This window comes from Monashia sp. HAY1-5C, assembly GCF_056755255.1.
The window spans coordinates 1-56613 of record NZ_JBPGXG010000005.1 but is presented as its reverse complement, the minus strand read 5'-3'; the positions used below and the strand labels follow the sequence as shown (position 1 = coordinate 56613).

Here is a 56613-nt window from a genome sequence, read left to right as displayed (position 1 = left end):
GTCTCGACACCCCACAGCTCGTCGGCCTCGTTGACGTGGCCGTGCACGAGCTGGACCTCGACGTCGTCCGCGCGCAGACCGCCCAGGTCGACGTAGGCGCGCAGGTCGAGGGTGTCGCCGATCTCCGGCGAGTCGGACAGCCCCGAGGTCTCGAGGTGCTCGACCTTGACGTTCGGCCAGGCCGCCCGGACCGACGCCTTGTAGGCGGCGAGCTCCTTGGCCCCGGCGAACTGGGGCCCGTTGAGGGCCCGGCCGGCACCGGCGGCGGGGCCGTAGAGGGTGGTGACGTAGTCCTCCACCATGCGGCTGGCCAGGACCTTGGGCCCGAGCGTCTTGAGCGTGTGGGTCATCATCGAGATCCAGCCGTTGGGCAGGCCGTCGGCGCCCCGGTCGTAGAACTTCGGCGCGACGTCGTGCTCGATGAGGTCGTAGAGCGCGGCGGCCTCGATGTCGTCGCGGCGGTCGGGGTCCTCGACGCCGTCGGCGGTCGGGATGGCCCAGCCGTTGCGGCCGTCGAACCACTCGTCCCACCAGCCGTCGAGGATGGACAGGTTGAGGCCGCCGTTGAGGGCCGCCTTCATGCCCGACGTGCCACAGGCCTCGAACGGCCGCAGCGGGTTGTTGAGCCAGACGTCGCAGCCCGGGTAGAGGTGCTGGGCCATGGCGATGTCGTAGTTCGGCAGGAAGACGATGCGGTGGCGCACCTCGGGGTCGTCGGCGAAGCGGACCATCTCCTGGATGAGGCGCTTGCCGGTCTCGTCGGCAGGGTGCGACTTGCCGGCGATGACGAGCTGCACCGGGCGCTCCGGGTGCAGGAGCAGTCGCTTGAGACGCTCCGGGTCACGCAGCATCAGGGTGAGGCGCTTGTACGTCGGGACGCGCCGGGCGAAGCCGATCGTCAGGACGTCGGGGTCGAGGACGTCGTCGACCCAGCCGAGCTCGAGCTCGGTGGAGCCGCGCTTGCGCCAGGAGGAGCGGACGCGGCGCCGGGCGTCGTTGACGAGCTTCTCGCGCATCTCGCGCTTCGTCGACCAGACCGCGTCGGCCGGCACCTCGTCGATGCGTTCCCACGCGTTCTCGCCGGCGATGTCGGAGGTCCCGAGGTGCTTGAGCGCGACGTCGTACACCGATCGGTCGACCCACGTCGGTGCGTGGACGCCGTTGGTGATGCTCGTGATCGGCACCTCGTCGTCGTCGAAGCCCGGCCACAGGCCGTCGAACATCTCCCGGCTCACGACGCCGTGCAGCTGCGAGACGCCGTTGGCGCGCTGGGCGAGGCGCAGGCCCATGACGGCCATGTTGAAGATGCCGGGCTGGCCGCCCTCGTAGTCCTCGGCACCGAGGGCCAGGAGGCGCTCGACCGGCACGCCGGGAATGGCGTTGGGGCCGCCGAAGAAGAGGTTGATCTTCGCGGCGTCGAAGCGGTCGATGCCGGCCGGCACGGGCGTGTGCGTCGTGAACACCGTGGCCGAACGGACGGCCTCGAGGGCCTCGTCGAAGGTGAGGCCGTGGTCGCGGACGAGCTCGGTGATGCGCTCGACGCCGAGGAAACCGGCGTGGCCCTCGTTCGTGTGGTAGACCTCCGGGGCGGGCGCGCCCGAGAGTCGCGACCACAGGCGCAGCGCACGGACGCCGCCGATGCCGAGCAGCAGCTCCTGCTCGAGGCGGGTGTCGCCGCCCCCGCCGTAGAGCGACTCGGTGACCCGACGCGTCTGCTCGTCGTTGCCCGGCACGTCGGAGTCGAGCAGCAGCAGCGGGACCCGGCCCACCTGCGCCTTCCACACGTGGGCGTTGAGGACGCGACCGGCCGGGAGGTCGACGGTGACGACGGCCGGCGTGCCGTCGTCCTCGCGCAGCAGCGACAGCGGCAGGCCGTCGGGGTCGAGCACCGGGTAGGACTCCACCTGCCAGCCCTCGCGGTCGAGGGCCTGCTTGAAGTAGCCGGTCTTGTAGAAGAGGCCGACGCCGACGATGGGGACGCCGAGGTCGGAGGCGGTCTTGAGGTGGTCGCCGGCGAGGATGCCGAGGCCACCGGAGTACTGCGGCAGCACTGCGGTGATGCCGAACTCGGGGCTGAAGTAGGCGACCGCCGCGGGGGCCGCGCGGCCGGCGGCCTCCTGCTCGCGGCTCCAGCGCTGGTACCAGCGCTCGTCGGTCAGGTAGGACTCGAGGTCGGCGTTGGCGGCGACGACGCTGCCGACGAAGTCGTCGTCGGCCGCGAGCGATGCGAGCTCGTCGGCGGACAGACGGGACAGGAGCTTGACGGGGTCCTCGCCCGCCTGGGCCCACTTGCGGGGGCTGATGCTCTCGAAGAGATCACGCGTCGGCGGGTGCCAGGACCACCGGAGGTTGCTGGCGAGAACGCCGAGCCCCTCGATCCGGGTGGGTAGGACGGTGCGGACGCTGAAGCGACGGATGGCCTTCACGAGGAGTCAGCATAGGGGTCGCACTGACGTCTTCTTGCAACGCTTGCAGCGGGGTTTCACCCAGTGGACGGGAGCAGGGCCGGTGCGCCACGCCCGCGCAGCGCCCGTGTCGGGATTGCGCCAACTTCGATACGGTCGATCCCGTGAGTGGCTCAGCGAAGAAGTCCCGTTCCAGCAGGCCCGCACGACCGCGCTCGCAGGTCTCGCCCGCGAGCCGCCCCGACCCGACGTCCGTGACCACCGTGTCCCGCGACGCCCCGGCGACGCCTCCCCAGGCGGCGGCCGCCGCCCCGGCACCTGCGCCCGACGACTCCCACCCCTCGGCGGACGCGGCCTTCGTCGACGAGACCGCAGCGGGCGCCTCCCACCTGGCGCCCGAGCACCCGGCGAGCGAGGCCCCGACCGTCGAGGGCTATCCCGGGCAGGCCCTGCCCATCGGCCGCATCCCGGTCAGCGACGTGCGTCCCCTCGTCGACGGCGGCACCCGCCCGGCCAAGTCGGTGGTCGGCGAGGAGTTCGTCGTGCGCGCGAAGGTGTTCCGCGAGGGCCACGACGCCGTCAACGCCACCGCCGTGCTCACCGACCCCGACGGTCACGACCACTACTTCGCGATGCACTGCGACAACCCCGGCACGTCCGAGTGGTCCGCGACCGTCGTGGCCGGCCGCGAGGGTTGGTGGACCTACCGCGTCGAGGGGTGGTCCGACCCGTACGCGACGTGGGTCCACGACGCCGGCATCAAGATCGCCGCCGGCGTCGACGAGGACCTCATGTGCGCCGAGGGCGTCCAGGTGCTCGAGCGCTTCGCCGAGGCGGTCCGCGGCCAGGGCGTCGACGCGTCGGACATCGACCGGGGCGCACTCGCCCTCGCCGACACCCGCCGCCCCGCGGCCCACCGCTTCGGCGCGGCCACGTCCCCGGAGATCCGGGGACTGGCGGCGATCATGCCGCTGCGCGAGCTCGTCTCCCCCTCGCCGACCTACCACCTCCACGTCGAACGCGAGCTCGCGCTCTTCGGCGCGTGGTACGAGATCTTCCCCCGCTCGGAGGGGGCACGCCGCGACCCGGAGACCGGTGAGTGGGTTTCGGGCACGTTCCGCACGGCCGCCGAGCGGCTGCCCGCGATCGCCGACATGGGCTTCGACGTCGTGTACCTGACCCCCATCCACCCCATCGGCACGACGGCGCGCAAGGGCCGCAACAACAGCCTCGCAGCCGAACCCGGCGACCCCGGATCCCCTTATGCCATCGGCTCGCCCGACGGCGGGCACGACGCCATCCATCCCGACCTCGGCACCTTCGAGGACTTCGACGCGTTCGTCGCCGAGGCCCGCCGCGTCGGCCTCGAGGTGGCGCTCGACATCGCGCTGCAGGCCTCGCCGGACCACCCGTGGGTGCACACCCACCCCGAGCTGTTCACGACGCGGGCCGACGGCACCATCGCCTACGCCGAGAACCCGCCGAAGAAGTACCAGGACATCTACCCCCTGAACTTCGACAACGACCCCGCCTCGGCGTACGCCGAGGTGCGGCGCGTCATCCAGGTCTGGCTCGACCACGGCGTGCGGATCTTCCGCGTCGACAACCCGCACACCAAGCCGGTCCGGTTCTGGCAGTGGCTCATCGCCGACGTCGCCGAGCGGTACCCCGAGACGATCTGGCTCTCCGAGGCGTTCACGAAGCCGGCCATGATGCACGAGCTGGCCAAGGCCGGCTTCCAGCAGAGCTACACGTACTACGCGTGGCGCAACCAGCGGTGGGAGCTCGAGGAGTACGGCCGCGAGCTGGCCTCCGACGCCACGGGCGCCGCGTACATGCGCCCGTCCTTCTGGCCCACGACGCACGACATCCTCACGCCGTACATGCAGTACGGCGGCCCCACGGCGTGGAAGCTGCGGGCGGCGCTCGCCGCGACGATGGTGCCGACGTACGGCATCTACGCCGGGTACGAGCTGATGGAGCACGTCGCCCGGCCCGGCGCCGAGGAGCAGATCGACAACGAGAAGTACGAGTACAAGGACCGCCAGTGGTACCTCTACGAGCCCGGCGGCCCGCTCGAGGACCGGTCCCTCGCGTGGTATCTCAAGCGTCTCAACGAGATCCGCGGCTGGCACCCCGCGCTGCGGTGGCTGCGCAACCTGCACTTCCACTCGGCCGAGGACGACAACGTCCTCGTCTTCAGCAAGACCCGGGTCGACCGCGCGACGGGCGAGCGCGACACCGTCCTCGTGGTCGCCAACCTCGACCCGCACGCCACCCGTGAGACGTGGGTGCACCTCGACCTCGAGGCGATGGGTATGGCGACGTGGTCGACCTTCGACGCGCACGACCACATCACCAACCAGACGTGGCAGTGGCGGCAGGACAACTGGGTCCGCCTCGGCCCCGACTCCGAACCCGTCCACATCATCAGCGTGAGGAGCCATTGACCGCATGCAGGGACTCAACCTCTCCCAGCCGGGGCTGAAGCACGACCCCCAGTGGTTTCGCAAAGCGGTCTTCTACGAGGTGCTCGTGCGCGCCTTCGCCGACAGCAAGGGCGTCGGCGCGGGCGACTTCACCGGCCTCATCGGCCGGCTCGACTACCTCCAGTGGCTCGGCGTGGACTGCCTCTGGCTGCCGCCGTTCTACGCCTCCCCCCTGCGCGACGGCGGCTACGACATCTCCGACTACAAGGCGGTGCTGCCCGAGTTCGGCACCCTGCCGGAGTTCACCGAGCTCGTGTCCCAGGCGCACGCCCGCGGCATCCGCATCGTCACCGACCTCGTCATGAACCACACGAGCGACCAGCACCCGTGGTTCCAGGCGAGCCGGGCCGAGCCGGACGGGCCCTACGGCGACTTCTACGTCTGGTCCGACACCGACGAGGGCTACGACGACGCCCGCATCATCTTCGTCGACACCGAGGTGTCGAACTGGACCTTCGACCCGGTGCGCCGGCAGTTCTTCTGGCACCGCTTCTTCAGCCACCAGCCGGACCTCAACTTCGAGAACGAGGCCGTCCAGGAGGCGATGTTCGACGTCGTCCGCTTCTGGATGGACCTCGGCATCGACGGCTTCCGGCTCGACGCCGTTCCCTACCTCTACGAGGAGGAGGGCACGAACTGCGAGAACCTGCCGCGGACGCACGAGTTCCTGGCCCGGCTGCGCGCGATGGTCGACACCGAGTACCCCGGGCGCATCCTCCTCGCCGAGGCCAACCAGCCGCCGGCCGAGGTCGTCGACTACTTCGGCACCGACGAGGCGCCCGAGTGCCAGATGTGCTTCCACTTCCCCGTCATGCCGCGGCTCTACTACTCGCTGCGCGAGGAGAAGGCCCAGCCGATCATCGACGTCCTCGCCGACACCCCGGCGATCCCCTCGGGCACCCAGTGGGGCACCTTCCTGCGCAACCACGACGAGCTGACGCTCGAGATGGTGACGCCCGAGGAGCGCGCGGCGATGTACGGCTGGTACGCGCCCGACCCACGGATGCGCGCCAACATCGGCATCCGGCGCCGCCTCGCGCCGCTGCTCGACAACAGCCGCCCCGAGATCGAGCTCATCCACGCCCTCGTGCTCTCGCTGCCGGGATCGCCGTGCCTCTACTACGGCGACGAGATCGGCATGGGCGACAACATCTGGCTCAACGACCGGGACGCCGTCCGCACGCCGATGCAGTGGACGCCGGACCGCAACGCCGGGTTCTCGACGGTCGACCCCGGCAAGCTCTACCTGCCGGTCATCAGCAGCCTCGTGTACCACTACAACAACGTCAACGTCGAGGCGCAGATGGCCTCGTCGTCCTCGCTGCTGCACTGGGTGCGCGGGATGCTGCAGGTGCGCAGCCGCCACCCCGTCTTCGGCCTCGGCGACTTCACCGTCGTCCCGGCCGACAACGACCACATCCTCGCCTTCACCCGCTCGATGGACGCCGAGGGCGACGACCCGGCCGAGGCCATCCTCTGCGTCAACAACCTGAGCAGCCGCCCGCAGGCCGCGACGATCCAGCTGCCCGAGCAGCTCTCGGGGCGGGCGCTCGTCGACCTCTTCGGCGGCAGCGGGTTCCCCTGGGTGGCGGCCGACGGACGCGTGACGCTGACCCTCGGCTCGCGCGACTTCTTCTGGCTCCAGCTGCGCGGACAGGAGGACTACCGCTGATGGCCGTCGTCCACAAGGGGGCCACGATCGCCCCGACCAAGACCGAGATGGTCACCGCGTGGATGCCGCGCCAGCGCTGGTACCACGGCAAGGGCCACGTGCCGCAGCTGCGCCGGGTCGGCGGCTTCCGCTTCGAGGACCCGGCGGGCGCGGTCGGCGTGGAGACGCTCCTGCTGTCCGACGACGCCGCCTCGCCGCCCGTCGTCTACCAGGTTCCGCTCACCTACCGCGGTGCGCCGTTGGAGGGCGCCGAGCACGCCCTCCTCGGCACGATGGAGCACAGCGTGCTCGGCACCCGGTGGGTGTACGACGGCCCGCACGACCCGGTGTACGTGTCCGAGCTCGTGCGCACCATCCTCCGCGCGGACGTGTCCGACGACGCGCAGGCGTCGGTCGGCAGCAACGCCCGAGCCACCGGGTCGGCGACCGGGCACGTCGCCGGCAGCGTCGAGTCGTCCAAGGTCCTCACCGGCGAGCAGTCGAACACGTCGATCATCTGCCGGATGACCGCCGACGGAGGTGGGCCGGCCGAGCCCCTCATCGTCAAGGTGTTCCGCACGGTCCAGGACGGCGACAACCCCGACGTCGTCGTCCAGTCCGCGCTGACACAGGAGGGCTCGGACCGGGTGCCCCGCGCGTTCGGCAACCTGCACGGAGCGTGGGACGCCCCGGCGGGCGACGGCGTCGAGCACGGCCACCTCGCCTTCGCCCAGGAGTTCATCCCCGGCGTCGAGGACGCGTGGCGCGTCGCCCTCGTGGCCGCCGCGGCCGGCACCGACTTCACGGCGCGGGCCCGCGAGCTCGGGGTGGTCACCGCGCAGATCCACGCCGCGCTCGCGCACGCGCTCGGCACGACCGAGGCGACGCCCGAGGCACGCGCCGCGCTCGTCGCCTCCATGCGGCAGCGCTACGCCGCGGCGGTGTCCCTCGTGCCCGACCTCTCGACCCGCGCCGATGCCGTCGGTCGGGTGGCCGAGTCGGTGCGCGACGTGGAGTGGCCTGCGCTCCAACGCATCCACGGCGACTACCACCTCGGGCAGGTGCTCGACGTCCCCGAGCGCGGCTGGGTGGCCCTCGACTTCGAGGGCGAGCCGCTGCGCCCCCTCTCCGAGCGCGTCGCGCCCGACCTCACCCAGCGTGACGTCGCCGGCATGCTGCGCTCGTTCGACTACGCCGCCGGCTCGGTGGCGCTGGCCGAGGCCCCCGTCGACGCCACGGCGTGGGCGGCCGCCTGTCGCAGCGCCTTCCTCGAGGGGTACGCGTCGGTGGCGGGCGAGCCGAGCCCCGACGCCACGACGCTCGTCCGGGCCCTCGAGCTCGACAAGGCTCTCTACGAGGTGGTCTACGAGGCGCGCAACCGCCCCTCGTGGCTGCCCATCCCGCTCGACGCCGTCGAGCGGCTCACCAGCGAGGAGGCCACTTCGTGACCGACCACCCGACCGGCACCCCGACCCTCGACCACCAGGCGATCGATGCGTTCCTCCAGGCCCGCAACGGCCAGCCGCACGACCTCCTGGGCCACCACATGGGGCCCGGGGGCCTCACCATCACGGCGTTCCGCCCCTTCGCCACCCGGGTCCGCGCCCGGCTCGACTCCGGTGACCACGTCGAGCTGCAGCACGTCCGCGACGGCATCTGGTCGATGACCTCGCCCGACTTCGGCACGACCCACGACTACCGCCTGCTCGTCGAGTACGGCGACGGCGTCGAGCACGAGCAGGACGACCCGTACCGGTTCGCCCCGACCCTCGGCGAGGTCGACCGGCACCTCGTCGGAGAGGGGCGACACGAGCAGCTGTGGAAGGTCCTCGGCGCGCACGTGCGCCGGTACTCCGGCCCGCTCGGCGAGGTCTGGGGCGTGTCGTTCGCGCTGTGGGCCCCGCGGGCCAAGGCGGTCCACGTCATCGGTGACTTCAACGGCTGGGACCGTCGCACCCACCCGATGCGCGCGCTGGGCCAGAGCGGCATCTGGGAGCTGTTCATCCCCGGCGCCCAGGAGGGCATGAACTACCAGTTCGCCGTCCGGGGACCCGACGAGCTCGTCCGGCTCAAGAGCGACCCCATGGCCCGGATGACCGAGGTGGCGCCGAAGCAGGCGGCCATCGTCACCGAGTCGCACTACAGCTGGGGCGACGGCGAGTGGATGGAGCAGCGGCGGCACCGCAACGCGCACGAGGGTCCGATGAGCGTCTACGAGGTGCACCTCGGCTCGTGGCGCCAGGGGCTGGGCTACCGCGGCCTGGCCGAGCACCTCGTCAACTACGTGCGCGACCTCGGGTTCACCCACGTCGAGTTCCTGCCCGTCATGGAGCACCCCTACGTGCCCTCGTGGGGCTACCACGTCACCGGCTACTACGCCCCCAGCTCGCGGTGGGGCACGCCCGACGAGTTCCGCCACCTCGTCGACGAGCTGCACAAGGCCGGCATCGGCGTCATCCTCGACTGGGTTCCCGGGCACTTCGCCACCGACGAGTGGGCGCTGGCCCGCTTCGACGGTCTGCCGCTCTACGAGCACCCCGACCCGCGTCGCGGCTGGCACCCGGAGTGGGGCTCGAACATCTTCGACTACGGCCGGCCCGAGGTGCGCAACTTCCTCGTCGCCAACGCCCTGTACTGGCTCGAGGAGTTCCACGCCGACGGTGTGCGCGTCGACGGCGTCGCCTCGATGCTCTACCTCGACTACGCCCGCGGCGAGGGCCAGTGGGTGCCGAACAAGGACGGCGGCCGCGAGAACCTCGAGGCCGTCGAGCTGCTCAAGGAGACCAACGCCACGGCGTACAAGCGCGAGGGCGGCATCGTCACCGTCGCCGAGGAGTCGACGACGTGGCCGGGGGTGACCCGCGCGACCGACCAGGGCGGCCTCGGGTTCGGCTTCAAGTGGAACATGGGCTGGATGAACGACTCGCTCAAGTACCTCGGTCAGGACCCGATCTACCGCAAGTACGAGCACGGCAAGCTGACGTTCTCCCTCATGTACGCCTTCGACGAGAACTTCGTCCTGCCGATCAGCCACGACGAGGTCGTGCACGGCAAGGGCTCGCTGCTGCGCAAGTCGCGCGGCACCCGCGAGGAGCAGGTGGCGACGCTGCGTGCCTTCCTCGCCTACCTCTGGTGCCACCCGGGCAAGCAGCTGCTCTTCATGGGCTGCGAGTTCGGCCAGGAGTCGGAGTGGTCGGAGGGCCGCAGCCTCGACTGGTGGCTGCTCGAGCAGCCGCTGCACTACCGCGTGCACAACCTCGTCAAGGACCTCAACGGCATCTACCGGCACCACCGTGCCCTCTGGGAGCTCGACAACGACCCGTCCGGGTTCGAGTGGCTCGAGGCCGACGACGCCGACCACAACACGTTCTCGTGGCTGCGGTTCGGCCGTGGTGACCGCGCCACGGACGCGCCCGCCGTCGCGTGCGTCATGAACTTCAGCGGCGAGACGCAGCCCTACTACCGCCTCGGACTGCCGCGCGGCGGGCGCTGGGAGGTCGTCCTCGACACCGCCGGCTACCACCCCGACGCCCCGAGCAGCGCCGGCATGGTCATCGAGGCCGCGGCCGAGCCGTGGAACTCCCAGCCTTTCTCGGCGGCGATCACGGTGCCCCGGTTCTCCACCGTGTGGCTCGTGCCGGTGCAGGAACCGGCCGTCGGGGCCGCTGCGACCGGTGGCGCGGGCGAGGCGTCCGCCCAGTCCCTTCCAGCCGGCGGCCAGCCGGACGCCGACCGCCCGACGACGAACGGAGACCCCTCATGAACCACCCGCGCGCGGGCCAGCCGGCCCGCCCCGAGGACCTCGTCGACGTCGAGGCGCTCGTCGCCGCGTACTACGACGGCCACCCCGACGTCGACGACCCCGACCAGCAGGTCGCGTTCGGCACGTCCGGCCATCGCGGCTCCAGCCTGCGTACCGCCTTCAACGAGGACCACATCCTCGCCACGACGCAGGCCATCGTCGACTACCGCTCCTCGCAGGGTTTCGACGGCCCGCTCTTCATCGGCCGCGACACCCACGGCCTGTCCGAGCCGGCGTGGCGCTCGGCACTCGAGGTGCTCGTCGCCAATGGGGTGACGGTGCTCGTCGACGACCGTGACGGCTACACCCCCACCCCCGCCGTCTCCCACGCGATCCTCAGGGCCAACCGCGGAAAGGCTTCGGGCGCAAGCGGTCTCGCCGACGGCATCGTCGTCACGCCGTCGCACAACCCGCCGGCCGACGGCGGCTTCAAGTACAACCCTCCGCACGGCGGACCGGCCGACACCGACGCCACCTCGGTCATCGCACGGCGTGCCAACGACCTCATCCGCGGGGGCCTGTCCGGCGTGAAGCGCGTGTCGTTCGAGAAGGCCCGTGCCGAGGCCGGCGCCTACGACTTCCTCGGCACGTACGTCGACGACCTCCCGTCGGTGCTCGACCTCGACCGCATCCGAGAGGCCGGCGTCCGCATCGGCGCCGACCCGCTCGGTGGCGCGTCGGTGGCCTACTGGGGCGAGATCGCCGAGCGGCACGGCCTCGACCTCACCGTCGTCAACCCGCGCGTCGACCCGCAGTGGGCGTTCATGACGCTCGACTGGGACGGCAAGATCCGCATGGACTGCAGCTCGCCCTCGGCGATGGCCTCGCTCATCGGCGCCAAGGACGACTACGACATCTCGACGGGCAACGACGCCGACGCCGACCGCCACGGCATCGTCACCCCGGACGCCGGGCTGATGAACCCCAACCACTACCTCGCCGTGGCGATCCGCTACCTCTACGGCGGCGCGCGGCCGGGCTGGGGCGAGGGCACCGCCATCGGCAAGACGCTCGTGTCCTCCTCGATGATCGACCGCGTGGCCGGCGAGCTCGGCCGCACCCTGCTCGAGGTGCCGGTCGGCTTCAAGTGGTTCGTGCCGGGCCTGCTCGACGGCTCCGTGGGGTTCGGCGGGGAGGAGTCGGCCGGCGCGAGCTTCCTGCGCACCGACGGCAGCGTGTGGTCCACCGACAAGGACGGCATCCTCCTGGCCCTGCTGGCCTCGGAGATCCTCGCCGTCACGGGCCGCACGCCGAGCCAGCACTACGCCGACCTGACCGAGCGCTTCGGTTCGCCGGCCTACGCCCGCATCGACGCCCCGGCCGACCGGGAGCAGAAGGCCAAGCTGGCGGCGCTGTCGCCCGACGACGTCACCGCGCAGTCCCTTGCGGGAGAGTCGATCACCGGCAAGCTCACCTCGGCGCCGGGCAACGACGCGAAGATCGGCGGGCTCAAGGTGACCACCGAGAGCGCGTGGTTCGCCGCCCGCCCGTCCGGCACCGAGGACGTCTACAAGATCTACGCCGAGTCCTTCAAGGGCGCAGAGCACCTCGCCCAGGTGCAGGCCGAGGCCCGCGACGTCGTGTCGGCGGCGCTCGGCGGATGACCGATGCCGGATCGCCCGGTGCCGGCCCCGCGGGCGGGGACGGCGCCGGTGAGGTTCACGGTCGCCTCGTCCTCGTGACCGGGGCGGACGCGTCAGGCCTCGGTCGCCTGGCCCGTGCTGTCGGGGAACGGCTCGGCGGGGCCGTCGTCGTCGAGGGCCGGGTGCTCGACGCCATGCTCGTCGGCGGGGCCTGGGCCGAGCCGGTCCCGGCGGGTGGCGACCTCGCCCACGTGCGCCGCCGGCTGCTCCGGTGGTCGGCCGGGCTCGCGGTCGCCGAGACCTACCTCATCGAGGGCTACGACGTCGTCGTCGCCGACCGTGTGGAGGGCGACCTCCTCGAGGACTACCTCGACCTGGCTGCGCCGGAGCCGGTGCACCTCGTGGTCGTCGGCGCCGGCATCGACCCCGCCACGCCTGGCTGGGGCCTCTGGGTCACGACCCCGCCCGAGACCGGGGACGCCGAGGCCCTGGCCGGCACGTCGGCCGAGGTGGTCGAGCGGCTCGGTGAGTCGCTCGTCCGGACCGCTCCGACGGACTGAGCAGCCGACTCAGAACAGGGCGCTCATCAGGGCCTTGCGGGCCCGCGCGACGCGCTCGTCGGAGGTGCCGACGAGCTCGAAGAGCTCGACGAGGTGCTCGCGGACCCGGTTGCGGTCGGCGTCGGCCGTGACCCGCACCGTGTCGACGAGGCGCGCGAACGCGTCCTCGACGTGGCCGCCGAGGACGTCGAGGTCGGCAACGAGGATCTGGGCGTCGACGTCGGTCGGGGCCGCGGCCGCGGCGGCGCGCGCCTCCTGCAGGTCGGCACCCCGGGTGCGCTGGAGCAGGCCGACCTGGGCGAGGCCGATCTTGGCGTCGGTGTCGGCGGGGCTCTGCGCCAGCGCCTCGCGGTAGGCCTCGGCCGCAGTGTCAAGGTCGTCGGCCTCGATGGCGTCGAACGCCTTCTGGTGCAGGGGCGGCAGCGGTTGCTCCTCGACGGCGTCCTCCTCGACCGGGGCCTCCCCGGCGCCCGGCACCGTGCCGGTGACGCCGTGCTGCGCCGCGAGGGCGAGCACCTGGTCCACGACGGCGGTGACCTGGGCCTCGGGCTGCACACCCTCGAAGAGCGGCACGGGCTGGCCCTGGACGAACGCGAAGCTCACCGGGACGGCCTGCACCTGGAAGGCCTGCAGGATGCCGGGGTTGGCGTCGACGTCGACGGTGACGAGCTGGAAACGCCCGGCGTAGCGCCGGGCCACCGCCGCGAACGTCGCGACGAAGTCGGCCGACTCCTGCAGCCGGGGCGACCACAGGACCATGACGACGGGGAAGCGGGCGCTCGCCCCGACGATGTCGCGGACCGCCGCGTCAGTGCCCTCGACGACGACGCCGGCAGCGTCCGTCGAGGTGGCGGCCGCGGCGGAGCCGGGGCCAGCCGGCGGGGCCGGACGCTTGAGCGACGAGAGGTCGACGGCACCGCGCAGTGCTGCTGCGGTGAATGGCTGCTGGCTCATGGATCAATCCTGCCTCACCGGCCCGTGCCGTCGACGAGCTGGTCCGAGGAGGCCACGACGCGGGCCTGGCCGGAGGCGGGGATGACGAAGGCGACGATCTCGTTCGAGGTCAGGTCGGCCTCGGTGGTGATCTGCTTGATGCCGGTCAGGAGGGTGAGGTCCTTGGCCGGCTTGAGCTTCATCGGCGTGCGCATCGCGATGGCGTCGTGGCGCACGAGGTGGGCGAACACGATCGCGCCCTGGCCGTCCTTGAGGCGCAGCCCGCCGATGACCCCCTTGGGCTCGTGCTTCTGGGTGAAGGAGCCCTGGTTGTTCAGCGCCTGGGCCTGGGCCCGGGCCGACTGGCGCAGCTGCTCGGTCAGCGGGTCGTCGGCGAGCAGCTTGGAGGCCACCGGGTCCGGGAACTGCACCGAGGAGGCGAAGGCGGCGACGACGTCGTCGGGCGCGGCGACCAGGCCCTTGCCGGCGGCGACGGCCGCCGAGCCGTCGGTCGTCGGGTCGAGCGCGTCCAGCTTGGCGTCGGGCAGCATCGGGGTGACCGCCGCGGCCTTGAACGGCCCGCTCCGGCTGTCGGCGACGAGGAGGACGAGCACCGCCGCACCGGTCTTCTTCAACGTCGTCTGGGCCAGGATCTGGACCGGCTTGTCGCCCTGCCGGGAGACGCCGAGCACCTTGGCCCCCGTCGTCGACAGCTCGGCCTCGGCCTTCTCTGCCGCGGTCCGGCCGCCGAGGGTCTTGGCGAAGGCGTTCGCCGACTCGAGGGCGGCGCCGGTCCACGCCTTCTCGCGCGCGGCCGCACCCGCGGGAGAGCCGTCGAGCATCGAGGTGGCGACGGCCGACACGGCGCTCGACACGGTCGACCCGGCGGTGTCGACCGAGACCGCGGGGGTCTCGGAGGCACCGGTCCCGTCGCTGCCGTCGTCGGCGTTTCCGGTGCACGCGGACAGCATCGCGACGGAGGCGAGGGCGGCGGCCAGGACGCGGCGACGGGTCGCGGGGCGTGGCATGGAGAGACCTTTCGGGACTCGGGAGGACCGGACGGTGACCGACACGGGCCGCCGAGGCCCCGGGCCGCTCGGGCAGCCACGGGACGTCGGACGGCCGACACGGGCGCGGCCACCGTCAAGTTACGCACGAGTCGGCGCGTCACCACAAATCGAGTCCGACGCGCCCGCGGACATAGCCGGACACTCGGGGCACCCCGGTCGGCACTACCGGCCGGGAGCTGCCCGTGGGTCAGCCGTCCTGGCGGTCGATGGCTTCCTCGAGCCGTTCGAGCTTGCCGTCGAGCTCACCGGTGAACCCGGGCCGGATGTCAGCCTTGAGGACGAGCCCGACGCGCGGCGAGACCTCGGCGATGACGTCGCAGCAGCGCTTGACGACGGCCATGCACTCGTCCCACTCCCCCTCGACCGTCGTGAACATCGCGTCGGTGCGGTGCGGCAGCCCGGACTCGCGGACGACCCGGACGGCCGAGGCGACGGCGTCGCTCACCGAGCCGGTGTCGTCGGCGGCGACGGTGGGTGCGACGGAGAAGGCGATCAGCATGCGCCCACCGTATGCCGCCGCGTCACGGCCTGCGCTCAGAGGTCCTTGCGCATCGAGTGGGCCTTCTCGGTGATGCGGAAGCCGAGGTCGACGTTGATCCGGACCATCCACGGGTTCTGCTCGTCGTTCATCGTCTGCACCCGCGTGCGCCGCGGGAACTGCTCGGCGAGCAGGTCGAGGTTGGCGACCTTGACCGCCGTGCCCAGCCGGTGGCCGCGGTGCTCCGGGAGCACGAGCGTGCCCCACTGGTGGACGACGTCCGGGTCCGACGGCGGCACGTTGAGGTCGGTGTAGGCGGCGACGGCACCGGTGTCCCGGTGAAGGGCGACGGCGGTCAGGAGGGTGTCCCCGACGCTGGCGTGGTGCTCGAGCATCGTCTGGTAGTCCTCGACCGTCTGCGACTCCGGCTCGAAGTCGACGTCGCCGGTGGGCGCGTCGAGGATGAGCCGGTTCGACGCGTCGCACACGCCCTGGCGCAGCTCCTGCGGCACGCCGCCGGTGTAGACGCGCACCTCGTACGCCTCGCCCATGGCGGTGGCGGCACGCTCGCGCTCGCGGTCCATGACCTCGGCATCGACGGGCAGCGGCAGGCACCGGACGATCTCGGTGCTCGCGACGTGGTAGCCCCGCTTCTCGGCGAAGGCGCGGTCGGGGTGGTCGTCACGGCCCTCGGGCACGAACACCTCGGCCAGGAGCATGGCGCGGTCACCGGCGCGCGCCCGCTCCTCGCTCCACGCGAGCAGCGCACCGCCGTGACCGGCGCGACGGTGCTCGGGGTCGACCCGCAGCTCGGCCCAGCACTTGTCGAGGTTCTCCCGCTCGGGGAAGTACAGCTGCGACCACCCGACGGGCGACCCGCCGACGACGGCCACCGCGCCCTCCGTGCGCTCGCCCGGGAAGTCGAAGCGCAGCCACTTGGCGAACTCCTCGGGCGTGCGCCGCACGGGGTGCACGCGCGACATGGCATCGACGCGGGAGGCGATGCCGTACAGCTCCTTGACCACGACGTCGTCGTCGCGGTCGAGCGGGATGATGTCCATGCCTCGACGGTGACACCGTGGGGCGGGCGCCCACAACGCAATTACCGCGGCGGGAAGACCGCGGAGACCGGCCTCAGTCGTCGAGGTGGGCGACGAGCCGGTCCGCCGCCGCGTAGGGGTCGAGCCGCCCGGCCACGACCTCCTGTGCCAGCGAGGCGAGGTCCGCCCGCCCACCGAGCTGGGCGAAGCGCGAACGGAGGTCGGCGAGGGCGATCGCCTGGACCTCGTCGGCCGCGCGTCGCTCGCGACGACGCGCGAGCTCCCCGTTCTCCTCGACGAACGCGCGGTGCTTGTCGAGCGCCTCCATGACCTCGTCCACGCCGGTCCCCTGCGCGGCGACGGTCTTGACGACGGGGGGTCGCCACAGCCCGGGCTCCGTCCGGTCGCCGAGGGAGATCATGTGGCGCAGGTCGCGAACGGTCGCGTCGGCGCCGTCGCGGTCGGCCTTGTTGACGACGAAGACGTCGCCGATCTCGAGGATGCCGGCCTTCGCGGCCTGGATGCCGTCACCCATGCCGGGCGCGAGGAGCACGACCGACGTGTCGGCCAGGCCGGCGATCTCGACCTCCGACTGGCCGACCCCGACCGTCTCGACGAGCACGACGTCGCAGCCGGCGGCGTCGAGCACGCGGATGGCCTGGGGGGTCGCCCACGACAGGCCGCCGAGGTGACCGCGCGAGGCCATCGAGCGGATGTAGACCTCCGGGTCGAGGGCGTGGTCCTGCATCCGGACGCGGTCGCCGAGCAGGGCGCCCCCGGAGAACGGCGAGCTCGGGTCGACGGCGAGGACACCGACCCGTAGGCCGCGTTCGCGGAACGCCCCGACGAGCGCCGTCGTCGTCGTCGACTTCCCGACGCCGGGCGAACCGGTGAGGCCGATCACCCAGGCGCTGCCGGAGCGCGGCGCGAGCGCGGCCATCACCTCGCGCAGCGCCTCGTGGCGGTCCTCGACGAGCGAGATGAGGCGCGCGACGGCGCGCGGGGACCCCGCCCGGGCCGACTCGACCAGGGCGGGGACGTCGACGGTGCGGCGGGAACTCACTGGCGGCGCGGCTCGGCTCGTCGCGACGCGGACGCGTCAGGCGGTCTTCGGCACGCGGACGATGAGGGCGTCGCCCTGCCCGCCACCACCGCACAGCGCGGCCGCGCCGACCCCGCCGCCGCGGCGCCGGAGCTCGAGCGCGAGGTGCAGGGCGATGCGGGCCCCGGACATGCCGATGGGGTGGCCGAGCGCGATGGCGCCGCCGTTGACGTTGACCTTCTCGACGTCGATGCCGAGCTCCTTGGCCGAGGCCAGACCGACGGCGGCGAACGCCTCGTTGATCTCGACGAGGTCGAGGTCGGCGGGCGTGATGCCCTCCTTCTCGCAGGCCTTGGCGATGGCGCGGGCCGGCTGCTGCTGGAGCGTCGAGTCCGGGCCGGCGACGACGCCGTGGGCGCCGATCTCCGCGACCCACGACAGGCCGAGCTCCTCGGCCTTCGTGCGGCTCATGACGACGACCGCCGCGGCGCCGTCGGAGATCTGCGACGCCGAGCCCGCCGTGATGGTGCCGTCCTTGGCGAACGCCGGGCGCAGGCCGGACAGCGAGGCCGCCGTGGTGTCGGCCCGGATGCCCTCGTCGTTCTTGAACTCGACCGGGTCGCCCTTGCGCTGCGGGATCGACACGGCGACGACCTCGTCGTCGAAGACGCCGTCCTTCCAGGCCTTGGCTGCCAGCTGGTGGCTGCGCGCCGAGAACTCGTCCTGCTCCTCCCGCGTGAAGGCCTGGGCGCCGGTGTTGGCCTGCTCGGTCAGGGCTCCCATCGCCTGGTCGGTGAAGGCGTCCCACAGGCCGTCGTGGGCCATGTGGTCACGCACCGTCACGTCGCCGTACTTGTAGCCCTCGCGCGACTTCGTCATGAGGTGCGGGGCGTTCGTCATCGACTCCTGGCCGCCGGCCACGACGACGTCGAACTCTCCCGCCCGGATCAGCTGGTCGGCCATGGCGATGGCGTTGATGCCCGAGAGGCAGACCTTGTTGATCGTCAGGGCCGGCACGGTCAGCGGGATGCCCGCGGCGTGCGCGGCCTGGCGGGCCGGGATCTGGCCGGCACCGGCCTGGAGCACCTGGCCCATGATGACGTACTCGACCTGCTCGGGCGCGACGCCCGACTTCTCCAGCGCGCCCTTGATCGCGATGCCGCCGAGGTCGGCCCCGGAGAAGTCCTTGAGCGACCCGAGCAGCCGGCCCATCGGGGTCCGGGCTCCGGCGACGATCACCGAGGTGGGACGGTCAGAAGTCATGGGAAGAGCCTCTCCAACGTCATCGGGGGATGTCCTCATCACTCTAGTCTCGGCATCCGGGCACCCCCGCCGGGCATGACCAAGCGCACACGGGCCGTCGCTTCTGCCCCGTGGGACCGGGTCCTACGTTGGTCGCCATGAGCACGTTGACCGGTCCCCTGTTCACGCACATCGACCACGTCGGCATCGCGGTGCCCGACCTCGACGCCGCCATCGCGTTCTACCGCGACACGTACGGCATGACGATGCTCCACGAGGAGACGAACGAGGAGCAGGGCGTCCGCGAGGCGATGATGGGCGTCGGCGACTCCGGGTCCTGCATCCAGCTGCTGGCGCCCCTGTCGCCGGAGTCGACGATCGCGAGGTTCCTCGACCGCAGCGGCCCGGGCATCCAGCAGCTGGCCTACCGCGTCAGCGACATCGACGCCGTGTGCACGACGCTGCGCGAGCGCGGGCTGCGTCTGCTCTACGACGCCCCGAGGCGCGGCACGAGCGACAGCAGGGTGAACTTCATCCACCCCAAGGATGCCGGCGGCGTGCTCGTCGAGCTCGTCGAGCCCGCGGGCGCGCACTGACGCTCAGCCGGCGGGGAGGACGGCCTGCCGGCTCTCGAGCTCGTGCTCGGTGAGGACGACGAGCGCGGCGGTCCAGGCCAGCGGTGCCGGCCCCGCCGGCCGCCCGTCGGGGAGCACCTTCTCCGGCAGGCTGCCCCATGCGGTGCAGTGGCCCTCCAGCCAGCCCAGCCAGCGCTCGGCCAGCTCGACGCGTCCGGACGCGGCTGCCGTGTACGCGACGAGCGCGGTCTCCGGCGTCCACGACACCCCGTCGGACTTCCAGCCCGCACCCGGTGCCAGCCCGCCGGCCTCGCGCAGCGCGAGGACCGGGTAGCGCTCCCAGGCGCGCACGGCGGCGGCGTCGTCGAGCGTGGCGAACGGCGGCATGAGCATCGCCACGGCGGCGTCGAGACCGCCGGAGGAGCCGTGCCGCTCGTAGGTCGGGCCGAACGTCGAGCGCACGAGCGCACGGAGCCGCGCGGCGGCCGCTGAGCACCGGGCCGCAGCCGTCGAGCTGCCTTCTGCAGCAAGGCTCCTGGCCGCGGCCTCGAGACCTGCAGCCAGCGGCGCGGCGGTACCGAGGGTGACACGCCCCTCGGGCACCTCCCAGTAGTCGGGCGTGGGCGCGGGCAGGCGGTGGCCGTCGGCTGTCTGGTCGAGGGCGAAGCGCACGGCTCGGTCCCGCAGGGCTCGCAGGTCGGCCGGCAGCACGCGGACGCCCGTGCCGGTACGGGTGGCGTCGAGGCCCCAGAGGACCCAGCCGGCACCGTCGGTCTGGGGCGGTCGGTCGTCGGGCGGTCCCGAGCCGTCGAGCCGGTAGCGCGCCTCGAAGCCTCCGTCCCGGCGCTGGGCACGGGCGAGGAAGCGCCACACCCGCCATGCGTCGTCCTCGTGCCCGGACACGGCGTACGCCGCCGCGACGAAGGCGCTGTCGCGGGGCCAGGCGTAGGCCCACGGCGCGTCGGGCCCGGCGGCCACGGCCCCGGTGTCGCGGGTCAGCCCGTGCAGGTCGGCGAGCGCACCGGCGACGAGACGGCGCCGGCTCGGCTCGAGCGGCGCCCCGCCCCGCGCCAGCCAGGCGGCGTCCTCCACGGGGCGCAGGAGGCGGCTGCCCAGCGAGGCCGGGACGAAGGGCGGCCGGTCCCGCCAGTCGGCCCCGTTGCGCAGCGTCGGCAGCGGTTCCGGGTGGACGACCTGGGGCAGCACGAGGCCGAGCGAGAGCACCGCGGCCGCCGTCGCCGCCGCAGCCGTCGTCGCGACCCGCCGCATCACCGCCCCCTCTCGTGGCGGCGTCAGTGTGCCAGAGCCGCGACGGCGCCACGCCGGGTTCGCATCCGGCCGCCGTAGCATCCGGCCATGGACATCTCGCGGCGGCGGGCGATCACCGGCGGGGCCGGCGTGGCGGTCGGCGCGGTGGGGGCGGTGTCGGCCCGGACCGTCACCGACCGGCTGGCCGAGAACACGCCCCTGCCGTTCTACGGCAGCCCCGCGAGCGGCGTCCGCCCGGACCGCGGCGCCCCGGGGGTCGCGTCCGGCAGCGTCGTGTGGAGCGGGGACCCGACCGCGCGACGCGTCGCCCTGACCTTCGACGACGGACCGCACCCCGACTGGACCCCGAAGGTGCTCGCCGCGCTCGAGGCCGCCGACGCGCCCGCGACGTTCTTCTGCCTCGGGCGCAACGTGCGCGACCACGCGGTCGTCCACCGGTCGAGCGTGGGCCGCCACGAGCTGGCCAACCACACCTACGAGCACCGGGACCTCGCCCGGCTCGGCTACGACCGGTGCCGGGACGAGATCCGCCGCACGAGCGAGGCGATACAGGCGGCGTGGGGCGTCGCGCCGACGCTCTTCCGGCCGCCGTACGGCCACCTCGGCGGCGCAGCCGTGCTCGCGGCGGCCGAGCTCGGGCTGACGACCGTGCTGTGGTCGGCGCAGGCCCGCGAGGACCTCGTCGCCGCCCATCCCGACGGCATCGTCGAGGACCTCGCGTCCCTCGTGCGGCCCGGGAGCATCGTGCTGGCCCACGACACCGGCTCGTCCGACCGGCTCATCACCATCGAGCGGCTCCCCCGCATCGTCGAACGCCTGCGCGCGGACGGCTACGAGCTCGTCACCGTCTCGAGGCTGCTCGGCGGGGCCGAGGCGTGAGTGGCCGCGCGACCCGTGACCCAGGTCACCTGTGGTGGGCGTCTCACCCGGGACGCCGCCTTCCGGCACCGTGGCTACCGTCGGGTCACGAGCCGGCGACGGCGAGCAGGACCTTGTGCAACCAGGTGACCAATGACGCTGCGACGTAAGGACCTTTGACATGCAGGCCATCCGCGACGCCATCCTCTCCGGCGACCGCACCCGGGAGACCTACGCGGCCCTCGAGATCCCGCAGACCTATCGGGGGGCGACCGTCCACAAGGACGAGGTCGGCATGTTCGAGGGGATCGCCACCCGCGACAAGGACCCCCGCAAGTCCCTGCACATCGACGAGGTGCCGGTCCCCGAGCTCGCCCCCGGCGAGGCCCTCGTCGCCGTCATGGCCAGCGCCATCAACTACAACACGGTGTGGACCTCGATCTTCGAGCCGGTCTCGACCTTCGGTTTCCTCGAGCGCTACGGGCGGACGTCGGAGTACGCGCGGCGGCACGACCTGCCCTACCACGTCGTCGGCTCCGACCTGGCCGGCGTCGTCCTGCGGGTCGGCCCGGGCGTCACCAAGTGGAAGCCCGGGACCGAGGTCGTGGCCCACTGCCTGTCGGTCGAGCTCGAGGACGCCGAGGGCCACGACGACACGATGATGGACCCGCAGCAGCGGATCTGGGGCTTCGAGACGAACTTCGGAGGCCTCGCCGAGCTCGCCGTCGTCAAGGCCAACCAGCTCATGCCGAAGCCGGACCACCTGACGTGGGAGGAGGCCGCCTCACCGGGGCTCGTCAACTCGACCGCCTACCGGCAGCTGATCTCCAAGCACGGCGCCGCGATGAAGCTCGGTGACCGCGTCCTCATCTGGGGCGCGTCGGGCGGTCTCGGCTCCTACGCCACGCAGATGGCCCTCGCCGGTGGCGCCACCCCGATCTGCGTCGTGTCCTCGCCGGAGAAGGCGCAGATCTGCCGCGCCATGGGCGCCGAGCTCATCATCGACCGCTCGGCCGAGGGCTACCGGTTCTGGAACGAGGACGGAACCGAGCAGAACCCGAAGGAGTGGCAGCGCCTCGGCAAGCGCATCCGCGAGCTGACCGGCGGCTACGACGTCGACATCGTCTTCGAGCACCCGGGCCGCGAGACCTTCGGCGCCAGCGTCTACGTGGCTCGCAAGGGCGGCACCATCGTCACGTGCGCCTCGACGTCGGGCTACATGCACGAGTACGACAACCGCTACCTGTGGATGAACCTCAAGCGCATCGTCTCCTCGCACTTCGCCAACTACCGCGAGGCGTGGGAGGCCAACGAGCTGGTCAACCGCGGGCTCATCCACCCGACGCTGAGCAAGACGTACGCGCTCGACGAGGTGGGGCAGGCTGCCCTCGACGTGCACCAGAACGCCCACCAGGGCAAGGTCGGTGTCCTGACGCTCGCCCCGCAGGCCGGGCTCGGCGTCACGAACCCCGACAAGCGCGCCGGCTTCGAGGAGGCCATCAACCGCTTCCGCAACCAGTAAGCCGCATCGGTCCCCGCACGAGGGGGCCGGTCCACCGCAGGGGTGGACCGGCCCCCTCGCGTGCCGTCACGTGGCAGGCTCGGGCCATGACGCTGCCCACGACGTTCGTCCGCGAGGTCATCGACGCGCCGGCCCGGGAGCAGAGCGAGCGGTTCCTCGACGAGCACCGCACGGCCCTGCGCGAGACGCTCACGGGCCTGAGCGAGCAGGAGGCGAGGCGCTCGCTCGTGCCGTCGGCCACGACGCTGCTCGGCCTCGTCAAGCACGCGACGTACGTCGAGAAGGTGTGGTTCGACCACGCCCTGACCGGACGCACCCGCGCCGAGATCGGCATCCCGGAGCGGTCGGAGGACTCCTTCCTGCTCAGCGACGACGACTCGGTGGCCTCGGTCGTGCAGGCCCACCGGAAGGCGTGCGAGGCGTCGGCGCGCGCCACGGCACACCTCGGTCTCGACGACGTCCTCACGGGCTACCGGCTCGGGCCGCTGCCGCTGCGGTGGGTCCACCTCCACGTCCTGCGCGAGCTCGCGCAGCACTGCGGGCACGCGGACATCCTGCGCGAGCAGGTGCTCGTGAGCCGGCCGCCGGGCTGAGGCACCCCCGGGATCAGGTCTCCTTCGGGCGAGAGCCGCCGCAGGCGGGGCCGATCCCGTCCCTCGCCTCGAGCGCGGTGACGACGGCCGCCATGTCGAGCGCCCCGGCGCCCGACTCCTCGGTCTCGCGGAAGAGCTCTCGGGTGACGTCGAGCAGCGGGCTCACCGCACCCACCGCGCGAGCCGCCTCGGCGACGAGCCGGGTGTTGGTGTGGACGTCACGGACCGCCGCCTGGGCCTCGAAGTCCCGGTCGGCGAGCTTGGCGAGCTTGAGGGTCGACACGTCGCTCGCCATCGGCCCGAGATCGAGCGCCCGGCGGAACGCCGCGAGCTCGAGACCCATCGCCGCCGCGAGGTGGTGGGCCTCCGCGAGCCCGGCCACCATCGTGCACAGGTAGAGGTTGACGGCGAGCTTGGTGCCCAAGCCCTTCGGCACCGGGCCGCAGCGCAGAACCGCGCGGCACAGGTGGCGCAGGAGCGGCTCGACCTGCTCGACGGCGTCGTCCTTTCCGGCGACGAGCCCGACGAGCTCGCCACGCTCGGCCGGCACGCGAGAGCCCGAGACGGGCGCCTCGACGTACCGTCCTCCGGCACGCTCGACGTCCCGGGCGAGGGCCGCGGAGAACTGCGGGGAGGTGGTGCCGAGGTGCACGAGAGTGCGGTCGGCGACCGCGGCGTCGAACGCGGGGGTGCCGCGCCGCAGCACCTCGTCGACAGCCTCCTCGTTCGCGAGCATGAGCAGCACGACCTCGCTCCTGGCGAAGACCGCGGCCGGCGACTCGCACACGACGGCGCCGAGGGCGGCCAGCTCCGCTGCAGGGCGCGGCGAGCGGTTCCACACCACCAGCGGCAGGCCCGCGCGCAGGAGGTTCGTCGCCATGGGCCTGCCCATGATTCCCAGTAGTTGCGGCGCACGATGCCGTCTCTCAGGAGGACCCATGCACCAGCCGGCGCCACGCGAGCGGATCGTCTACGAGGCGGCACAGCACCTGCGCCGAGCCGGGGTGACGGCCACCGGGCTGCGCCAGGTCGTCGCCGACGCCGGAGCGCCGCGAGGCTCGCTCCAGCACTACTTCCCCGGCGGCAAGGACCAGCTCCTCGCGGAGGCGCTGCAGTGGTCCGGCGCCTGGGCCGCCACCCGCGTCGAGTACCACGTCGGGCGGCTGCGGCGCCCGACGCCGAGCCGCCTGTTCCGGGCCGTCGTCGACGACTGGGTCGCCGACCTCGCGGCCCGGGACTTCGAACGCGGCTGCCCGGTGGCGGGGGCGGTCGTCGACTGCGCACACACCAACGATGGTGTCCGCCGCTCCGCCCAGGCCGCCCTGCAGACCTGGGCCGCCCCGCTGACCGCCGCCCTCGTCGACCTGGGCCGCCCTCGGCGTCGGGCCGAGGCCCTGTCGACCCTCATGCTCTGCGCGCTCGAGGGCGCGATCCTGCTGGCCCGCGCCCAGCGCGACACCGCTCCCCTGCGGGTCGTGGCCCGCGAGCTCGCCCCGGTCCTCGACGCCTGAGCCCCTTCGACTCGTCCGGTGGTCGACGGTGAGGGCCGGCCCGTCGAGCCGAGATGCTCAGCGGTAGGCGTTCCCGGAGGGCCGCGCGTCGCGACGCTGCCAGCAGCCCGTGTGCCAGTGGCGACGGTCACCGACCCCGCCGACGCCGTCGGCCGGCCACGCGACGACGTGGGGCACCCCCGGCGGGATGTCCTGCTGGCACCCCGGGCACAGGTACGGACGCGTCGCCGACGCCCCGCTCACCGACCGCACCGTCCACCGGCCACCGGCGTAGGACTCCTCCCGCGTCGACCCGCCCTGGATGCGCGTCACGTCGAGCGGCACGTGCTCGCGCGTGTGCTTGCTGGGGCGACGGCGCGAGGGCATGGACCCAGCGTAGGTCTCAGGCGTACGTGCGGAACCCGCGACCCGTCTTGCGGCCGAGGTAGCCGGCGGTGACGAGGTGCTCGAGCAGCGGCGCCGGCGCGTAGCCGCGCTCGCGGAACTCGAGGTAGAGCTCGCGCTCGATGGCGAGCGAGACGTCGAGCCCGACGACGTCGAGCAGCTCGAACGGGCCCATCGGCAGCCCGCAGCCGGTCTTCATCGCGGTGTCGATGTCGTCGGCGGTCGAGTAGTTGGCCTCGAGCATCTTCACGGCGTCGTTGAGGTAGGGGAACAGCAGCGCGTTGACGATGAAGCCGGCGCGGTCGCCGCAGGTGACGGGGTGCTTGCCGATGCTGCGGCACAGCTGCTGCACGGTCGCCACGACGTCGTCGGCCGTCGACACCGTGTGCACCACCTCGACGAGCCGCATGACCTGGGCCGGGTTGAAGAAGTGCATCCCGACGACGTCCTGCGGGCGGGTCGTCGCGGCGGCGCACTCGACGACGGGCAGCGAGCTCGTCGTCGTGGCGAGGATGGCGCCGGGGCGGCAGATCTCGTCGAGGTTCTCGAACAGGGCGCGCTTGACGGTGAGGTCCTCGACGACGGCCTCGACGACGAGGTCGACGTCGGCGAGGTCCTCCAGCCGCCTCGTGCCCCGGAGGCGCCCGAGGGCGGCGTCACGCTCGTCCTCGGTGAGCTTCCCGCGCTGCACGCCCTTCTCGAGGCTGCGCTCGACCGCGGCGCGGACGGCATCCACCTTGGCCCCGGACCGGGCGACGTAGGTCACGTCCAGGCCCGCCTTGGCGAAGACCTCGACCATGCCGGTGGCCATGGTGCCCGAGCCGACGACGCCGACCGTGCGGACCGGACGCGTCGCGGCCGTGGAGGTCTCGGCCGGCGCCGGCGTCAGGGCGTCGTCGACGACCTGCGAGCTGCCCGGCTCGGCGTAGGTGTAGAACCCGCGCCCGCTCTTGCGGCCCCTGAGCCCGGCCGTGACCATCTGCTTGATGATCGGGCTCGGCGCGTGGAGGCGGTCGCGACCTTGCTTGTACATCGTGTCGAGGATCTCGTAGGCGGTGTCGAGGCCGATGAGGTCCATGAGCGCGAGCGGGCCCATCGGGTAGCCGCAGCCGAGCTTCATGGCGGCGTCGATGTCCTCGCGCGAGGCGTACCGGCTCTCGAACATCGCCACCGCGTGGTTGAGGTAGCCGAACAGCAGCGCGTTGGCGATGAAGCCCGCCTTGTCACCGACGACGACCGGCTTCTTGCCGAGCCGCTCGGCCAGCGCCTTGACGTCGGCGAAGGTCTCGTCGCTCGTGATGACGGTCTTGATGACCTCGACGAACTGGAGCACAGGTGCCGGGTTGAAGAAGTGCATGCCGACGACGCGCTTGGGGTTGATCGTCGCCACCGCGATCTCGGTGACCGGCAGCGAGCTGGTGTTCGTCGCCAGGATGGCGTCGTCGGCGACGATCGTGTCGAGGCGGGAGAAGATCTCCTTCTTCAGCTCGAGCTTCTCGGGCACGGCCTCGACGACGAGCTGGCACTCCTTGAGGTCGGCCATGTCGGCGGAGAAGTGGACCCGGCCGACGAGGGCGGCCTGCTCAGCCTCGGTGAGCTTGCCGCGCGCCACGGCCCGGTCGGTCGAGTGCTGCAGGACGCCACGGCCCTTCTCGACCGCCTCGTCGGTGACCTCGACCGCGACGACGTCGATGCCGTTGCGGGCGAAGACCTCGACGATGCCGGCGCCCATCGTGCCGAGTCCGATGACACCCACCTTGGTGAACTCACGAGCCATGGGTCGAAGTCTCCCAGAGCCGCACGGACACCCACACCCACCGCGGGGGTGACGCTGCCCACGCCGGTCGTCCTGCCCTAGGGTGACCGGGTGCGTCTCGTCATTGCCCGCTGCAGCGTCGACTACGACGGCCGTCTGACGGCCCACCTGCCGCTCGCGACCCGGCTGCTCGTCGTCAAGGCCGACGGCTCGGTCCTCGTCCACAGCGACGGCGGGTCCTACAAGCCGCTCAACTGGATGTCGCCGCCGTGCACCATGGCCGAGGTCGACCCCGACGAGTCACAGGCCGCCGACGGCGCCGTCGCGGTGTGGCGGGTGCAGCACGCCAGGTCCGAGGACCGCCTGACCGTGGTCATCCACGAGGTGCTCCACGACAGCGCCCACGAGCTCGGCGTCGATCCCGGGCTCGTCAAGGACGGTGTCGAGGCCCACCTGCAGCGCCTGCTCGCCGAGCACATCCACACGCTCGGCCACGGGTTCTCGCTCGTGCGCCGCGAGTACATGACCGCGATCGGCCCCGTCGACATCCTCGCCAAGGACGACCGCGGCGCCAGCGTCGCCGTGGAGATCAAGCGACGCGGCGAGATCGACGGCGTCGAGCAGCTGACCCGCTACCTCGAGCTGATGAACCGCGACCCGCACCTGGCGCCCGTCACGGGGGTCTTCGCCGCCCAGCAGATCAAGCCCCAGGCACGCACCCTCGCCGAGGACCGCGGCATCCGCTGCGTCGTCCTCGACTACGACGCCCTGAGGGGCATCGACGACGCCGAGTCACGCCTCTTCTAGGTCGCCGACCGTCGCCCCGCTGCCGACGGCCGGCCCTCGCCCGCCGGCACCGAGCGGTGTCACGTCAGACCCTCGAGCCGCTGGCGAGCCACGCCGTCGGCGTCGACGAGCAGCAGGAGCGGGTCGGGGTCCGCTCCCCCGCGCACGACGACGACGGTCTCGCCGCGGTGCACGTCGACGAGCGCGTTGAAGCCCTCGGAGCCGTCGGACAGGTCGCCGTGGGCCAGGTGGGAGGGGACGCCGAGGTCGTCGGCCAGCGACTCCACCGGGCCGGTGTCGGGCACGTCGTCGGCGGCGTAGACCGCCTGGACCTTCTCGAGGTGGATCGCCGAGGCGAGCCAGCCGACGTCGGCCAGGCCGGGCGGGTTGACCACGACGATCCGGGCGGCACACTGCAGGTCGCTCATGCCCTGACGCTACGCCAGGTGGGGGCCACGGTCAGGGCGTCAGGCGGGGGCGACCTCGACGGCGGTCAGGCCGCGCGCCTCACGGATGACGCCGACCATCTCGCCCATGATGTCGTTGAGCCCGAAGTCCTTGGGAGTGAAGACCATCGCCACCCCTGCCGAGCGCAGTGCCGCGGCGTCGGCCTCGGGGATGATGCCGCCGACGACGACGGGCACGTCTCCGGCACCCGCCTCGCGCAGGCCTCGCAGCACCTCCGGCACGAGCTCCATGTGCGAGCCGGAGAGGATCGACAGGCCGACGAGGTGCACGTCCTCGGCCACCGCGGCGGCGACGATCTGCTCCGGCGTCAGTCGGATGCCCTGGTACACGACCTCGAAGCCGGCGTCGCGGGCGCGCACGGCGACCTGCTCGGCGCCGTTGCTGTGCCCGTCGAGACCCGGTTTGCCGACGAGGAGCCGCAGCCGCTCGCCGAGCTCCTCACCGGTGCGGGCCACGAGCCGCCGCACGCGCGCGAGGTCGTCACCGGGCTCGGCGCCACCGACGCCGACGGTGCCGGACACGCCCGTGGGAGCGCGGTACTCGCCGAACTCCTCGCGCAGGGCGCCGGCCCACTCACCGGTCGTCACCCCCGCGCGGGCACACTCGAGAGAGGCCGGCATGAGGTTGACGCCCGACGCTGCGTCGGCGCGAAGCCGTTCCAGCGCCGCGACCGCACGGGCTGCGGCGTCGGTGTCCGCGTCACGCTGCTCGCGCCACGTGCGCACGGCGTCGGCGGCCGCCTGCTCGACGGACGCGTCGACGGTCTGGATCGCAGTGCCCAGGTCGGCGGTGAGGGGGTTGGGCTCTGTCGTCTCGAAGCGGTTGAGGCCGACGATGATCTCCTCGCCCGCCTCGATGCGGCGACGCCGCTCGGCGTGCGACGCGACGAGGGCCGACTTCATGTAGCCGGACTCGACGGCGGCCACGGCCCCGCCCATCCCCTCGATGCGGGCCATCTCGGCCCTCGCCCCCTCGACGAGCTCGTCCACCTTGCGCTCGACGACGACGGAGCCGGTGAACAGGTCGTCGTACTCGAGCAGGTCGGACTCGAAGGCGAGGACCTGCTGCATGCGCAGGCTCCACTGCTGGTCCCACGGCCGCGGCAGGCCGAGCGCCTCGTTCCACGCCGGCAGCTGGATGGCACGGGCGCGGGCGTCCTTGCTCAGGGTCACGGCGAGCATCTCGAGGACGATGCGCTGGACGTTGTTCTCCGGCTGCACCTCGGTCAGCCCGAGGCTGTTGACCTGGACGCCGTACCGGAAGCGTCGGGCCTTCTCGTCGGCGACGCCGTACCGCTCGGTGGTCAGCTCGTCCCACAGCCGGACGAAGGCGCGCATCTTGCACATCTCCTCGACGAACCGCACGCCGGCGTTGACGAAGAAGGAGATTCGCGCGACGACCGCTGAGAACTCCTCTGCCGGAACCTGCCCCGAGTCGCGCACCGCGTCGAGCACGGCGACGGCGGTGGACATCGCGAAGGCGATCTCCTGGACGGGGGTCGCGCCGGCCTCCTGCAGGTGGTAGCTGCAGATGTTGATGGGGTTCCACTTGGGGATCTCGCGCACCGTGTACGCGACGAGGTCGGTGATGAGGCGGAGCGAGGGTCCCGGCGGGAAGACGTAGGTCCCCCGCGAGAGGTACTCCTTGATGATGTCGTTCTGCGTCGTGCCGGCGAGGGCATGGACCCACTCGGTCGGGTCCTCGTCCGCCCCCTGCGCCTGCCGCTCGGCCGCCACCTGGTAGAGCGCGAGCAGCCACATCGCCGTCGCGTTGATCGTCATCGACGTGTTCATCGCCCGCAGCGGGATGCCCTCGAAGAGAGCCGCCATGTCCCCGATGTGGCTGACCGGCACCCCGACCTTGCCGACCTCGCCGCGAGCGAGCGGGTGGTCGGGGTCGTAGCCGGTCTGCGTCGGCAGGTCGAAGGCCACCGACAGGCCCGTCTGGCCCTTGTCGAGGTTGCGGCGGTAGAGCGCGTTGCTGGCGGCCGCGCTCGAGTGCCCGGCGTACGTGCGCATGACCCAGGGCCGGTCGCGCTGCGGCCGGGTGGGTGCGGGCGGGGCGCTCTCCGTCGAGGACATGGCTCGACGGTAGCGGCGGCCCCTCGCGCCGGGGAGACGCTCAGGCGGTGAGAGGCGCCACAGTGGACGAGGCGTGACGCGGCGCGAGGATGCGGTCGAGCCGGCACCCGCGCACGAGCCGCGTCGTGCGGTCGCTCGGGTCGACGAGCAGGAGTCGACGCTCGGCGCGGGTGGCCCGCCGGTGCAGGTGGACGAGGACGCCGAGGCCGGTGGCGTCGCCGATCTCGGCGTCGGCCAGGTGCAGGCGGATGTCGCCGCGCCCCTGGGGGATGATCGCGTGGATGGCGTCGCGGATGTCGGGCACGGTGTGGATGTCGAGTCGCCCCTCGATGATCACGTCGTGCCCGTCCGGCCCGTCGACTACTCGGACCGGTGCCCTCCGTTGGGTGTTCAGCGCCATCGTGACCCCTCTCAACGCGGCTGCCGTCACCATGATGACGGCCCCGGTACCGAAAACGTTGCCCTGAGGAGTCAAGAAGTGGTCAAGAAAATACGTCCGTGACGTGCAGGTGGGTACGTCCGGGTTCCTCCCCCGAGGGACGAACCCGGGCAGGTCCGGCGAACCGCCCGGGGTCTCACTCGAACGGTGCGTCGTCCGGCTCCCGGGTGACGTCGGCACCGAGGGCACGCAGGGCCACCTCGAACCGCGGGTAGCCCCGGTCGATGTGGTGGACGCCGCTGACGAGCGTGTCGCCCTCGGCGACGAGCCCGGCGATGACGAGGGCCGCACCGGACCTGATGTCGCTGCTCTCCACCGGCGCCCCCGACAGGAGCGGGACGCCGTGGGTCATGACGTGGTGGCCGTCGATCTGCGCCTCCGCGCCCAGTCGCGCGAGCTCTTGGACGGTGCGGAACCGGGCCTCGAAGAGGTTCTCGGTCACCATCGCCGAGCCGTCGGCCACGACGTTGTAGGCGAGCGCGAACGGCTGCAGGTCGGTCGGGAAGCCCGGGTAGGGCAGCGTCGCGACGTCGAAGGCCCGCGGTCGGTCCGCCTCCACGGCCACCCGGAAGCCGCGGTCGGTCGTCTCGACGAGGCATCCGGCGTCGGCGAGCGAGCCGAGCGGGACGCGCAGGTGCTCGGCCACTCCCCCGACGACCTCGACGTCACCGCGCGTCGTGGCGGCCGCGAAGGCCCACGTGCCGGCGGCGATGCGGTCGGGGACGACGGCGTGCTCGGTGGCCGCGAGCCGGTCGACGCCGTGCACGACGATGCGGGACGTGCCGGCCCCCTCGATGTGGGCCCCCATCGAGACGAGCATCTCGGCGATGTCGACGATCTCGGGCTCCTTGGCCACGTTGTCGATCGTCGTCGTGCCCCGCGCGAGGACCGACGCCGTCAGCGCGTTCTCGGTGGCGCCCACGCTCGGGAAGTCGAGGCGGATCTCCGCGCCGCGCAGGCCGTCGGGCGCCTCGGCCACGAGGTAGCCGTGCGTCACGTGGACCCGTGCGCCGAGGGACTCCAGGGCCGCCGCATGCAGGTCCAGGCCCCGCGAGCCGATGGCGTCCCCGCCCGGGACGGCCACGTCGGCCAGACCCGTGCGGGCCACGAGCGGGCCGAGCACCGAGATCGAGGCCCGCAGCGCCCGGACGAGCTCGTAGTCGGCCCGGTGGCCGATCGAGGCGGGCACGTCGAGGACGACCCGGTTCTGCTCCGGCGCGTAGTCGACGTCGACCCCGAGCCGCCGGAGCAGCTCGGCCATGATCGTCACGTCGGCGATGGCCGGCACGTTGGTCAGGGTCGTGCGACCCTCGGCGAGCAGCGCGACCGCCATGAGCTTGAGCGCGCTGTTCTTCGCGCCCAGGACGGTGACCTCGCCGACGAGGCGGGCCCCGCCGACGACACGGAAACGCTCTCTCACGCACCGCACCCTATCCGGGTGGGCCCAGCCGCCCGGTGAGAGAGTGGCCCCATGGTCAACCTGACGCGGATCTACACCCGGACGGGCGACGACGGCACGACGAGCCTCGGCGACTTCTCACGGACGAGCAAGAACGACCCTCGCCTGCACGCCTACGCCGACGCGAACGAGGCCAACGCCGCGATCGGCGTCGCCCTGGCGTGCGGCGACCTGACGGAGGAGGTCGTCGCGACGCTGCGTCGGGTCCAGAACGAGCTGTTCGACGTCGGGGCCGACCTGTCGACGCCGCTGCGGGCGGCCTACGAGTACCCGCCGCTGCGCGTCGAGCAGCCGTGGATCGACGACCTCGAGGCCGACTGCGACCACTACCTGACCCAGGTCGAGAAGCTGCGCTCGTTCATCCTGCCGGGAGGCACACCGGGGTCGGCGCACCTGCACCTGGCCACGACCGTGACCCGCCGGGCCGAGCGTTCGGCCTGGGCGGCCGTCGAGGCGCACGGGGTGGAGCCGGGCGGCGAGGGCGAGGCCCGTGGCGTCGGCGGGGTCAACGTGCTGACCGCGACCTACCTCAACCGCCTGTCCGACCTGCTCTTCATCCTCGCCCGCGTCGCCAACAAGCCCATCGGCGGCGACGTGCTGTGGCAGCCGGGGGGCGGCCGCGTCGACAAGCCCGAGCGCCGCGGCAGACGCTGAGGCCGGGGTCAGGCGACGTTGACGTTGTAGCCCGGGGGTGCGGCCTCCTGCCACGACCGCAGGGCGGTGTAGGCGGAGGCCTGCAGGGCCAGCTCGAAGCCGGCCTGGCCGTCGGTGCAGGGCACCATGCTGGCGTCCGGCAGGAGGGGGATCGAGTCGGAGCCGGTCAGCAGCACGGGGGCCTCGATCCGCAGCCGCTGCCGCGCCCAGCGGCGCTTGGGGCGCACGGAGACGCCCCCGAGCGTGAACCACTCGAGGGCGTTGTCACCGAACCGGATGAGACCGAGGCGCCAGCTGGCCGTGCCGGGCTGGCGCAGGCCGCACAGGGTCAGCTGCAGGCCACGGGCGATGTAGCGACGGCGCAGGTAGGTCGTCGTGAGGACGACGACCGCCAGGGCGAGCAGCGTGCCGATCGCGATCTCGGTGGAGACGAGAACGGACGGCACGCGCTGACCTCAGTGGCTCGACGTCTGGAGCGAGGACGCGTCGACGTGCTCAGCGACGATGGTGACGACGTCGGAGTCGACGGACAGGAAGCCGCCGTCGACCATGACGGTGCTGCGCTCGCCGTCGAGGGAGTCGATCGACACCTCACCCTCGACGAGGACGCCGAGCAGTGGCGTGTGGCCTGGCAGGATGCCCAGCTCGCCCGAGATGGACCGGGCGCGTACGAACTTGGCCTCGCCCTCCCAGACCTTTCGGTCGGCGGCGACCATCTCAACCTTGAGCGAACTCACGTTTCCTCCGGATCGTGGGGGTGTGCCTGGCAGTTTAGTGCCTCTGCAAGGATGCTCAGTACGCGAGGTCGGCCCGTGAGAGCGCACCCGTCCCTCGCGCGGCACCACCCTCGCAGCGACACCTCCACCCTCCACGACCTGCACCGAGGAGCACCCCTGATGAGCACTGCTGTGTCCGACGCCCTGCTCGACCCGACCCGCCGCCCCGTGGCGGTCGAGGCCCTCACCGACGTCATCGACGCCGAGGTCGCCGACAAGTCGGGCTTCGGCGGCGTCGCGGTCAAGACGGGCTACGCCGCGGCCAAGAAGCTCGGCGGCGGCTTCGTCCCCAGCGCCACCGACCGGCTGCTGCCCCAGTTCGCCACGGCCCTCGACCCGTTCTGGGCCACCAAGGGCGACACGCCCTTCGGCGCGCACCTGGCCGCCCAGCCGGAGGCCGTGGCCGACGCGCTCCTCGCCGTCACCGACGCCAAGGCGGCGAGCACGACGCACGCGGCCGCCGCGAAGGTCTACGGGACGCTGCGGGGCAAGGCCAAGGAGCACGTGGTCGCGGCCCTGCCCCGCCTCGGCGCGGCCGTCGAGCGCCTCGTCCCGTGACGCTCCCCTGAACGCGCCGGCTGACGCGCGGCCGACGCGCCGGCTGACGCGCCGCCGACGCGCCGCCGAGGCGCCCTGAGCGCGCTCGAGGCCCCGACCGGTCCACCGGTCGGGGCCTCGCCGCTCTGCTCAGCGGGAGCTCTCGGCTGCCTCGGCGGCCGCGACCTGCTCGTGCGGTCGGTCCTTGGCCAGGCGTGGCAGCTCGGGCCTGAAGTCGGCTCCGAGGTCGGCGATCGCCTGCCGGGCGAACACCTGCTGCTCGGTGACGGTGCGCTCGGAGCGTCCCCGGCCGAGGAAGCTGACGACCCAGTGCAGCAGGGTCGTCGTGCGGTGCTTGAACCCGATGATGTAGACGAGGTGGACGGCCAGCCACAGGACCCAGGCGATGAAGCCGCTGAACTGCGCCTTGCCGACCGAGGCCACCGCCGAGAACCGCGAGATGGTGGCCATCGAGCCCTTGTCGAAGTACTCGAACGGCCCCTTGGGCTCCTTGCCCTCGAGCCGCCGGGTGATCTGGTCGGCGGCGTAGCGCCCGCCCTGGATGGCGACCTGGGCGACGCCCGGCAGGTTGTCGAGAGCCATCATGTCGCCGACGACGAAGACCTCGGGGTGCCCGGGCAGGGTGAGGTCCGGTCGTACGGCGATCCGGCCCGCGCGGTCGAGCTCGGCACCGGTCTGGTCGGCCAGCTGCTGCCCGAGCGGCGAGGCGCTGACGCCGGCGGCCCACACCTTGCAGACCGACTCGATGCGCTCCCGAGAACCGTCCTCGTGCTCGACCTCGATGCCGGTGGAGTCGACACCGACGACCTTGGCCCCGAGACGCACCTCGACACCCATCGACGTCAGGCGCTGCACGGCCCGGTCCCCGAGCTTCTCACCGAACGAGGCGAGCACCGCGGGGGCGGCGTCGAGGAGGATGACGCGGGCCTTCGTCGGGTCGATGCGCCGGAAGTCGCGACGCAGCGTGCGCCGCGCGAGCTCGGCGATCTGTCCGGCCATCTCGACACCGGTCGGGCCGGCGCCGACGACGACGAAGGTCATGAGGCGCTCGATCTCGGCCGGGGTCGAGGCCAGCTCGGCCAGCTCGAAGGAGCCGAAGATGCGCCCGCGCAGCTCGAGCGCGTCGTCGATCGACTTCATGCCCGGCGCGTGCCGCGCGAACTCGTCCTTGCCGAACCACGACTGCCCTGCGCCGGCCGCCACGACGAGCGAGTCGTACGGCGTCACCGTCTCGCGTCCGACCGTCGTGTGGGTGACCGTGCGGGCCTCGAGGTCGATGGAGGTGACGTCGCCGAGCAGGACCGTCGCGTTGTCCTGACGCCGCAGCACCTCACGCGTCGACGGCGCGATCTCGCCCTCGGACAGGATGCCGGTCGCGACCTGGTACAGCAGGGGCTGGAAGAGGTGGTGCGTCGTGCGGGCCACGAGCGTCACGTCGACGTCGGCCCGCTTGAGGCGCTGGGTGGCGAAGAGTCCGCCGAACCCCGAACCGATGACGACGACGCGATGTCGCGGGGCCTGCGGGGTGGACGTGCTCACGGATGGGTCCTTCCGTCTCGAGGGTGGTTGAACTCGTCGGCGCTGACGGGAAATCCACTCAAGTCAACACCGCTCGTACCCGCGACATGCCCGGCGTCTCGTCAGGTGCGACGCTCGAGGACGACGATCTGCGTGGTCTGCGTCACGAGGCGGTAGTGGGCCTGCACCCACGTGCGCAGGGGGTCGGGCTCGCGCAGGTAACGGCCGTGCCCGAAACCGGGCCAGTACGACCTGGCGGCGACGACGCACTGCGGCAGGCGGCCGGTCCGCTGGTACCAGGCGAGCACGTGGGTGTTGCTCTCGCCGAAGAAGTCGAGCCACGTGATCGGTGTGGCGAACCGCACGTCGCCGAGCAGGAAGGCGGCCGGGTAGATGTAGGCGAGGACGCCGTCGCCCGGCCGGGCGCAGAGACTGAGCGCGAGCTCGTTGTCCTCGATGACGGCGCGACGCTCCGGCGTCGTGCGCAGGCCCGCGTAGGCGCCGTCGGCGACGGTCGCGACGAGCGGGCCCGGGGTCCCGTCGCGGAAGCTGTTCGCGGCGTGCACCGTCGCCAGGCCCGCGACGAGCACCGCTGCGAGGGCCGCCTTGACGACGCGTCCGTGCTCCGACATCCACGCGAGCGTCGCCACGGTCACGGCGAACAGGCCGGGCGCGATGACGGCACCGGTGGCGCCCCAGAGCGGCGCCGAGGAGGTGAAGCCCGCCACGAACGGCATGCCGACCACGGTGGGGGCCAGCCCCAGCACGAGGATGCGGGCCGTCGTCCCGCGCCGGGACACCGCCGCGGCCACGGCCGGAGCCAGCAGCACGAGGAGGAGCACCGTGGCGAGCACCGCACTGAGCCAGGACACGACGGAGTACGTCGCGCCCGACGACCCGCGCAGCAAGGCCTCGACGCACGCCGCCGCCACGGCCGCCACGACGAGCACACCGCGGAGGCGTCGCAGCACCGGGACGGCCGAGAACACCACGGCCAGGACGGCCAGGACGAGAGCGGTGACCGCCAGACGATGGTCCAGCTCTCCGCCGAGGAACCCCAGCCAGCGGCCGATGCGCGTCTCCCGCGGCGCACGCGTCGCCTGGTAGTCGTCGGTGAACACGAGGGTCTCGCGGATGTTGGGCAGCCCCCAGACGCCGAGCGCCACGACGACGACGACTAGTGCGGTGCCCACCACACCGGCCCCGACCCCGAGCAGGCCCCTCCCGCGCGCGAGCAGGAGCAGCACCGCGAGCAGCGCTGCCGCAGCCGTCGCGGTGACCGGGTGCGCGAGGGCGCCGAGCACGACCGCGGCCCCGGCGACGACCCCCCACGGCAGCGACCGCCGCGTCACGGCCGCCCCACCGGCGCACACGGCGAGCAGGTAGGCCATCGCCGGCGTCGTGTTGTAGGAGACGACCTGCTGGTTGTAGGCCGCGGGGATGAGCGCGACGCCGATGGCGGCCGCGGCGGTGCCACGGCCGAGATGCGGTGACACCGCCCGCCACGACGCGACGCCGCACCCGAGTCCGAGCAGGACGTAGAAGACCCGCGAGGCGAGCACGAGTCCCTCGATGCCCACCGTGTGGGTCCACAGCCAGACGAACGGCACGGCGGGCCAGGCGCCGAGGACCTGGATGTTCAGCTCGTCGCGGAAGGGCAGGTCACCCTGGGCGAGGCGCAGTGCCAGCTCGACGGCGTGCGAGCTGTCGGAGAAGTCGACCCCGTACCGGGCACGCCAGATCGCCGCCGCGGCCAGCACGACGGCGAACAGGGCAGGCCCCCAACGTCGGACGGGGAGGGCCCAGTGGGCGCCTCCCCGTCCTCGGGTCGAACGAGACATGCGGTCAGACTGACACAGGAGTCAGAGATTCTTCTGGATCTCCGCCCACTGGCGCTCGACGTCGTCGAGGCCACCGCACATGAAGAACGCCTGCTCGGCGACGTGGTCGTACTCGCCGTCGGCGATCTTCGTGAAGGCCTCGATCGTGTCGGCGAGCGGCACGGTCGAGCCCTCGATGCCGGTGAACTGCTTGGCGACGTAGGTGTTCTGCGACAGGAACCGCTGGATGCGACGGGCGCGGTTGACGAGGATCTTGTCCTCCTCGGACAGCTCGTCGATACCGAGGATCGCGATGATGTCCTGCAGTTCCTTGTTGCGCTGGAGGATCGACTTGATGCGCACCGCGGTGCTGTAGTGGTCCTGCGTGATGTACCGCGGGTCCAGGATGCGCGAGGTCGAGGACAGCGGGTCGACGGCGGGGTAGATACCCATCGACGCGATGTCACGCGAGAGCTCGGTCGTCGCGTCGAGGTGCGCGAACGTCGTGGCCGGGGCCGGGTCGGTGTAGTCGTCGGCCGGCACGTAGATCGCCTGCATCGAGGTGATCGAGTGGCCACGCGTGGACGTGATGCGCTCCTGGAGCGTGCCCATCTCGTCGGCGAGGTTCGGCTGGTAGCCCACGGCGGACGGCATGCGGCCGAGGAGGGTCGAGACCTCGGAACCGGCCTGCGTGAACCGGAAGATGTTGTCGATGAACAGGAGCACGTCCTGCTTCTGGACGTCGCGGAAGTACTCCGCCATCGTCAGGGCCGACAGCGCGACGCGAAGACGCGTGCCCGGCGGCTCGTCCATCTGGCCGAAGACGAGGGCGGTCTGGCCGAGGACGCCGGCCTCCTCCATCTCGACCATGAGGTCGTTGCCCTCACGGGTGCGCTCACCGACACCGGCGAACACCGACACACCGCCGTGGTCGCGGGCGACGCGGGCGATCATCTCCTGGATGAGCACCGTCTTGCCGACACCGGCACCGCCGAAGAGTCCGATCTTGCCGCCCAGCACGTACGGGGTCAGCAGGTCGATGACCTTGATGCCCGTCTCGAACATCTGGGTCTTGGACTCGAGCTGGTCGAAGGCCGGGGCCTTGCGGTGGATGCCCCAGCGCTCCTTGACATCGAGGGTCTCGCCCTCCGCGAGGTTCATGCACACGCCGGTCGTGTTGAACACCTTGCCGAGGGTCACGTCGCCCACGGGGACCGTGATCGGGCCACCGGTGTCCTGGACCGCCGAGCCGCGGACCAGACCGTCGGTCGGCTGGAGCGAGATGGCACGGACCATGTTGTCGCCGATGTGCTGGGCGACCTCGAGGTTGATGGCCTTGGTCTCGCCGGCGAGGGTCACCTCGGTCGTGAGGAGGTTGTACTGCTCCGGCATCGCGTCGGCCGGGAACTCGACGTCGACGACCGGGCCGATGATACGAGAGATGCGACCGACGCCACCCGCGGCCGGAGCCGTCGCGGCGGTGTCGCTGACAGTTGCCGTCATTGGTCTGTTTCCTTACCTGTGGGCGTTACTTCTGTGCGTCGGCGAGGGCGTTCGCACCGCCCACGATTTCGCTGATCTCTTGGGTGATGCCGGCCTGGCGGGCCTGGTTCGCGAGCCGCTCGTACTTCTTGATGAGCTCGGACGCGTTGTCGGTCGCCGACTTCATCGCGCGCTGGCGGGCCGCCAGCTCGGACGCGGCCGAGGACAGGAGCGCGGTGAAGATGCGGTTGCGCACGTACTTGGGCAGCAGCAGGTCGAGCACCTCGGCAGCACTCGGCTCGAAGGAGTACTCGGGCGGGATCTGCCCCTCCTCGTACCGGTTGACCGAGAAGTCGATACCGCTGTCGTCGTCGCCCGCCTCGTCGGCACCGACGACCTCGAGCGGCAGCAGCCGCAGCACGTGCGGCTCCTGGCGGACCATCGAGCGGAAGCGGGTGAAGACGACGTGGATCTCGTCGTGGCCGCCCTCGGCGTGGTCCTTGAGGAAGTCCGCGGTGATGCGGTCGGCGATCTCCTTGGCGTTCTCGAACGTCGGGGCGTCGGAGAAGCCGGTCCACTCGGCGGCGTACTCGCGCCGACGGAACTTGAAGTAGCTGACGGCCTTGCGCCCGACGAGGTAGGGCACGACCTCCATGCCCTCGCCCTGCAGGTGGGCGATGAGCTCGGCGCTGCGCTTGATGGCGGCGACCGAGTAGGCGCCCGCGAGCCCGCGGTCGGCGGTGACGATGACTACGCCGGCACGCCGGGCCTCGGTGGCCTGCGTCGTCAGCGGGTGGTCCTCGTTCGTGTTGGTCGCGACCGCACTCACGGCGCGCGTCAGCGCGATCGTGTACGGCATCGCCTCGGTCGCCTTCTGGCGGGCCTTGACGACGCGGGCGGCCGCGATCAGCTCCATCGCGTTGGTGATCTTCTTGATGGACTGGACGGACTTGATGCGCTGGCGGTAGATCCGCATCTGCGCTCCCATGTGCTCCGCCTCTCTTGGTCTCTGGGGGTGTCGAAGGGCTCGGGGTCGGGCGCCGTCACGTGGACCGGCCCGGTTCCGGGACGCCGTCCGCGAGGCCCGCGCCGGGCGCGGCTCGACGGGGCGGCGTCCCGGAGGGGGTCACCTGTTCTTGACGATCTTGGCCTGGGCGATCGCGTCGTCGTCGAGCTCCTCGACGTCCTCGGTGCCGGGCTCGAGGCCCTCACGACCGGTGCCGCGGAAGGTGAACTTGACCTCGTCGACGACCGTGCTCAGCGCCGCCTCGGTGTCCTCGTCGAGCTTGGCCGTCTCACGGATCGTCTGGAGGATCTTGCCGTCGCGCCGCAGCGTCTCGAGCAGCTCGGTCTCGAAGGCGCGGACGTCCTCGACCGCGACGTCGTCGAGCTTGCCGGTCGTACCGGCCCACACCGAGACGACCTGCTCCTCGACCGGGTACGGGTTGCTCTGCGGCTGCTTGAGCAGCTCGACGAGGCGCGCACCACGGGCGAGCTGCGCTCGCGAGGCGGGGTCGAGGTCGGAGGCGAACATCGCGAAGGCCTCCATGGCACGGAACTGCGCGAGGTCGAGCTTGAGGCGACCGGCGACGGACTTCATCGCCTTGATCTGCGCCGCACCACCGACACGCGACACCGAGACACCCACGTCGATGGCGGGACGAACGTTGGCGTTGAACAGGTCGGCCTGCAGGTAGATCTGGCCGTCGGTGATCGAGATGACGTTGGTCGGGATGTACGCCGACACGTCACCGGCCTTCGTCTCGATGATCGGCAGACCGGTCATCGACCCGTGGCCGAGGTCGTCCGAGAGCTTCGCGCAGCGCTCGAGCAGCCGGGAGTGGAGGTAGAAGACGTCGCCCGGGTAGGCCTCGCGCCCCGGCGGGCGGCGCAGCAGCAGCGACACGGCGCGGTAGGCCTCGGCCTGCTTGGACAGGTCGTCGAAGACGATGAGCACGTGCTTGCCCTGGTACATCCAGTGCTGGCCGATGGCCGAGCCGGTGTAGGGCGCGAGGTACTTGAAGCCGGCAGAGTCGGACGCCGGCGACGCGACGATCGTCGTGTACTCGAGCGCGCCGGCCTCCTCGAGGGTGCCGCGGACCGACGCGATGGTCGAGCCCTTCTGGCCGATGCCCACGTAGATGCAGCGGACCTGCTGGTCCGGGTCGCCGGACTCCCAGTTGCGCTTCTGGTTGATGATCGTGTCGATGGCGACGGTGGTCTTGCCGGTCTGGCGGTCACCGATGATGAGCTGGCGCTGGCCGCGACCGATCGGCGTCATGGCGTCGATCGACTTGATGCCGGTCTGGAGCGGCTCGTGGACCGACTTGCGCTGGACGACCGTCGGGGCCTGCAGCTCGAGCGCGCGACGCTGCTCGGACTTGATCTCGCCCAGGCCGTCGATCGGGTTGCCGAGCGGGTCGACGACGCGGCCGAGGAAGTCGTCGCCGACGGGGACCGAGAGGACCTCGCCCGTGCGCTTGACGGTCTGGCCCTCCTCGATGCCGGCGAAGTCACCGAGGACGACGACACCGATCTCGTGGACGTCGAGGTTGAGCGCGAGGCCCAGCGTGCCGTCCTCGAACTGGAGCAGCTCGTTCGTCATGGCCGAGGGCAGACCCTCGACGTGGGCGATGCCGTCACCGGCGTCGGTGACGCGACCGACCTCTTCGCGGGAGGCCGCGCCCGGCTCGTAGGACTGGACGAAGGAGTCCAGTGCGTCCCGGATCTCCTCCGGACGGATCGAAAGCTCCGTCATGTCAGATCTTCTCCTCGGTTTCGACCCGGGGTTGCGGGCCGGTGGGTGTTCACAGCTGGTGGTGGGCCTCAGGCGCCCATGGCGCGACGTGCGCCGTCGAGCTTGCGGATGACGGTCCCGTCGATGACCTCGTCACCGATCTCGACCTTGACGCCGCCGAGGACCCGGGGGTCGACGACGGTGCTGACGTGGACCTTGCCGCCGTAGATGGCGGAGAGGCCGGCGGCGAGGCGCTCGCGGTCGCCGTCGCCGAGCGGGACCGCGGACGTCACCGTCGCGGTCTGCTGCTCCCGACGGGCGGCCGCGGTCTCGAGGTACCTCTCGACGGTGCGGTCGAAGCGGCGTCCGCGCGGCGACACGACGGCCTGGCGGGCCAGGACGAGCGTCTCCGGGGCAACCCTGCTCTCGAGGAGCGTCGCGACGAGCGCGGACCGGCGCTCGGCCGGGGCCGACGCGTCGGTGAGCGCGGTGCGCAGTGCGGGGTCGGCGGCGACGATCCGCTCGAACCGGAAGAGCTCGTCCTCGACGCGGTCGGCGCGGTCGGCCGTCTCGGCCTCGGCGATGACCGTCTCGACGGCGTAGCGCTCGAGGGTGTCGGACAGGTCGCGCTCGGAGCTCCACCGCTGGGCGGCCACGCCCTTGAGGACGACGAGCGCCTCGGCGCTCACCTTGCCCGCGAGCAGCCGCTCGACGAGCGAGGACTTCTCGGCCCCCTCCCGCGAGGGGTCCGCGACGGCGCGACGCAGGGTCACGTTGCCGTCGAGGAGGGCGACGACCGCGAAGAGCTCCTCGGCCAACCGCGAGCGGTCGGCACCGGCCACGAGCGCGCCGGTGAACGCGTCGCGGCTCGCGGCCGCTGCTGCGCGTGAGGATCCCTGCATCAGCGGTCCCCGACCTTCTCACGGACGACGTCGCCCGACTCGAGCTCGGCCAGGAAACGCTCGACGATGCCCTTCTGGCGGGTCTCGTCCTCGAGCGACTCACCGACGATGCGGCCGGCGAGCTCGGTCGAGATGCGGCCGAGGTCCCCACGCAGCGAGACGAGGGCCTGCTGGCGCTCGGCCTCGATCTGCTTGTGCGCCGTGTCGGTGATCCGGGCTGCCTCGCTGGCGGCGTGCTCGCGCATCTCGGCGATGATCTGCGCGCCCTGGGCCTTGGCGTCCTCACGGATGCGGGCGGCCTCGGCGCGGGCCTCGACGAGCTGGGCCTGGTACTGCTCGAGGGCGGCCTGGGCCTGGGCCTGGGCCTCCTCGGCCTTGTTCATGCCGCCCTCGATGGCCGCGGTGCGCTCGGCGTAGATCTGCTCCAGGCGCGGCACGACCTTCTGCTTCACGACGAAGTAGAGGATCGCGAACACCGCGAGACCGAAGAGGAACTCCAGCGGGTGCGGGATGATCGGTGCCGCGGTGGCCCAGAAGCCGCCCTCACCGCTCTCGGCGGTCATGGTCACTGCATGCATGCGGGTCTCCTAGAGAAAACGTACGGAGCGTCGACGAGCTGGTGGCCCGTGCGGGCGTCAGGCCTTGAAGACGAACGCGAGCGCGATACCGAAGATGGCAAGGGCCTCGGTGATGGCCATGCCGAGGAAGGCGATCGGCTGGAGCATGCCGCGGGCCTCGGGCTGACGGGCGACGCCGTTGATGTACGCGGCGAAGATCAGGCCGACACCGATACCGGGGCCGATGGCGGAGAGGCCGTAACCGAGGATGGCGATGTTGCCGGTCATGTTGATTCCATTTCCTTCTTGTCGGTCCCGCTGGCGGTTACCAACGGGGCTGGGTGAAGCGTCGGGGTGGAACGGTCGAGCGGGTGGAGCTGGTGGAGCTGTCCGTGCGGCCGTCAGTGCTCGTCGGCCAGGGCGCCGCCGATGTAGAGCGCGGCGAGCAGCGTGAAGACGTAGGCCTGCAGGAACTCCACGAGGAGCTCGAACAGGGTCATGACGAAGGCGAAGATCCACGTGACCCCGCCGGCGACGACGAGCACACCGCCGTTGGTGAGCATGTACCAGCCGCCCGTGATGAACAGGACGATGAGGATGTGGCCGGCGAACATGTTGCCGAAGAGTCGCAGCGCCAGCGTGACGGGCCGCGTGAACAGGTCGGTGATGAGCTCGAGGATGAAGATCGGGACGATCATGCCCTTGGGCAGACCCGCCGGGACGAGCGACTTCCAGTAGCCGACGAAACCGTGCTTGCGCATGCCGACGACGTGGAAGATGACCCACACGAGCAGCGACAGGGCGATCGGGAAGCCGATGCGGCTCATCGTCGGGTAGCTGAACGGCGGGACGACGCCGAACAGGTTGTTCACCAGGATGATGATGAACAGGGAGAAGAGCAGCGGGACGAACTTGAGGAACTCCCTGGACCCGATGAGGTCCTTGGCGATGCCGTTGCGCACCATGCCGTAGACGGCCTCCGTGGCCATCTGGCCGCGGCTCGGCACGATGGCCTTCTTGCGCGTCGTCGCGAGCAGCCACCAGGCGATGAGCAGGCCGGACACGACCATGAGCAGCATCGGACGGGTGATGGCCCACGCGCCGTCACCGATCAGCGGCTGCCAGAACTCGCCGACGCCAGGCGCCTCGAAGTCCGACGGTGCGGCGGCAACGATGCTCACGGGTTACTCCTTCGTACGTTCTGGGCTGCTCGGCCGACGACACCGGTCATCGGCACGGGGTGAGGTCCCGCGGTTGGGGTGGTGGGGTGCCAGGCCCTCGTGCTGCGCGTGCTGCTCGGCGGGCCGGGCGGCGTCGCGCCGGCTGGCGACGCGGGGTCCGCCTGGCTCAATGGGTACCGTATCGGAACCAGATCAGGTAGAGCGACAGGGCCATCCCCCCGACGATCCCCACTCCGACCAGCCACGACGTGCCCAGCCAGTGGTCCGCGAGGGCCCCCAGGCCGCCGTAGACGAGGGGCCCCGTCAGCAGGTAGGCCACGGATCGCCAGGCCGAGTCGGCCTCGCGCCGGTTGACGGCGTTGACCCGCTCGCGCGCCTCCTCCTCCTGCTCCGCCGCGGTGGGCGGACGCGTCGGCTCCTCGGGCTCGGGACCGGGTGGCGGTGTCGGTGGGGTGCTCATGGTGACCTCCCTGCTCACGACTCATCACGCGGCTCCCGCGGCGGCGTCGAGGGGCGGTCTGCGGGGGCATCGGACGCGGCCTCGGACCCGACGTCGGTCGTGGGGTCGAAGGCGAAGATGCGCAGGTGACGGTAGGCACGCATCTCGAAGAAGAGCCAGACGACGGCGCAGACGGTGACGGACACCCCGATGGCGTACCCCGAGGCCCACGTGACGTCGCGGAGGGCGAAGAGGGTGACGGCGAGGACGAGCACCTTGAAGGTGTAGGTCAGCATGACGACGATCATGACCATCGTGGGTGCGAGGTGGGCCGTGTAGCGCATCGCGAGCAGCGTCAGCGTGAAGAAGAAGACGACGAGCGCCGCCCCGATGGCGGCCGACCAGGCGGCCTTCGGGCTGGAGAACAGCCCGACGAGGACGCAGACGACACCGGCGACGAGGGTCGGGGGCAGCGACCCGCGCAGGAGCTGCGCGAACGCATCGGACTGTGATGCGGTGCGGGCCGGGGTGGTGCTCACGGTGGACCTGCCTGGTGCGTCTGGTCGGCGGGGGCGAGTGGGCTGCGAACGGGCGCTTGGTGCTCGATCGCCGTGTGGGGCAAGGCGATCCGCGGCCCGGGGAGCGTCCTTCTCAGACTCCCCTCAGGTGCTTGTGAATGCTATCACAAGCGTTCGGAGGGCCTCCACCGCGGGAGCCAGACCGTGAGCACGACACCGGCGACGGCGGCCGCGCCGACGACGACGAGCGGTCGCCAGCCGTCCCAGATGACGAACGAGACGGACCCGAGGGCGACGATCGCGGCCCACAGGTAGAGGATGAGCACGGCCCGGCGGTGGCCGTGACCGATGCGCAGCATGCGGTGGTGCAGGTGCATCGCGTCGGCGTGCCAGGGCCGCTGGCCGGCGCGGGTCCTCCGGACGATGGCGAGGACCATGTCGAGCAGCGGCAGGAGGAGCACCGCGAGGGGCACGATGATCGGCAGGAACGCCGCCGTCACCTCGTTGCCGCTGACCTGCCCGGGGTCGACGTTGCCCGTCAGCGCGATCGTCGCCGCCGAGAGGAGCAGGCCCAGCGTCAGGGCCCCGGAGTCGCCCATGAACAGGCGCGCCGGGTGGAAGTTGTGCGGCAGGAAGCCGGCGCACACGCCCACGAGCGCCGCCGAGATGAACGTCGCCGTGGAGAAGACGTTGGCCGGCACGAACGAGCGGGACACGATGTAGCTGTACATGAAGAACGCGAGCGCGGCGATGCCGACGACACCCGCGGCCAGGCCGTCCAGGCCGTCGATGAAGTTGACCGCGTTGGTCCACACCATGACGACGATGACGGTGAAGAGCACGAGCACGGGAGTCGGCAGGATCGTCGTCCCGAAGATCGGCAGCGACAGCAGCTGCACCCCGGTGTAGGCCATGAGGCCTGCCGCGAGGATCTGCCCCGCGAGCTTGGTGATCCAGTCCAGCTCGCGGATGTCGTCGAAGGCCCCGAGGAGACAGACGATCCCGCCGGCCACGACGACGCCGATGATCTGCTTCGTCGAGAAGAGCGTGCCGAGGTAGGGCAGCGCCCGCGCCACGAGCGCCGCCGCGACGAACCCGATGTAGATGCCCACTCCCCCGAGCCGCGGGATCGGCGTCGTGTGGACGTCGCGCGACCGGACGGCCGTGAAGGCGCCCGTCGCGACCGCGAGGCTGCGCACGAAGGGTGTGGCGACGTACGTGACCGCCGCGGCCACGATGAGGACGAGGACGTACTCGTGCACCTACCGACCCTCGCTCGGGCGCCGACCGCGGACGGTCAGCGCGGGTAGGCGGGGAAGCGCGTCACGAGGTCGGTGACCTCGGCACGGACCTCCTTGCTCACCGGGTGGTCCGGGTCGGCGTCGCCCTGGGTCACCGACGTGTGGATCAGGCGGGCGATGGTCTTCATCTCCTCCAGGCCCATGCCCTGGGTCGTCACCGACGGCGTCCCGACGCGGATGCCCGAGGCGATGTTCGGCTTCTGCGGGTCGAAGGGGATGGCGTTCTTGTTCAGGACGATGCCGGCCGCGTCGGCGCGAGCCTCGGCGTCCCTGCCGGTGACGCCGATGCCCTGCAGGTCGAGCAGCGACAGGTGCGTGTCGGTGCCGCCGGTCGTGGGACGGATGCCGACGTCCTTGAGGCTCTGCGCGAGCTGCTTGCTGTTGGCGATGACGTCCTGGGCGTACTGGGCGTACTCGGGGCTCGCGGCCTCCTTGAAGTTGACCGCCTTGGCCGCGATGGTGTGCATCTGCGGACCGCCCTGCATCATCGGGAACACCGCCTTGTCCAGGGCCGCCGCGTGCTCGGCCTTGCACACCAGCGCACCCGAGCGCGGGCCGCGCAGCACCTTGTGCGTCGTGAAGGTGACGACGTCGGCGTAGGGCACCGGCGACGGGATCGCCTTGCCGGCCACGAGCCCGATGAAGTGGGCCGCGTCGACCCAGAGGATCGCCCCGACCTCGTCGGCGATGGCGCGGAAGCGCTCGAAGTCGATGAGGCGCGGGATGGCCGAGCCGCCCGCGCAGATGACCTTGGGGCGGTGCTCCTTGGCCAGGCGCTCGACCTCGTCGTAGTCGATGTCCTCGGTCTCCTTGTCGACGCCGTACGGGACGGCGTCGAACCACTTGCCGGAGAAGGAGACCTTGGCGCCGTGGGTGAGGTGGCCGCCCATCGGCAGGGCCATCGCGAGGAGGGTGTCGCCGGGCTTCATGAACGCCCCGTACACGGCCTGGTTGGCGGAGGCGCCGGAGTGCGCCTGGACGTTGGCGTGGTCGGCGCCGAACAGCTCCTTGGCCCGCTCGATGGCGATCGTCTCGGCCTTGTCGACCTCGGAGCACCCGCCGTAGTAGCGACGCCCCGGGTAGCCCTCGGCGTACTTGTTCGACAGCGTCGAGCCGAGCGCGGTCAGGACCGCGGGCGAGCTGATGTTCTCGCTCGCGATGAGCTGCAGGCCGCCGCGGATGCGGTCCAGCTCGGACAGGAGCACCCCCGCGATGTCCGGGTCGAAGGACTGGAGGGCGCCGAAGTCGGAGCCGTAGAACGTCGTGTCGTCAGCCATGGGGCATCTCCGGAGGGTGCGGGTTTCGGTGCGGGTTTCGGTGCGGGTTTCCGTGCGGGGCACTGGTGCGAGCGCGGACCAACTCTATGCCGTCGAGCCGTGGGCGGCGGCACCGCGTCCGTGCTCGGTGGGGTCGGCGCTCGGGTCCGGCGTGGGGTCGGGCGGCACCTCGCCGACGGGCTCGCCGGCGTCCGGGACGTCGGCCGTGTCGGCGTCGGGGACGTCCACGCTGGCGACGATGTCGGTTCCTGCGTCGTCGGTGGGCGGCTCCTGGGGCAGGAGCGCCGCGTCGAGGTCGGCCTGCGGGATGGCGCCGAGGCGCAGGGTGACGGGGACCTCCCCCGTGCAGTCGACGATGGTCGAGGGAGCGCCGCCCTCGGTCGGGCCGCCGTCGAGGTAGACCGCCACGGACTCGCCGAGCATGGCCTGCGCCTCGTCGACCGACCGCGCCGCGGGGTCCCCGGTCGTGTTGGCGCTCGTGACGGCCATCGGTCCGATGTCGCCGAGCAGGTCGAGGGCGATCTCGTCGTCGGGCACGCGCAGGGCCACGGTGCCGTTCGTCTCGCCGAGGTCCCAGTGCAGCGACGTCTGGGCCTTGAGCACGACCGTGAGGGGACCGGGCCAGAACCGCTCCATGAGGCGGTTGGCGTAGTCGGGCACCTGGGTGGCCAGCCCCTGCGCGGTCCGGGCGGTCGGGATGAGCACCGGCGGCGGCATGTCGCGCCCGCGGCCCTTCGCGGCGAGCACGGAGGCCACGGCGTTGGCGTCGAAGGCGTCGCAGCCGATGCCGTAGACGGTGTCGGTCGGCAGGACCACGACCTCGCCGCGTCGCACGGCCGCCGCGGCGGCGGGGATGCCCTCGGCGCGGCCGTCGGGGTCGGTGCAGTCGTAGCGCTCGCTCACCCGGCAGAGCCTAGTCGTGGCACCGACGCGGACCGCGACGTGTCCCGTGCGCGCGGGCGGCGCGTTCGGACCGCGCGCCCGCGCGTCGGGCCGAGCGGCCGGAGCGAACCGGCGAGACCCGCCCGGACGAAGCCGAACGTCGTGTGGATCCGGCCGCCCGACCCAGCGGAGTGGGTCGCGCTCGGTGCGGGGCTGACGCGTCAGGCGGGTCAGACGCGTCAGGCGCGGCGGGCGGTGGTGACCCGCGGCCGGCCGGCGAGGTCCTCGTGGTCGGTGACCTCGACCCAGAGCCCGGTGCGGGTCAGCCGTTCGGGGAGGCTGATCCCCTGCGAGTCGGCGTGCTCGACGAGCAGCAGGCCACCGGGGCGCAGCAGGTCGGCGCCCCGGCGTGCGACGGCGAGCGGGATGGCCAGCCCGTCCTCGCTACCGCCGTAGAGCGCGAGAGCGGGGTCGTGGTCGCGGACCTCGGGGTCGAGCGGCACCTGGCCGAGCGGGATGTAGGGCGGGTTGACGGTGACGACGTCGACCCCGCCCTCCCAGTCGGACAGGCACGGGCCCGAGGCGTCGCCCCGGACGAGGTCGACGTCGAGACCGAGCCGGTCCCGGTTGGCCACCGACCAGGCGTGCGCCTCCGGTGACAGCTCGACGGCCCGCACGGCGACGGTGGGCCGTTCGTCCTTGACGGCGAGCGGGATGGCGCCCGACCCCGAGCAGAGGTCGACGACCCGAACGACTCGTTCGGTCCCGGACGCGTCGGCAGGGCCCGGACGCGTCGGTGCACCGGCGCTTTCGGCACCGAACGACTCGTTCGGTGCGGGAGCGGGAGGAGGAGCGGGAGGAGGAGGAGAAGGAGGAGGGGCGGTGGCGAGGAGGAGACGGTCGATCTCGGCGAGCGCGAGCTCGACGAGCACCTCGGTCTCGGGGCGCGGGACGAACACGCCCGGCCCGACGGACAGCGTCAGCCGGCGGAAGTGCGCGCGGCCGGTGAGGTGCTGCAGCGGCACCCGCGCGGCCCGCTCCTCGACGAGCCGCTCGAACGCGTCGGGCAGCCTCGTGCCGCCGAGGACCATCTGCCGGCGCACCTCGCCCGTGTCGAGCCCGAGCACGTGGGCGGCGAGCTCGAGCGCGTCGGCCTCGGGCGAGGGCACCCCCGCGTCCGCGAGCGCCTGCGCCGCGGCCCGGACGCCGGTGCGCAGGTCGGTCACCCTCCGTACCCCTCGGCGAGGGCGGCGAGCTTGGCGGCCTCGTCGGCGTCGAGGGCGGACTGCACGACCGGGTCGAGGTCGCCGTCGAGGACGGCGTCGAGGTTGTAGGCCTTGAAACCGGTGCGGTGGTCGGAGATGCGGTTCTCAGGGAAGTTGTACGTGCGGATGCGCTCGCTGCGGTCGACCGTGCGCACCTGCGAGCGTCGCGCCGCGGACGCCTCGGCGTCGGCGGCGTCCTGCGCGACCTGGTGCAGCCGCGCCCGCAGGACGCGCATGGCGGCCTCCTTGTTCTGCAGCTGCGACTTCTCGTTCTGGCAGGACACGACGAGGCCGGTGGGCAGGTGCGTGATGCGCACGGCCGAGTCGGTCGTGTTGACGCTCTGGCCGCCCGGGCCGCTCGACCGGTAGACGTCGATGCGCAGGTCGTTCGGGTCGATGCTCACCTCGACCTCCTCGGCCTCGGGCATGACGAGCACGCCGGCCGCGGAGGTGTGGATGCGGCCCTGGCTCTCGGTCACGGGGACCCGCTGGACGCGGTGGACGCCGCCCTCGTACTTGAGCCGCGCCCACGGCCCCTCCCCGAGGCCGGGGGTACCCCTGGTCCTGATCGAGACGCGGACGTCCTTGTAGCCGCCGAGGTCGCTCTCGGTGGCATCCTCGACCGCGGTGCGCCAGCCCCGCCGCTCGGCGTAGCGCAGGTACATGCGCAGCAGGTCGCCGGCGAACAGCGCCGACTCGTCGCCGCCCTCCCCCGCCTTGACCTCGAGGATGACGTCGCGGTCGTCGTCGGGGTCGCGGGGCACGAGCATCCGGCGCAGGTGCTCCTCGGCCTCGGCGAGGACCGCCTCGAGCGCCGGGACCTCGTCGGCGAAGCCGGGGTCCTCGGCCGCGAGCTCGCGCGCGGCATCGAGGTCGTCACGGGCCGACCGCCACGCGCGCGCCGCTGCGACGGTCGGGGCGAGGGCCGCGTAGCGCTTGTTCAGCGTCCGGACGAGGTCCTGGTCGGTGTGCACGCCGGGGTCGGCGAGGCGGGTCTCGAGGTCGGCGTACTCGTCGAGGACGGACTGCACGGAGTCGAGCACCGGGCTCTCCTGCCTGGTCGGTGGCGTGGGCTCTGAAGTGCCGAGGACGACGAACGCCGGCCCCGGCGACGGACGTCGCGGGGCCGGCGTGCGGGAGACCTACTTGGCGGCCTTCTTGCCGTACCGGGCCTCGAACCGGGCCACGCGGCCACCGGTGTCGAGGATCTTCTGCTTGCCCGTGTAGAACGGGTGGCACTGGGAGCACACGTCGGCCGAGATCTGGCCGGAGGTCGCGGTGCTGCGGGTCGTGAACGTGTTGCCACAGGTGCAGGTGACCGTGGTCTCCACGTAGGTGGGGTGAAGGTCCTTCTTCACAATCGTCTCCTCGAGGTTGTCGGCCGGGTCGGTGTCCTCGCTCGCCACCCTGGTGGGTCGCTCTGCCGTGAACCGGTCCGAAGGAAGAGTGTGCCAGAAGGGCACACGTCCTCCCAAACGCGTGCCGGGCGGTCGGCATTCCCGCCGCGGCCGTGCCTCCGGAGCAGTACCGACGCGGTGCCGTCGCGGTGCCGTCGCGGTGCCGACGCGGTGCCGACGGAGTGCCGCGGGGCCGCCGGGATCGCCGGCGTCAGGCGTCCGCGAGGACGTCGAGGTGCGCGGGCTGGGCGACCGGCAGGACCACCTGCATCGTCGTGCCCTCCCCCTCGACCGAGGCGATGACGAGCTCGCCGCCGTGTCCCTCGACGATGGCGCGCACGATGGCCAGGCCCAGCCCCGTGCCCGGGATGGCGGCGGCGGTCGCGTTGCCGGCGCGGAAGAACCGCTCGGACAGCCGGGCGAGGTCGGCCGCCGGGATGCCGATGCCGGTGTCGCGCACGGACACGATCGTCGAGTCGCCGGCCCGCTCGGCCGACAGGACCACCTGCCCGCCCTCGGGCGTGAACTTCACGGCGTTCGAGCCGAGGTTGATGAGGGCGCGCTCGAGCTGGCCACGGTCGACGTGCACGACGAGGTCCTGCGCCACGGCGTGGCAGACGAGCTCGACACCGCCCGCGACCGCGACCGGCTCCATCGTCTCGGCCACGGTGGCGAGCAGGTCGGCGACCGCGACGTCCTCGGCCACGGACTGCAGGCCACTCGCCTCGATCTTGTTGAGGACCAGCAGGTCCTCGATGAGGCCACGCAGGCGCGTGGCGTTGCGCCCGATGATCTCCAGGGCCACGTGCTGGCCCTGGCTGACGTCACCGAAGTCGCCGTCGGTGAGCAGCTCGAGGTAGCCGGAGATCGACGTCAGGGGCGTGCGCAGCTCGTGGCTGATGGTGGCCATGAAGTCGGTCTTCTGCCGGTCGAGCTCGGTGAGGCGGCGGACCTGCTCCTCCTGCATGAGCGTCAGGCGCAGGGTGATGATCGACTGGGCGGCGATGGCGGCGCACTGCTGTGCCGCCTGGATCTCGTGCCGGTGCCAGCGGCGCGGCCCGTCGACCATCATGATCGCGATGATGCCGAGGCCGCGGCCCCCGGTGCCGACGGGAAGCATGAGCAGCGACCGCGCGCCCGTGGCCCGGTGGAAGGCGCGGGCGCGCTCGTCCTGGTAGGCCTCGTGCGCGAGGAGGTCGCCGAGGTCGAAGAAGCCGGCATCGCGGCGCAGCTCGTCGTTGACGGTCCCGATCTGCTGGGCGAGCGAGCGCGGCAGCGGGGGCAGGTCCGGCAGGTCACCGGCGCACCACTGGAGACGGTCCTCGATGCTCTGCCCGTCGTCGGCCAGGGTGTAGAGCAGGACGCGGTCCGCCCCGAGCCCGACGCCGAGGCGGGCGCACACCCGCTGGAGCGCCTCGGTGACATCGCTCGCCGCCCGGACCCGGCGCCCGACGTCGAGGACGAGCTCCTGCATCTCGAGGACGGCCGCCTGCTGGTCGACGAGCCGGGCGTTGGCGCGGGTCAGGTCGTTGAAGTCGCGCGCGAGCATCCGCACCTCGAGCGCGCCCTCCTCCTGGTTGGCCATGGCGATGACGTCGTCCTCGGCCTGGCGGCGCACGACCTCGCGCAGCCGGGCGATGGGCCGCCCCACCGCGCGGTCCATGCCGAACCCCGCCGCGACGAGAAGGAGGACGACGACGACGGTGACGCCGATGAGGACGTCGGAGGCGAGGCTCGTGCCGTTGCGGGAGTCGATGCGCGCCTCGTTGCGGTCACCGAGCACCTGGACCCCGAGGGCGGTGCTGGCGCCCAGGAACGTCGAGTAGGCGCCCTCCACGACGGCCTGGGTGGCCGGTGGCACCGCTGCCCCGGCTCCCCGGACGGCCTCGGCGCGCTCGACCTCCTGGAACCACCGGGTGGCCGCCTGGCGCTGCGCGGCGGCGAGGCGCTCGTACCCGGCGACGTCCTCCCGGGGCAGCTCCGGCTGGCGGATGGCCTCGAGGAGACGGTCGAGGTCGGCCTGGACGGTCGAACGGTAGCCGTCGGCGGGCAGGGTCGGCGGGCGGCCGACGGCGGCCAGCTGCCACGCGCCGTGCGCCTGGGTCATCGACAGGACGACGTCGTTGTTGGCGTCGTTGGCGGGCTCGAACACGAGGGTGAGTGCCCGGACCGACTGGCTCTGCATCTGGATCGTCACGACGGACACCACCGCGCCGGCCGTGACGAGCGCGACGATGATGCCGACGAAGATCCGGATCTGCGTGCCGACGGAGCTGCGCGTGAAGGGCCGCAGCCCGACGTTCACGCGGGACCCTCGTCGAAGCCCGTCCGCGTCATGACGCCCCAGACGTGCTTCTTGCCGCGCAGGCTCGCCCACCAGCCCTCGAGCCGCCACCAGACGGTCGCCTGGCGGTAGCCGACGTTCTCGAGGACCGACGCGACGACCGTGAGGCCGAGCGCCTGCCACCGGTCCTGCTTGTGGAAGGCCCACTCGTCGACGAGCATGGCCGCGAGCGTGACGAGAACCGCGTAGCCGTAGGCGAGGACGAGGAACAGGAGCGCGAACGGGATGTCGACGACCCCGAGCAGCAGTGCCAGCGGGACGATGACGATCCCGAAGAGCTCGAGCAGCGGCGCGAACAGCTCGAAGAGCCAGTAGTAGGGCAGGGCCACCCAGCCGACGCGTCCGTACCTGGGGCGGAAGAGCATCGAGCGGTAGGCCCAGAGGGTCTCCCAGAGGCCCCGGTGCCACCGACGCCGCTGGTTGCGCAGCACCTTCGCGGTGACCGGGACCTCGGTCCAGGACACCGGCTCCGGCACGAACTCGATGCGGTAGTCGCGCCCCTCGTCGCGCAGGCGCTTGTGGATGCGCATGACGAGCTCGAAGTCCTCACCGATGCTGTCCGGGTCGAGGCCGCCGACCTCGACGACGACGTCGCGACGGAAGAGCCCGAACGCCCCGCTGATGAGGATGAGGGAGCCCAGCCGCGACCAGCCGGTGCGGCCGAGCAGGAAGGCGCGCAGGTACTCGACGAGCTGGATGCGCGGCAGCCACGTCTGCGGCATCTCGACCCGCACGATGCGGCCGGCGATGACGCGGCTGCCGTTGACCGGGCGGATGGCGCCGCCCGTGGCGACCATGCGCGTCGGGTCGTCGGCGAAGGGACGCGTGACGTGGAGCAGGCCGTCGGGCTCGAGGACGGAGTCGCCGTCGATCATCGCGACGAGCGGCTCGGTGGCGGCGTTGATCGCGACGTTGATGGCCTCGGAGCGGCCGGAGTTCTCCTTGCGGACGACGACGAGGCGGGTGCGGCCGTCGCGCGGCACGTGGACGCCGAGGATACGCGCCCGGATCGGCACCTCGTGCGGCAGGACCCGGGGCACCTCGACGAGGTCGAACGCCTCCCGGAGGCGCTCGAAGGTGGCGTCCGTGCTGCCGTCGTCGACGACGACGACCTCGTGCCGCGGGTAGCGCAGCGTGAGGAACGACTTGACCGCCGTGACGATGCCGGCCTCCTCGTTGTAGGCCGGCACGAGGAGCGAGACGCCCGGTGCCAGGCCCGCGCCCTGCCACTGCACGGCCGTCGCGCGTCGGCGCTCCTGGGCCCGGAACTCGAGGTAGGCCAAGGCGATCAGGACGACGAGCGAGGTGTTGATGAGGAGGAAGTAGACGAGGATCGGGATGCTCGTGAGGTCCATGAGCCAGACGACGGCCGAGCGCACGCCCTCGACGACGCCGGTCACGCCGACGCCCGCTGGAGCTCGGCCACGGTGCGGGCGGCGCGGACCGGCGGGGTGTCCTCCCGGCCGGCGAGCGCGGCGTGGCCGTCCGTGCCGAGCCCGATCAGCGCGGAGGCCGCGATCTCGGCCAGGCGCGGGTCGGGGTCGTCGAGCAACGTGGCGAGCACCGGCACGGCGGCTGCCTCGCCGAGGTCACCGAGCGCCGCGGCGCAGGCCCGGCGCAGGGACAGCGGCTCGTCACCGGCCACGTGGCGCGCGAGCACGGCGACGTCCTCGTCGCGGCCGAGGCGGCCGATCGCGGTCGCGCACGTCTCGCGGACGGTGAGGTCGGGGTCGGTCGCGAGCAGCCGGCGCAGCGCCGGCAGGCCCCGGGTGAAGCTGCGGTCGCCGGTGACGTGGGCGGCGACCATGCGGGTCCGCGCGGCGTCGTCCTCGAAGGCGGCGCCGAGGACGCCCGAGATGCCGACGCCCATCGACTGGAGCGTCTCGGCCGACGTGCTGGCGGGGATGCCGCCGTTGTCGGCGCCGGTGGCCGCGAGCACCGCAGCGGCTGCGGAGGCGTCGCCGATGAGGCCGAGCCCGTAGGCGGCGCTGTTGCGCACCTGGACCGTGCTGTCGCCGAGGGCCTCGACGAGGAGCGACACCGCGTCGGGGCCGCCGGCCAGGCCGAGCATCTGGGCCGCCTTGGCCCGGCGGACGAGCGAGCGGTGGCCCAGGTCGGCCTTGGCGCGCTCGACGGCGCCGTGGGCGGTGAGCACCTGCACGAGCTGCTCGGCGGGCAGGCCGCGGATCTTCGTCAGCAGGTCGACGACGACCTCGTCCAGGACGTCGCGGGTGACCCCGGTTGCCCAGGTCAGCTGCTCGGTGGCCGAGCCGTCGTGGTCCTCGCCGGACGCGACGACGATGAGCGGCCCGCGCAGGGGCGCGAGGAGCATCTCGTCGCGCTTCTGGCGGCCCAGCCGGCGCGACCGGACGGCGACGACGACGAGGACGAGGAACAGGCAGGTGGCCAGGACCGCGATCGTGGCGCCGAGCAGCAGGTGGGCGCCGATGGTCACCACGAGTGCGCCCTCACCGGGCCCGGGCGAGCATGCCGTTGACGCGATGGAGCAGCTCGCGGGGGCTGAACGGCTTGATGACGTAGTCGTCGGCACCCACCGCGAACCCGGTGTCGACGTCGGAGTCCCGGGACTTCGCGCTGAGCAGCAGCACCGGGACACCGGGGTGGTCGCTCTCGCGGATCTTGCGGAGCACGTCGATGCCGGACAGGCCCGGCATCATGACGTCGAGCACGACGAGCTGGGGCGGGTCGGCCTCGAAGGACTCCCACGCGGACGCGCCGTCCGGGACCGCCTCCACGGCGTAGCCGGCCTGGACGAGCTTGAACTCGACGAGGTCTCGGATGTCGGCGTCGTCGTCGGCGACGAGGACGCGAACCGGTCCGTCGCTGGCGAAGACGTGGTCGCCGGCAGGCGCGGTCATGGCACTCCATCGGTGGGGCTGGTGGGTCGATCCAGTTTACGAACATTTCGGACAGTTCCGACTCGAAACGCCGAGGTTCGGACGATGCGAGAGCTGTCTCTTATACACATCTGACGCTGCCGACGACGGA

52 protein-coding genes (1 of these 52 only partly in view) are annotated in these 56613 nt (G+C 72.1%); 14 read left to right on the top strand and 38 right to left on the bottom strand.

From position 1 onward, the window contains the following. On the bottom strand, positions 1 to 2426 hold the 5' portion of the coding sequence (gene glgP, locus ACR9ZK_RS01680; RefSeq protein ID WP_481339395.1) for an alpha-glucan family phosphorylase. Its footprint begins 163 nt before the window's first position; the window shows 2426 of its 2589 coding nt (coding positions 1-2426); the start codon lies at positions 2424 to 2426; the stop codon falls past the left edge of the window. A 233-nt stretch (positions 2427 to 2659) separates the two neighbouring features. Between glgP and ACR9ZK_RS01675 the strand changes: the two genes are divergently transcribed. The 6 genes from ACR9ZK_RS01675 to ACR9ZK_RS01650 are packed head-to-tail and all read left to right on the top strand — an operon-like array spanning position 2660 to position 12490. Then, positions 2660 to 4855: an alpha-1,4-glucan--maltose-1-phosphate maltosyltransferase gene (locus tag ACR9ZK_RS01675; RefSeq protein WP_481339393.1), complete on the top strand. Its 2196-nt coding sequence runs from the start codon at positions 2660 to 2662 to the stop codon at positions 4853 to 4855. A 4-nt stretch (positions 4856 to 4859) separates the two neighbouring features. Next, the gene (gene treS, locus ACR9ZK_RS01670) at positions 4860 to 6566 is read left to right on the top strand and encodes a maltose alpha-D-glucosyltransferase (protein ID WP_481339390.1); all 1707 of its coding nucleotides are present in this window, start codon (positions 4860 to 4862) and stop codon (positions 6564 to 6566) included. After that, positions 6566 to 7993: a maltokinase N-terminal cap-like domain-containing protein gene (locus tag ACR9ZK_RS01665; RefSeq protein ID WP_481339387.1), complete on the top strand. Its 1428-nt coding sequence runs from the start codon at positions 6566 to 6568 to the stop codon at positions 7991 to 7993. The genes treS and ACR9ZK_RS01665 overlap by 1 nt, the downstream gene beginning before the upstream one ends. Continuing rightward, entirely contained in the window at positions 7990 to 10308 is a 2319-nt protein-coding gene (gene glgB, locus ACR9ZK_RS01660; protein WP_481339383.1) for a 1,4-alpha-glucan branching protein GlgB, read from the top strand. The genes ACR9ZK_RS01665 and glgB overlap by 4 nt, the downstream gene beginning before the upstream one ends. Beyond that, on the top strand, positions 10305 to 11951 hold the full coding sequence (pgm, locus tag ACR9ZK_RS01655; protein WP_481339379.1) for a phosphoglucomutase (alpha-D-glucose-1,6-bisphosphate-dependent): 1647 nt from the start codon (positions 10305 to 10307) through the stop codon (positions 11949 to 11951). The genes glgB and pgm overlap by 4 nt, the downstream gene beginning before the upstream one ends. Continuing rightward, a complete protein-coding gene (locus ACR9ZK_RS01650; protein WP_481339376.1) occupies positions 11948 to 12490 on the top strand; it encodes a hypothetical protein in 543 nt (180 codons plus the stop codon). Before pgm ends, ACR9ZK_RS01650 begins: the two co-directional genes overlap by 4 nt. 9 nt (positions 12491 to 12499) lie before the next feature. Here the strand turns inward: ACR9ZK_RS01650 and ACR9ZK_RS01645 are convergent, their stop codons facing one another. The 6 genes from ACR9ZK_RS01645 to ACR9ZK_RS01620 form a co-directional block, all read right to left on the bottom strand. After that, positions 12500 to 13444 (bottom strand): co-chaperone YbbN, encoded by a 945-nt coding sequence (locus ACR9ZK_RS01645; protein ID WP_481339373.1) that lies wholly within the window; start codon positions 13442 to 13444, stop codon positions 12500 to 12502. A gap of 14 nt (positions 13445 to 13458) precedes the next feature. After that, entirely contained in the window at positions 13459 to 14451 is a 993-nt protein-coding gene (locus ACR9ZK_RS01640; protein WP_481339369.1) for a DUF8094 domain-containing protein, read from the bottom strand. A 229-nt stretch (positions 14452 to 14680) separates the two neighbouring features. Next, on the bottom strand, positions 14681 to 14992 hold the full coding sequence (locus ACR9ZK_RS01635; protein WP_481339367.1) for a thiamine-binding protein: 312 nt from the start codon (positions 14990 to 14992) through the stop codon (positions 14681 to 14683). A 35-nt stretch (positions 14993 to 15027) separates the two neighbouring features. Continuing rightward, positions 15028 to 16032 carry an N-acetyltransferase family protein gene (locus ACR9ZK_RS01630; RefSeq protein ID WP_481339363.1) on the bottom strand — a complete coding sequence of 335 codons (1005 nt, stop codon included), beginning with the start codon at positions 16030 to 16032 and terminating at the stop codon, positions 15028 to 15030. A gap of 73 nt (positions 16033 to 16105) precedes the next feature. Then, positions 16106 to 17074, bottom strand: coding sequence for a methylmalonyl Co-A mutase-associated GTPase MeaB (gene meaB, locus ACR9ZK_RS01625; RefSeq protein ID WP_481339361.1), 969 nt, complete (start codon positions 17072 to 17074; stop codon positions 16106 to 16108). A gap of 36 nt (positions 17075 to 17110) precedes the next feature. Next, positions 17111 to 18316 carry an acetyl-CoA C-acetyltransferase gene (locus ACR9ZK_RS01620; protein ID WP_481339357.1) on the bottom strand — a complete coding sequence of 402 codons (1206 nt, stop codon included), beginning with the start codon at positions 18314 to 18316 and terminating at the stop codon, positions 17111 to 17113. A gap of 137 nt (positions 18317 to 18453) precedes the next feature. Between ACR9ZK_RS01620 and mce the strand changes: the two genes are divergently transcribed. After that, positions 18454 to 18891 (top strand): methylmalonyl-CoA epimerase, encoded by a 438-nt coding sequence (gene mce / locus ACR9ZK_RS01615; protein WP_481339355.1) that lies wholly within the window; start codon positions 18454 to 18456, stop codon positions 18889 to 18891. A gap of 3 nt (positions 18892 to 18894) precedes the next feature. Here mce and ACR9ZK_RS01610 read toward each other — a convergent pair whose 3' ends face one another. Then, complete coding sequence (locus ACR9ZK_RS01610) at positions 18895 to 20139, bottom strand: glycoside hydrolase family 15 protein (RefSeq protein ID WP_481339351.1); 1245 nt, start codon at positions 20137 to 20139, stop codon at positions 18895 to 18897. A gap of 87 nt (positions 20140 to 20226) precedes the next feature. Between ACR9ZK_RS01610 and ACR9ZK_RS01605 the strand changes: the two genes are divergently transcribed. The 3 genes from ACR9ZK_RS01605 (at position 20227) to ACR9ZK_RS01595 (ending at position 23112) form a co-directional block, all read left to right on the top strand. Further along, the gene (locus ACR9ZK_RS01605) at positions 20227 to 21018 is read left to right on the top strand and encodes a polysaccharide deacetylase family protein (RefSeq protein WP_481339348.1); all 792 of its coding nucleotides are present in this window, start codon (positions 20227 to 20229) and stop codon (positions 21016 to 21018) included. Positions 21019 to 21178: 160 nt separating this feature from the next. Then, positions 21179 to 22519 (top strand): crotonyl-CoA carboxylase/reductase, encoded by a 1341-nt coding sequence (ccrA, locus tag ACR9ZK_RS01600; protein WP_481339346.1) that lies wholly within the window; start codon positions 21179 to 21181, stop codon positions 22517 to 22519. An 86-nt stretch (positions 22520 to 22605) separates the two neighbouring features. Then, a complete protein-coding gene (locus ACR9ZK_RS01595) occupies positions 22606 to 23112 on the top strand; it encodes a DinB family protein (RefSeq protein WP_481339343.1) in 507 nt (168 codons plus the stop codon). A 13-nt stretch (positions 23113 to 23125) separates the two neighbouring features. Here ACR9ZK_RS01595 and ACR9ZK_RS01590 read toward each other — a convergent pair whose 3' ends face one another. Beyond that, a complete protein-coding gene (locus tag ACR9ZK_RS01590; RefSeq protein WP_481339341.1) occupies positions 23126 to 24004 on the bottom strand; it encodes an NAD(P)-dependent oxidoreductase in 879 nt (292 codons plus the stop codon). A 46-nt stretch (positions 24005 to 24050) separates the two neighbouring features. Here ACR9ZK_RS01590 and ACR9ZK_RS01585 point away from each other — a divergent pair, with 46 nt between their 5' ends. Next, positions 24051 to 24623 carry a TetR/AcrR family transcriptional regulator gene (locus ACR9ZK_RS01585; protein ID WP_481339339.1) on the top strand — a complete coding sequence of 191 codons (573 nt, stop codon included), beginning with the start codon at positions 24051 to 24053 and terminating at the stop codon, positions 24621 to 24623. 57 nt (positions 24624 to 24680) lie between these two features. On the opposite strand, the gene ACR9ZK_RS01580 is transcribed toward ACR9ZK_RS01585, so the two are convergent. Further along, the gene (locus tag ACR9ZK_RS01580; RefSeq protein ID WP_481339337.1) at positions 24681 to 24989 is read right to left on the bottom strand and encodes a hypothetical protein; all 309 of its coding nucleotides are present in this window, start codon (positions 24987 to 24989) and stop codon (positions 24681 to 24683) included. Between the two features lie 16 nt (positions 24990 to 25005). Next, positions 25006 to 26784, bottom strand: a complete 1779-nt coding sequence (locus tag ACR9ZK_RS01575; RefSeq protein ID WP_481339335.1) for a 3-hydroxyacyl-CoA dehydrogenase family protein — start codon at positions 26782 to 26784, stop codon at positions 25006 to 25008. Positions 26785 to 26874: 90 nt separating this feature from the next. Here ACR9ZK_RS01575 and nucS point away from each other — a divergent pair, with 90 nt between their 5' ends. Beyond that, positions 26875 to 27570 (top strand): endonuclease NucS, encoded by a 696-nt coding sequence (nucS, locus tag ACR9ZK_RS01570; protein WP_481339333.1) that lies wholly within the window; start codon positions 26875 to 26877, stop codon positions 27568 to 27570. Positions 27571 to 27629: 59 nt separating this feature from the next. Here nucS and ACR9ZK_RS01565 read toward each other — a convergent pair whose 3' ends face one another. The 4 genes from ACR9ZK_RS01565 to murA all read right to left on the bottom strand — a co-directional run bounded on the left by ACR9ZK_RS01565 (position 27630) and on the right by murA (position 31957). After that, positions 27630 to 27977 carry a hypothetical protein gene (locus ACR9ZK_RS01565; RefSeq protein WP_481339331.1) on the bottom strand — a complete coding sequence of 116 codons (348 nt, stop codon included), beginning with the start codon at positions 27975 to 27977 and terminating at the stop codon, positions 27630 to 27632. Between the two features lie 39 nt (positions 27978 to 28016). After that, positions 28017 to 30035: a protein meaA gene (locus tag ACR9ZK_RS01560; protein ID WP_481339421.1), complete on the bottom strand. Its 2019-nt coding sequence runs from the start codon at positions 30033 to 30035 to the stop codon at positions 28017 to 28019. Positions 30036 to 30138: 103 nt separating this feature from the next. Then, complete coding sequence (locus ACR9ZK_RS01555; RefSeq protein WP_481339329.1) at positions 30139 to 30498, bottom strand: STAS domain-containing protein; 360 nt, start codon at positions 30496 to 30498, stop codon at positions 30139 to 30141. Between the two features lie 175 nt (positions 30499 to 30673). Then, on the bottom strand, positions 30674 to 31957 hold the full coding sequence (murA, locus tag ACR9ZK_RS01550) for a UDP-N-acetylglucosamine 1-carboxyvinyltransferase (protein WP_481339326.1): 1284 nt from the start codon (positions 31955 to 31957) through the stop codon (positions 30674 to 30676). 51 nt (positions 31958 to 32008) lie between these two features. On the opposite strand from murA, the gene ACR9ZK_RS01545 reads away from it, so the two are divergent. Beyond that, positions 32009 to 32650, top strand: coding sequence for a cob(I)yrinic acid a,c-diamide adenosyltransferase (locus ACR9ZK_RS01545; protein ID WP_481339324.1), 642 nt, complete (start codon positions 32009 to 32011; stop codon positions 32648 to 32650). Positions 32651 to 32658: 8 nt separating this feature from the next. Here the strand turns inward: ACR9ZK_RS01545 and ACR9ZK_RS01540 are convergent, their stop codons facing one another. Both ACR9ZK_RS01540 and ACR9ZK_RS01535 read right to left on the bottom strand, forming a co-directional pair. Then, the gene (locus tag ACR9ZK_RS01540) at positions 32659 to 33096 is read right to left on the bottom strand and encodes a DUF2550 domain-containing protein (protein WP_481339322.1); all 438 of its coding nucleotides are present in this window, start codon (positions 33094 to 33096) and stop codon (positions 32659 to 32661) included. Between the two features lie 9 nt (positions 33097 to 33105). Further along, positions 33106 to 33387, bottom strand: a complete 282-nt coding sequence (locus ACR9ZK_RS01535; RefSeq protein ID WP_481339320.1) for a F0F1 ATP synthase subunit epsilon — start codon at positions 33385 to 33387, stop codon at positions 33106 to 33108. A gap of 159 nt (positions 33388 to 33546) precedes the next feature. Between ACR9ZK_RS01535 and ACR9ZK_RS01530 the strand changes: the two genes are divergently transcribed. Continuing rightward, positions 33547 to 33984 (top strand): DUF6918 family protein, encoded by a 438-nt coding sequence (locus ACR9ZK_RS01530; protein WP_481339318.1) that lies wholly within the window; start codon positions 33547 to 33549, stop codon positions 33982 to 33984. Between the two features lie 129 nt (positions 33985 to 34113). Here ACR9ZK_RS01530 and ACR9ZK_RS01525 read toward each other — a convergent pair whose 3' ends face one another. The 21 genes from ACR9ZK_RS01525 to ACR9ZK_RS01425 all read right to left on the bottom strand — a co-directional run bounded on the left by ACR9ZK_RS01525 (position 34114) and on the right by ACR9ZK_RS01425 (position 56483). Next, entirely contained in the window at positions 34114 to 35523 is a 1410-nt protein-coding gene (locus ACR9ZK_RS01525) for an NAD(P)/FAD-dependent oxidoreductase (protein ID WP_481339316.1), read from the bottom strand. A gap of 101 nt (positions 35524 to 35624) precedes the next feature. After that, on the bottom strand, positions 35625 to 37343 hold the full coding sequence (locus ACR9ZK_RS01520; protein WP_481339313.1) for a hypothetical protein: 1719 nt from the start codon (positions 37341 to 37343) through the stop codon (positions 35625 to 35627). Positions 37344 to 37364: 21 nt separating this feature from the next. Then, the gene (atpD, locus tag ACR9ZK_RS01515) at positions 37365 to 38825 is read right to left on the bottom strand and encodes a F0F1 ATP synthase subunit beta (protein WP_481339310.1); all 1461 of its coding nucleotides are present in this window, start codon (positions 38823 to 38825) and stop codon (positions 37365 to 37367) included. A gap of 25 nt (positions 38826 to 38850) precedes the next feature. After that, complete coding sequence (locus ACR9ZK_RS01510) at positions 38851 to 39792, bottom strand: F0F1 ATP synthase subunit gamma (RefSeq protein ID WP_481339306.1); 942 nt, start codon at positions 39790 to 39792, stop codon at positions 38851 to 38853. Between the two features lie 138 nt (positions 39793 to 39930). After that, entirely contained in the window at positions 39931 to 41562 is a 1632-nt protein-coding gene (gene atpA / locus ACR9ZK_RS01505) for a F0F1 ATP synthase subunit alpha (RefSeq protein WP_481339304.1), read from the bottom strand. Between the two features lie 68 nt (positions 41563 to 41630). Beyond that, complete coding sequence (locus tag ACR9ZK_RS01500; protein WP_481339302.1) at positions 41631 to 42443, bottom strand: F0F1 ATP synthase subunit delta; 813 nt, start codon at positions 42441 to 42443, stop codon at positions 41631 to 41633. After that, the gene (locus tag ACR9ZK_RS01495; RefSeq protein ID WP_481339300.1) at positions 42443 to 43021 is read right to left on the bottom strand and encodes a F0F1 ATP synthase subunit B; all 579 of its coding nucleotides are present in this window, start codon (positions 43019 to 43021) and stop codon (positions 42443 to 42445) included. The genes ACR9ZK_RS01500 and ACR9ZK_RS01495 overlap by 1 nt, the downstream gene beginning before the upstream one ends. Positions 43022 to 43078: 57 nt before the next feature. Further along, positions 43079 to 43288, bottom strand: a complete 210-nt coding sequence (gene atpE, locus ACR9ZK_RS01490; protein WP_026863922.1) for an ATP synthase F0 subunit C — start codon at positions 43286 to 43288, stop codon at positions 43079 to 43081. Between the two features lie 113 nt (positions 43289 to 43401). Next, complete coding sequence (gene atpB, locus ACR9ZK_RS01485; protein ID WP_481339298.1) at positions 43402 to 44181, bottom strand: F0F1 ATP synthase subunit A; 780 nt, start codon at positions 44179 to 44181, stop codon at positions 43402 to 43404. 166 nt (positions 44182 to 44347) lie between these two features. Continuing rightward, on the bottom strand, positions 44348 to 44641 hold the full coding sequence (locus tag ACR9ZK_RS01480) for a hypothetical protein (RefSeq protein ID WP_481339296.1): 294 nt from the start codon (positions 44639 to 44641) through the stop codon (positions 44348 to 44350). Between the two features lie 14 nt (positions 44642 to 44655). Further along, the gene (locus tag ACR9ZK_RS01475; protein ID WP_481339294.1) at positions 44656 to 45159 is read right to left on the bottom strand and encodes a Cg1360 family ATP-synthase-associated protein; all 504 of its coding nucleotides are present in this window, start codon (positions 45157 to 45159) and stop codon (positions 44656 to 44658) included. Positions 45160 to 45302: 143 nt separating this feature from the next. Continuing rightward, entirely contained in the window at positions 45303 to 46400 is a 1098-nt protein-coding gene (locus ACR9ZK_RS01470) for a glycosyltransferase family 4 protein (RefSeq protein ID WP_481339292.1), read from the bottom strand. A gap of 35 nt (positions 46401 to 46435) precedes the next feature. Next, positions 46436 to 47716, bottom strand: coding sequence for a serine hydroxymethyltransferase (locus ACR9ZK_RS01465; RefSeq protein ID WP_481339290.1), 1281 nt, complete (start codon positions 47714 to 47716; stop codon positions 46436 to 46438). 84 nt (positions 47717 to 47800) lie between these two features. After that, entirely contained in the window at positions 47801 to 48619 is an 819-nt protein-coding gene (locus ACR9ZK_RS01460; RefSeq protein ID WP_481339288.1) for an L-threonylcarbamoyladenylate synthase, read from the bottom strand. Between the two features lie 218 nt (positions 48620 to 48837). Then, entirely contained in the window at positions 48838 to 49824 is a 987-nt protein-coding gene (locus ACR9ZK_RS01455) for a N5-glutamine methyltransferase family protein (RefSeq protein WP_481339286.1), read from the bottom strand. Then, the gene (gene prfA, locus ACR9ZK_RS01450; protein WP_481339284.1) at positions 49821 to 50906 is read right to left on the bottom strand and encodes a peptide chain release factor 1; all 1086 of its coding nucleotides are present in this window, start codon (positions 50904 to 50906) and stop codon (positions 49821 to 49823) included. Before prfA ends, ACR9ZK_RS01455 begins: the two co-directional genes overlap by 4 nt. A 99-nt stretch (positions 50907 to 51005) precedes the next feature. Beyond that, the gene (gene rpmE / locus ACR9ZK_RS01445) at positions 51006 to 51221 is read right to left on the bottom strand and encodes a 50S ribosomal protein L31 (protein ID WP_481339419.1); all 216 of its coding nucleotides are present in this window, start codon (positions 51219 to 51221) and stop codon (positions 51006 to 51008) included. A 250-nt stretch (positions 51222 to 51471) separates the two neighbouring features. Further along, positions 51472 to 53565, bottom strand: a complete 2094-nt coding sequence (locus ACR9ZK_RS01440) for a sensor histidine kinase (protein WP_481339282.1) — start codon at positions 53563 to 53565, stop codon at positions 51472 to 51474. Next, on the bottom strand, positions 53562 to 55004 hold the full coding sequence (locus ACR9ZK_RS01435; RefSeq protein WP_481339280.1) for a glycosyltransferase family 2 protein: 1443 nt from the start codon (positions 55002 to 55004) through the stop codon (positions 53562 to 53564). The genes ACR9ZK_RS01440 and ACR9ZK_RS01435 overlap by 4 nt, the downstream gene beginning before the upstream one ends. After that, positions 55001 to 56062 carry a HEAT repeat domain-containing protein gene (locus ACR9ZK_RS01430; RefSeq protein ID WP_481339278.1) on the bottom strand — a complete coding sequence of 354 codons (1062 nt, stop codon included), beginning with the start codon at positions 56060 to 56062 and terminating at the stop codon, positions 55001 to 55003. Before ACR9ZK_RS01430 ends, ACR9ZK_RS01435 begins: the two co-directional genes overlap by 4 nt. A gap of 10 nt (positions 56063 to 56072) precedes the next feature. After that, on the bottom strand, positions 56073 to 56483 hold the full coding sequence (locus ACR9ZK_RS01425; protein WP_481339274.1) for a response regulator transcription factor: 411 nt from the start codon (positions 56481 to 56483) through the stop codon (positions 56073 to 56075). Positions 56484 to 56613: the final 130 nt, after the last annotated feature.

Excerpts from the sequence above, each read along its gene's own strand:
- treS (WP_481339390.1), top strand. The coding sequence starts at position 4,860 with ATGCAGGGACTCAACCTCTCCCAGCCGGGGCTGAAGCACGACCCCCAG.
- ACR9ZK_RS01665 (WP_481339387.1), top strand. The coding sequence starts at position 6,566 with ATGGCCGTCGTCCACAAGGGGGCCACGATCGCCCCGACCAAGACCGAG.
- pgm (WP_481339379.1), top strand. The coding sequence starts at position 10,305 with ATGAACCACCCGCGCGCGGGCCAGCCGGCCCGCCCCGAGGACCTCGTC.
- ACR9ZK_RS01650 (WP_481339376.1), top strand. The coding sequence starts at position 11,948 with ATGACCGATGCCGGATCGCCCGGTGCCGGCCCCGCGGGCGGGGACGGC.
- ACR9ZK_RS01645 (WP_481339373.1), bottom strand. The coding sequence starts at position 13,444 with ATGAGCCAGCAGCCATTCACCGCAGCAGCACTGCGCGGTGCCGTCGAC.
- ACR9ZK_RS01640 (WP_481339369.1), bottom strand. The coding sequence starts at position 14,451 with ATGCCACGCCCCGCGACCCGTCGCCGCGTCCTGGCCGCCGCCCTCGCC.
- ACR9ZK_RS01635 (WP_481339367.1), bottom strand. The coding sequence starts at position 14,992 with ATGCTGATCGCCTTCTCCGTCGCACCCACCGTCGCCGCCGACGACACC.
- ACR9ZK_RS01630 (WP_481339363.1), bottom strand. The coding sequence starts at position 16,032 with ATGGACATCATCCCGCTCGACCGCGACGACGACGTCGTGGTCAAGGAG.
- ACR9ZK_RS01620 (WP_481339357.1), bottom strand. The coding sequence starts at position 18,316 with ATGACTTCTGACCGTCCCACCTCGGTGATCGTCGCCGGAGCCCGGACC.
- mce (WP_481339355.1), top strand. The coding sequence starts at position 18,454 with ATGAGCACGTTGACCGGTCCCCTGTTCACGCACATCGACCACGTCGGC.
- ACR9ZK_RS01610 (WP_481339351.1), bottom strand. The coding sequence starts at position 20,139 with ATGCGGCGGGTCGCGACGACGGCTGCGGCGGCGACGGCGGCCGCGGTG.
- ACR9ZK_RS01605 (WP_481339348.1), top strand. The coding sequence starts at position 20,227 with ATGGACATCTCGCGGCGGCGGGCGATCACCGGCGGGGCCGGCGTGGCG.
- ccrA (WP_481339346.1), top strand. The coding sequence starts at position 21,179 with ATGCAGGCCATCCGCGACGCCATCCTCTCCGGCGACCGCACCCGGGAG.
- ACR9ZK_RS01595 (WP_481339343.1), top strand. The coding sequence starts at position 22,606 with ATGACGCTGCCCACGACGTTCGTCCGCGAGGTCATCGACGCGCCGGCC.
- ACR9ZK_RS01590 (WP_481339341.1), bottom strand. The coding sequence starts at position 24,004 with ATGGGCAGGCCCATGGCGACGAACCTCCTGCGCGCGGGCCTGCCGCTG.
- ACR9ZK_RS01585 (WP_481339339.1), top strand. The coding sequence starts at position 24,051 with ATGCACCAGCCGGCGCCACGCGAGCGGATCGTCTACGAGGCGGCACAG.
- ACR9ZK_RS01580 (WP_481339337.1), bottom strand. The coding sequence starts at position 24,989 with ATGCCCTCGCGCCGTCGCCCCAGCAAGCACACGCGCGAGCACGTGCCG.
- ACR9ZK_RS01575 (WP_481339335.1), bottom strand. The coding sequence starts at position 26,784 with ATGGCTCGTGAGTTCACCAAGGTGGGTGTCATCGGACTCGGCACGATG.
- ACR9ZK_RS01565 (WP_481339331.1), bottom strand. The coding sequence starts at position 27,977 with ATGAGCGACCTGCAGTGTGCCGCCCGGATCGTCGTGGTCAACCCGCCC.
- ACR9ZK_RS01560 (WP_481339421.1), bottom strand. The coding sequence starts at position 30,035 with ATGCGCACGTACGCCGGGCACTCGAGCGCGGCCGCCAGCAACGCGCTC.
- ACR9ZK_RS01555 (WP_481339329.1), bottom strand. The coding sequence starts at position 30,498 with ATGGCGCTGAACACCCAACGGAGGGCACCGGTCCGAGTAGTCGACGGG.
- ACR9ZK_RS01545 (WP_481339324.1), top strand. The coding sequence starts at position 32,009 with ATGGTCAACCTGACGCGGATCTACACCCGGACGGGCGACGACGGCACG.
- ACR9ZK_RS01530 (WP_481339318.1), top strand. The coding sequence starts at position 33,547 with ATGAGCACTGCTGTGTCCGACGCCCTGCTCGACCCGACCCGCCGCCCC.
- ACR9ZK_RS01520 (WP_481339313.1), bottom strand. The coding sequence starts at position 37,343 with ATGTCTCGTTCGACCCGAGGACGGGGAGGCGCCCACTGGGCCCTCCCC.
- atpD (WP_481339310.1), bottom strand. The coding sequence starts at position 38,825 with ATGACGGCAACTGTCAGCGACACCGCCGCGACGGCTCCGGCCGCGGGT.
- ACR9ZK_RS01510 (WP_481339306.1), bottom strand. The coding sequence starts at position 39,792 with ATGGGAGCGCAGATGCGGATCTACCGCCAGCGCATCAAGTCCGTCCAG.
- atpA (WP_481339304.1), bottom strand. The coding sequence starts at position 41,562 with ATGACGGAGCTTTCGATCCGTCCGGAGGAGATCCGGGACGCACTGGAC.
- ACR9ZK_RS01500 (WP_481339302.1), bottom strand. The coding sequence starts at position 42,443 with ATGCAGGGATCCTCACGCGCAGCAGCGGCCGCGAGCCGCGACGCGTTC.
- ACR9ZK_RS01495 (WP_481339300.1), bottom strand. The coding sequence starts at position 43,021 with ATGCATGCAGTGACCATGACCGCCGAGAGCGGTGAGGGCGGCTTCTGG.
- atpE (WP_026863922.1), bottom strand. The coding sequence starts at position 43,288 with ATGACCGGCAACATCGCCATCCTCGGTTACGGCCTCTCCGCCATCGGC.
- ACR9ZK_RS01480 (WP_481339296.1), bottom strand. The coding sequence starts at position 44,641 with ATGAGCACCCCACCGACACCGCCACCCGGTCCCGAGCCCGAGGAGCCG.
- ACR9ZK_RS01465 (WP_481339290.1), bottom strand. The coding sequence starts at position 47,716 with ATGGCTGACGACACGACGTTCTACGGCTCCGACTTCGGCGCCCTCCAG.
- ACR9ZK_RS01425 (WP_481339274.1), bottom strand. The coding sequence starts at position 56,483 with ATGACCGCGCCTGCCGGCGACCACGTCTTCGCCAGCGACGGACCGGTT.